At 64.2% G+C, this 57,671-nt stretch carries 46 protein-coding genes, 1 tRNA gene and 1 pseudogene (2 of these 48 cut by a window edge); 16 read left to right on the top strand and 32 right to left on the bottom strand.

Going from position 1 to position 57,671, the window contains the following annotated elements:
* From msrP to G3545_RS29335, 5 genes are all read right to left on the bottom strand, one after another.
* Positions 1-554 carry the 5' portion of a protein-methionine-sulfoxide reductase catalytic subunit MsrP gene (msrP, locus tag G3545_RS29355; RefSeq protein ID WP_170017804.1) on the bottom strand. 430 nt of this gene lie to the left of the window's left edge, so only the first 554 of its 984 coding nucleotides appear in the window; the start codon lies at positions 552-554; its stop codon lies beyond the left edge, outside the window.
* A gap of 141 nt (positions 555-695) precedes the next feature.
* Complete coding sequence (locus G3545_RS29350; RefSeq protein ID WP_170017803.1) at positions 696-2,768, bottom strand: elongation factor G; 2,073 nt, start codon at positions 2,766-2,768, stop codon at positions 696-698.
* Positions 2,769-2,997: 229 nt separating this feature from the next.
* Positions 2,998-3,492, bottom strand: a complete 495-nt coding sequence (locus G3545_RS29345) for a DUF992 domain-containing protein (protein WP_170017802.1) — start codon at positions 3,490-3,492, stop codon at positions 2,998-3,000.
* A 197-nt stretch (positions 3,493-3,689) separates the two neighbouring features.
* Entirely contained in the window at positions 3,690-4,181 is a 492-nt protein-coding gene (locus G3545_RS29340) for a DUF992 domain-containing protein (protein WP_170017801.1), read from the bottom strand.
* A 142-nt stretch (positions 4,182-4,323) separates the two neighbouring features.
* A complete protein-coding gene (locus G3545_RS29335; RefSeq protein WP_170017800.1) occupies positions 4,324-5,526 on the bottom strand; it encodes a pyridoxal phosphate-dependent aminotransferase in 1,203 nt (400 codons plus the stop codon).
* 161 nt (positions 5,527-5,687) lie between these two features.
* Between G3545_RS29335 and G3545_RS29330 the strand changes: the two genes are divergently transcribed.
* The 3 genes from G3545_RS29330 (at position 5,688) to G3545_RS29320 (ending at position 8,333) form a co-directional block, all read left to right on the top strand.
* Positions 5,688-6,326: a glutathione S-transferase family protein gene (locus G3545_RS29330; protein WP_170017799.1), complete on the top strand. Its 639-nt coding sequence runs from the start codon at positions 5,688-5,690 to the stop codon at positions 6,324-6,326.
* Between the two features lie 460 nt (positions 6,327-6,786).
* Positions 6,787-7,038, top strand: a complete 252-nt coding sequence (locus G3545_RS29325; protein WP_170017798.1) for a hypothetical protein — start codon at positions 6,787-6,789, stop codon at positions 7,036-7,038.
* 116 nt (positions 7,039-7,154) lie between these two features.
* Positions 7,155-8,333 carry a PQQ-dependent sugar dehydrogenase gene (locus G3545_RS29320; protein WP_246702621.1) on the top strand — a complete coding sequence of 393 codons (1,179 nt, stop codon included), beginning with the start codon at positions 7,155-7,157 and terminating at the stop codon, positions 8,331-8,333.
* A 35-nt stretch (positions 8,334-8,368) separates the two neighbouring features.
* Here G3545_RS29320 and G3545_RS29315 read toward each other — a convergent pair whose 3' ends face one another.
* Both G3545_RS29315 and G3545_RS29310 read right to left on the bottom strand, forming a co-directional pair.
* Positions 8,369-8,722, bottom strand: a complete 354-nt coding sequence (locus G3545_RS29315; protein ID WP_170017796.1) for a DMT family protein — start codon at positions 8,720-8,722, stop codon at positions 8,369-8,371.
* Positions 8,723-8,770: 48 nt separating this feature from the next.
* A complete protein-coding gene (locus tag G3545_RS29310; RefSeq protein WP_170017795.1) occupies positions 8,771-9,037 on the bottom strand; it encodes a SemiSWEET transporter in 267 nt (88 codons plus the stop codon).
* 493 nt (positions 9,038-9,530) lie between these two features.
* Here G3545_RS29310 and G3545_RS29535 point away from each other — a divergent pair, with 493 nt between their 5' ends.
* Positions 9,531-10,694 carry a hypothetical protein gene (locus G3545_RS29535; protein ID WP_206151364.1) on the top strand — a complete coding sequence of 388 codons (1,164 nt, stop codon included), beginning with the start codon at positions 9,531-9,533 and terminating at the stop codon, positions 10,692-10,694.
* A gap of 91 nt (positions 10,695-10,785) precedes the next feature.
* Here the strand turns inward: G3545_RS29535 and G3545_RS29300 are convergent, their stop codons facing one another.
* Positions 10,786-11,187, bottom strand: a complete 402-nt coding sequence (locus tag G3545_RS29300) for a hypothetical protein (RefSeq protein ID WP_170017794.1) — start codon at positions 11,185-11,187, stop codon at positions 10,786-10,788.
* Between the two features lie 149 nt (positions 11,188-11,336).
* Here G3545_RS29300 and G3545_RS29295 point away from each other — a divergent pair, with 149 nt between their 5' ends.
* A complete protein-coding gene (locus G3545_RS29295; RefSeq protein WP_170017793.1) occupies positions 11,337-12,269 on the top strand; it encodes a diacylglycerol kinase family protein in 933 nt (310 codons plus the stop codon).
* Here G3545_RS29295 and G3545_RS29290 read toward each other — a convergent pair.
* Complete coding sequence (locus tag G3545_RS29290) at positions 12,248-12,967, bottom strand: SIMPL domain-containing protein (RefSeq protein WP_170017792.1); 720 nt, start codon at positions 12,965-12,967, stop codon at positions 12,248-12,250. The two genes, G3545_RS29295 and G3545_RS29290, sit on opposite strands and share 22 nt — an antisense overlap.
* A gap of 218 nt (positions 12,968-13,185) precedes the next feature.
* Between G3545_RS29290 and G3545_RS29285 the strand changes: the two genes are divergently transcribed.
* The 3 genes from G3545_RS29285 (at position 13,186) to G3545_RS29275 (ending at position 15,750) form a co-directional block, all read left to right on the top strand.
* Positions 13,186-13,261: transfer RNA gene (locus G3545_RS29285), tRNA-Ile, on the top strand.
* Between the two features lie 99 nt (positions 13,262-13,360).
* Positions 13,361-15,079 (top strand): DUF6538 domain-containing protein, encoded by a 1,719-nt coding sequence (locus tag G3545_RS29280; RefSeq protein WP_170017791.1) that lies wholly within the window; start codon positions 13,361-13,363, stop codon positions 15,077-15,079.
* A gap of 77 nt (positions 15,080-15,156) precedes the next feature.
* A complete protein-coding gene (locus tag G3545_RS29275; RefSeq protein ID WP_170017790.1) occupies positions 15,157-15,750 on the top strand; it encodes a hypothetical protein in 594 nt (197 codons plus the stop codon).
* A 600-nt stretch (positions 15,751-16,350) separates the two neighbouring features.
* On the opposite strand, the gene G3545_RS29270 is transcribed toward G3545_RS29275, so the two are convergent.
* Positions 16,351-16,773: a hypothetical protein gene (locus tag G3545_RS29270; protein ID WP_170017789.1), complete on the bottom strand. Its 423-nt coding sequence runs from the start codon at positions 16,771-16,773 to the stop codon at positions 16,351-16,353.
* A gap of 1,198 nt (positions 16,774-17,971) precedes the next feature.
* Between G3545_RS29270 and G3545_RS29265 the strand changes: the two genes are divergently transcribed.
* Positions 17,972-18,181 carry a hypothetical protein gene (locus G3545_RS29265; RefSeq protein ID WP_170017788.1) on the top strand — a complete coding sequence of 70 codons (210 nt, stop codon included), beginning with the start codon at positions 17,972-17,974 and terminating at the stop codon, positions 18,179-18,181.
* Positions 18,182-18,970: 789 nt separating this feature from the next.
* Here the strand turns inward: G3545_RS29265 and G3545_RS29260 are convergent.
* From G3545_RS29260 to G3545_RS29205, 12 genes are all read right to left on the bottom strand, one after another.
* Entirely contained in the window at positions 18,971-19,636 is a 666-nt protein-coding gene (locus G3545_RS29260) for a recombinase family protein (protein WP_170017787.1), read from the bottom strand.
* Between the two features lie 1,177 nt (positions 19,637-20,813).
* Positions 20,814-22,694, bottom strand: coding sequence for a DUF1998 domain-containing protein (locus G3545_RS29255; protein ID WP_170017786.1), 1,881 nt, complete (start codon positions 22,692-22,694; stop codon positions 20,814-20,816).
* Entirely contained in the window at positions 22,694-26,224 is a 3,531-nt protein-coding gene (gene drmA / locus G3545_RS29250) for a DISARM system helicase DrmA (protein WP_170017785.1), read from the bottom strand. The genes G3545_RS29255 and drmA overlap by 1 nt, the downstream gene beginning before the upstream one ends.
* Positions 26,221-26,736, bottom strand: a complete 516-nt coding sequence (locus G3545_RS29245) for a hypothetical protein (protein WP_170017784.1) — start codon at positions 26,734-26,736, stop codon at positions 26,221-26,223. The genes drmA and G3545_RS29245 overlap by 4 nt, the downstream gene beginning before the upstream one ends.
* Positions 26,737-26,742: 6 nt before the next feature.
* Complete coding sequence (locus G3545_RS29240; RefSeq protein ID WP_170017783.1) at positions 26,743-27,846, bottom strand: XRE family transcriptional regulator; 1,104 nt, start codon at positions 27,844-27,846, stop codon at positions 26,743-26,745.
* Positions 27,847-27,916: 70 nt separating this feature from the next.
* Positions 27,917-31,858 (bottom strand): DNA methyltransferase, encoded by a 3,942-nt coding sequence (locus G3545_RS29235; protein WP_206151363.1) that lies wholly within the window; start codon positions 31,856-31,858, stop codon positions 27,917-27,919.
* A gap of 4 nt (positions 31,859-31,862) precedes the next feature.
* Positions 31,863-35,096 carry a DISARM system SNF2-like helicase DrmD gene (gene drmD / locus G3545_RS29230; protein WP_170017782.1) on the bottom strand — a complete coding sequence of 1,078 codons (3,234 nt, stop codon included), beginning with the start codon at positions 35,094-35,096 and terminating at the stop codon, positions 31,863-31,865.
* A gap of 589 nt (positions 35,097-35,685) precedes the next feature.
* Positions 35,686-36,483 (bottom strand): aldolase/citrate lyase family protein, encoded by a 798-nt coding sequence (locus G3545_RS29225; RefSeq protein WP_170017781.1) that lies wholly within the window; start codon positions 36,481-36,483, stop codon positions 35,686-35,688.
* 41 nt (positions 36,484-36,524) lie between these two features.
* Positions 36,525-37,379, bottom strand: coding sequence for an amidohydrolase family protein (locus G3545_RS29220; protein ID WP_170017780.1), 855 nt, complete (start codon positions 37,377-37,379; stop codon positions 36,525-36,527).
* Entirely contained in the window at positions 37,376-38,461 is a 1,086-nt protein-coding gene (locus G3545_RS29215) for an ABC transporter ATP-binding protein (protein WP_170017779.1), read from the bottom strand. The genes G3545_RS29220 and G3545_RS29215 overlap by 4 nt, the downstream gene beginning before the upstream one ends.
* Positions 38,462-38,498: 37 nt before the next feature.
* Positions 38,499-40,304, bottom strand: coding sequence for an iron ABC transporter permease (locus G3545_RS29210; protein WP_170017778.1), 1,806 nt, complete (start codon positions 40,302-40,304; stop codon positions 38,499-38,501).
* A complete protein-coding gene (locus tag G3545_RS29205) occupies positions 40,234-41,292 on the bottom strand; it encodes an extracellular solute-binding protein (protein WP_170017777.1) in 1,059 nt (352 codons plus the stop codon). The genes G3545_RS29210 and G3545_RS29205 overlap by 71 nt, the downstream gene beginning before the upstream one ends.
* A 573-nt stretch (positions 41,293-41,865) precedes the next feature.
* Here G3545_RS29205 and G3545_RS29200 point away from each other — a divergent pair.
* The 3 genes from G3545_RS29200 to G3545_RS29190 all read left to right on the top strand — a co-directional run bounded on the left by G3545_RS29200 (position 41,866) and on the right by G3545_RS29190 (position 43,553).
* Positions 41,866-42,474 carry a chromate transporter gene (locus tag G3545_RS29200; RefSeq protein WP_348644608.1) on the top strand — a complete coding sequence of 203 codons (609 nt, stop codon included), beginning with the start codon at positions 41,866-41,868 and terminating at the stop codon, positions 42,472-42,474.
* Between the two features lie 11 nt (positions 42,475-42,485).
* Positions 42,486-43,022: a chromate transporter gene (locus tag G3545_RS29195; protein WP_170017776.1), complete on the top strand. Its 537-nt coding sequence runs from the start codon at positions 42,486-42,488 to the stop codon at positions 43,020-43,022.
* 300 nt (positions 43,023-43,322) lie between these two features.
* Positions 43,323-43,553: a hypothetical protein gene (locus G3545_RS29190; protein ID WP_170017775.1), complete on the top strand. Its 231-nt coding sequence runs from the start codon at positions 43,323-43,325 to the stop codon at positions 43,551-43,553.
* Between the two features lie 256 nt (positions 43,554-43,809).
* On the opposite strand, the gene G3545_RS29185 is transcribed toward G3545_RS29190, so the two are convergent.
* Positions 43,810-44,097 (bottom strand): hypothetical protein, encoded by a 288-nt coding sequence (locus tag G3545_RS29185; RefSeq protein ID WP_170017774.1) that lies wholly within the window; start codon positions 44,095-44,097, stop codon positions 43,810-43,812.
* Positions 44,098-44,367: 270 nt separating this feature from the next.
* Complete coding sequence (locus G3545_RS29180; protein WP_170017773.1) at positions 44,368-44,697, bottom strand: hypothetical protein; 330 nt, start codon at positions 44,695-44,697, stop codon at positions 44,368-44,370.
* Positions 44,698-44,919: 222 nt separating this feature from the next.
* Between G3545_RS29180 and G3545_RS29175 the strand changes: the two genes are divergently transcribed.
* A complete protein-coding gene (locus tag G3545_RS29175) occupies positions 44,920-46,383 on the top strand; it encodes a DHA2 family efflux MFS transporter permease subunit (protein ID WP_170017772.1) in 1,464 nt (487 codons plus the stop codon).
* 285 nt (positions 46,384-46,668) lie between these two features.
* Here the strand turns inward: G3545_RS29175 and G3545_RS29170 are convergent, their stop codons facing one another.
* Genes G3545_RS29170 through G3545_RS29160 form a run of 3 tightly spaced genes read right to left on the bottom strand, consistent with a single transcriptional unit; the run spans position 46,669 to position 49,924 of the window.
* Positions 46,669-47,550: an HlyD family secretion protein gene (locus G3545_RS29170; protein ID WP_170018336.1), complete on the bottom strand. Its 882-nt coding sequence runs from the start codon at positions 47,548-47,550 to the stop codon at positions 46,669-46,671.
* Positions 47,550-47,780, bottom strand: a complete 231-nt coding sequence (locus G3545_RS29165; protein WP_170017771.1) for a DUF1656 domain-containing protein — start codon at positions 47,778-47,780, stop codon at positions 47,550-47,552. Before G3545_RS29165 ends, G3545_RS29170 begins: the two co-directional genes overlap by 1 nt.
* 8 nt (positions 47,781-47,788) lie before the next feature.
* Positions 47,789-49,924 carry an FUSC family protein gene (locus G3545_RS29160; RefSeq protein WP_170017770.1) on the bottom strand — a complete coding sequence of 712 codons (2,136 nt, stop codon included), beginning with the start codon at positions 49,922-49,924 and terminating at the stop codon, positions 47,789-47,791.
* A gap of 445 nt (positions 49,925-50,369) precedes the next feature.
* Between G3545_RS29160 and G3545_RS29155 the strand changes: the two genes are divergently transcribed.
* Together G3545_RS29155 and G3545_RS29150 are read left to right on the top strand one after the other, a co-directional pair.
* Entirely contained in the window at positions 50,370-51,164 is a 795-nt protein-coding gene (locus tag G3545_RS29155; RefSeq protein WP_170017769.1) for a DUF4239 domain-containing protein, read from the top strand.
* Between the two features lie 311 nt (positions 51,165-51,475).
* A complete protein-coding gene (locus G3545_RS29150; RefSeq protein ID WP_170017768.1) occupies positions 51,476-52,243 on the top strand; it encodes a GNAT family N-acetyltransferase in 768 nt (255 codons plus the stop codon).
* 522 nt (positions 52,244-52,765) lie between these two features.
* Here G3545_RS29150 and G3545_RS29145 read toward each other — a convergent pair.
* The 4 genes and pseudogenes from G3545_RS29145 to G3545_RS29130 form a co-directional block, all read right to left on the bottom strand.
* Complete coding sequence (locus G3545_RS29145) at positions 52,766-53,197, bottom strand: hypothetical protein (protein WP_170017767.1); 432 nt, start codon at positions 53,195-53,197, stop codon at positions 52,766-52,768.
* Between the two features lie 544 nt (positions 53,198-53,741).
* A complete protein-coding gene (locus G3545_RS29140) occupies positions 53,742-54,008 on the bottom strand; it encodes a DUF982 domain-containing protein (protein WP_246702956.1) in 267 nt (88 codons plus the stop codon).
* 76 nt (positions 54,009-54,084) lie between these two features.
* Positions 54,085-55,559, bottom strand: a pseudogene (locus G3545_RS29135) (MFS transporter).
* Positions 55,560-55,683: 124 nt separating this feature from the next.
* The gene (locus G3545_RS29130) at positions 55,684-56,430 is read right to left on the bottom strand and encodes a gamma-glutamylcyclotransferase (RefSeq protein ID WP_170017765.1); all 747 of its coding nucleotides are present in this window, start codon (positions 56,428-56,430) and stop codon (positions 55,684-55,686) included.
* Positions 56,431-56,587: 157 nt separating this feature from the next.
* Between G3545_RS29130 and G3545_RS29125 the strand changes: the two genes are divergently transcribed.
* A complete protein-coding gene (locus tag G3545_RS29125) occupies positions 56,588-57,496 on the top strand; it encodes a LysR family transcriptional regulator (protein WP_170017764.1) in 909 nt (302 codons plus the stop codon).
* A 60-nt stretch (positions 57,497-57,556) separates the two neighbouring features.
* On the opposite strand, the gene G3545_RS29120 is transcribed toward G3545_RS29125, so the two are convergent.
* On the bottom strand, positions 57,557-57,671 hold the end of the coding sequence (locus tag G3545_RS29120) for a glutathione S-transferase N-terminal domain-containing protein (protein WP_170017763.1). 527 nt of this gene lie beyond the right edge of the window; the window shows 115 of its 642 coding nt (coding positions 528-642); the start codon falls outside the window, past its right edge; the stop codon is at positions 57,557-57,559.

The raw sequence follows: 57,671 nt of genomic DNA, 5'->3' as shown, positions 1-57,671 counted from the left end.
GGGTTCAGGAAGGTTTCCATGCGCACATATTTCGCGCCGGAGAGCGGCTTGGCATAGGCGACCAGATCCTTCATCGGGAAGCCGGTCCATGGCACTACCATCGACCACGCCTCGACGCAGCGGTGGCGGTAGAGCCGCTCCTCCAGCGTCATGGCACGGATCAGGTCGTCGATGCCGACTTCGCGCTCCTGCTCCACGAGGCCGTCGATCTTCACCGTCCAGGGCCGGCGCGGCATCTTCGCGGCGATGCGCGCCACCGAATAATTCATCTGGTCGGAGCCGAACTCGTAGAAATTATTGTAGTTCGCCGAGATGTCCTCGGGCGTCACCGGCGTCGAGACCGTGTAGGCCGGATTCTTCTTGGCGGGATAGAGATCCTTGGTCGGATCGCCGGACGGGTCCCCCACCGCCTGCGCCTGGGCGGTAGCCGGCAGCGCGGCAAAGGCGGCCAGCCCCGCGCCGGCACCGAGCAGCGCGCGCCGCGAGAAGAACAGATGCTCCGGCGTGGCGGCGCTCTCCGGCAATTCCCATGAGGGGCGGCGGCGGATCAGCATGGATGTCTCCATCGAATGGGTCGATGCGGACAATACGGACTGACTGCGTGGAAAGTTACACCGGCCACATCAACTCGCCGTGCGCTGCCAGAAAAAGAGGGCCGGCCCCCCGGGGACCGGCCCCACAGATTCATCATGCCGTCACGCCGCCTTCGCCGCCGCCACGACGGCTTCCGCCTGCCGCCCGGCCAGTTCGGCCATATGGTCGAAGCGGCTGGTGAAGTAGCCGGCGCCGGCGCTCGCCGAGCGCAATTCGACGATGAGATCGCCAATCTCCGCCTCCGGCACCAGCGCCCGCACCATGTCCCAGCCGCCCCAGCCGGGGCGCGGCTCGAAGCCGAGGATCTGGGCGCGGCGCGCTGACAGGATGGCGTTCACCTTGGCCGTCGCCTCGCCGGGTACCGCCACGGTGAGCTCGTGGATCGGCTCCAGCAGCACCGGTACGCAGTTCGGCAACGCCTCGGCAATCGCGATACGCGCGGCAGCACGGAACGCCTGATCGGACGAGTCCACCGTGTGGTAGGAGCCGTCCGTCAGCGTCACATGGATGTCGACCACCGGGAAGCCGAGCGGGCCGCGCTGCAGCGCTTCCTTCACCCCCTCCTCCACCGAGGAGATGTATTGCCGGGGCACGGCACCGCCGGTGACGGCATCGGTGAAGCGGAAGCCCTCGCCGCGCTCCAGCGGCTTGACATCGATCAGCACATCACCGAACTGGCCGTGTCCGCCGGACTGCTTCTTGTGCCGCCCGCGCTGCGTGGTGCCGCGCTTGATGGCTTCGCGATAGCCGATGCGCGGCGCCCGCGTCGTCACTGCCACGCCGAAGCGGCCGGACAGCCGCTCCACCGCGACGCGCAGATGCATCTCGCCCTGCCCGCCGAGCAGAATCTCGCCGCGCGCTGCGTCCTGCCGCACCATCAGCGACGGATCCTCCTCCGCGAGTCGCGACAAGGCGAGGCCGAGTTTCACCTCGTCCTTGCGGTCACGCGCCGCCACGGCGAGCGACAGCACCGGCTCCGGCCGGTTGATCGGCCGGCTTGCGCCGCCGCGGGCGGAGATGACCTCCCCGGTCGCGGCGTGGTCGATCCGGGCGAGCCCGACCAGTTCGCCGGCGCCGGCCGGCCCGCGCTTCTGCGCCCCGTTGCCGGACAGCGCGAGCACGCCCGAAACCCGGTCGGCGATGCCAAGCTCGCCCACCAGCGGCGCGCCCTCGGCAATCTCGCCGGCGAGCACCCGGGCAATGGAGAGCTTGCCGCCATGGCCGCCATGCACGGTCTTCACCACATAGGCACTGGGGGCATCCGCACTGATGCCGAGCCGGGCGCGGGTGGCAGCGATGCCTGGAATCTCGTGGCGCAGCGCCTTCAAGAGCCGCGACAGGCCATTGCCGCGCAGCGCCGAGCCGATCATCACCGGGCAGACGCTGCCCTCGCACAATTCCTTCGCGAGATCGTCGAACACCCGGTCGCGCGGCGGCTCGATCTCCTCGAGCAGCTCTTCCATCAGCGCGTCGTCATGGTCGGCGAGCGTCTCCAGCATGGAGAAGCGCGCATCGCGCTCGCGCAGGCGCTCGTCGCCGTCGAGCGGCACCACTTCGGAGGGCGCGTGCTCGCGATAGACGAAGGCACGCTCCAGCGCGAGGTCGACGAAGCCGACCACGATGCCGTCCTTCCAGATCGGAATCTGCCGCATCAGCAACGGCACGCTGGAGGCCGGCTGCAATATGCTCAAGGCTTCGAGCAGGCGCTTGTCAGCCTTGTCGATCTTGTTGAGGAAGATCAGATGAGGCAGCTTCGCCTCTTCCAGCTCGCGCAAGATCAGCTGGAGCTGCGGCAGCTTGCGCTCATCGGCCTCGCACACCACCACGGCAGCGTCGACCGCCGGCAGCGCCCCGCGCATTTCCTGCAGGAACTCGATCGAGCCGGGGCAGTCGATGAAGCTGTATTCTTCGTCGAGATAGCGCGTGGTGGCCACCGTGAGCTCGCAGCTCATGCGATGGGCACGGGCCTCCGCGGAACCGTCCGCGACGCTGGTGCCGGCATCTACAGATCCGGCACGGGGAATGGCGCCGGTGCGGGCCAATATTTCTTCTAGAAGCGTGCTCTTGCCACTCTGGAACGGGCCGACGAGCGCGATGGCGCGTGTGCCGCCGGCCCCGGCTCTGGCCCGCACCGGACGGTCTCCGGCAGTGGATGCTGATTGGGGAGTCTCCATGGGTCGCCTCCTAGCCCGGCACCTCTCAGCGCTCGCGGGACCGCGAAGCGGGGTACCGATTTTTCGGTCGGCGCATGCAGTCGATTGGCGTCGACCTTGGGGCAATCGTCTGCCCATTGGAGCCGGCGCACAAGGTGGCAGTCGTGCACTGCAACGATACGTGAAAAACGCCGACGGCCCCGCAGCAGGACCGCGGGACCGTCCTCCGATCAGTGGTGATAAGGCGGGATTACTGCCGGATCAGGTCGATCGAGCCGACGCCGACCGCGAGGTTCACGCCGGTCTGGCCCTCGAGACTGAGCGGCTGCAGCATGATGGTCCTGTTGGAGCCGCCGAGCAGCACATTGGCGGCGCCGCCGACCACGACCGCGATGCTGCCGGACACGCCGACAAATCTGCCGTCGAGATCCGACGGCGAGATCGCGCGGGTCGGGGCGAAGACGGTCCAGAACAGCATGTTGGACCCGGTGACGCCGACATCGAGGCCCCAGCGGCGGATCAGCCCGTGATAGGCCGACACCTTGCCGGTCCTGGACTTGAAGGTGCAGTCGAGCACGCGGTGCGAGCCGACGATGAAGCTGACGGAATCGGCGCCCTTGCAGGCCAGCACGCCGACCTCGACCCGGCGGGCGGTATCGGCGGCGGCCGGTGCGGCGAAGAAGCTGGCAACGCAGGCCACCAGCGCGGCCGCCATCGCGGCGCGGGCAAGTGCAGTGCGGATCATGGTCGAAATCTCCTGGATGGTCGGCGGCTCCGGCGGACGCCGGATGCGAGGGGAAGCAAGGGGCCGACGCTCAGGAACGTGATACCTGCGCAGCCGGCCGGGCCGCCGCGCACGATGCATCCCAAGGCTTGAGAAAAACGTAAACGGCCCCGCGACATAGAAGCGGGGCCGTGGGAAATGCAGGCGTCGACTGGAAATCAGCGGCCGCGCAGCGTCAGGTCGCCGACGCCCAGCGCGAGGTTCACTCCGGTCTGCCCTTCGACGCTGATCGGCTGCAGGGTGATGGTGCGGTTCGAACCGCCGACCAGCGCATTGCCGGCGACGCCGAGGCCGAGCGCGACGCTGCCGGACACGCCGACATAGGTGCCGTTCAGCGCATCCGGACGAGGCGCGCGGGTTGGCGCCAGCACGCTCCAGAGCAAAACGTTGCGGCCGGTGACGCCGAGATCGAGACCCCAGCGGCGGATCGAACCTTCATAGCTGGCTTGATAGCCGCGGACCGAGCGGAAGGTGCAGTCGAGAACGCGCCTGGAGCCGATGATGAAGCCGACGGAGGAGCTGCCGCGGCATGCCAGCGTGCCGGCGGCCATGCGGCGCGCCTGCGCGTCGGCCGGGGTGGCGAAGGTGCCGGCGATGCCGGCAATGAGCGCGGCGCCGATGAAGGCGCGGGCGATATTGGTGCGGATCATGGTCCAATCTCCTTGGGGGCGTTTGCCCGCGCGGGATCGAGCCATCAAACCGCCTGACGCGCAATCGGTAAAATCGGGCATCCAAATGGTAAAGGGGCGCGGTGTTGCCGCCGCGCGCCCCCGAGATGTCAGATCCGCAGGTTCAGCGCAGCGAACCGCAAAAACGCTGGATGCGCAGGCAGGCTTCCTCGACGTCCTTGGTCGCCGTCGCATAGGAGATGCGGAACGCCGGGCCGAGGCCGAAGGCCGCGCCATGCACCACCGCCACGCCCTCGGCGTCGAGCAACTCGGTGGCGAACGCCTCGTCGTTCTCGATCACCTTGCCGGCAGCCGTCCTCTTGCCGATCAGCCCGGCGCAGGACGGATAGACATAGAAGGCGCCTTCCGGCTTCGGGCACTTGAGGCCCGAGGCCTGGTTGAGCATGGAGACGGCGAGGTCGCGCCGCTCCTTGAAGATCGTGTTGTTGGCGGCGATGAAATCCTGCGGGCCGTTCAGCGCCTCGACCGCCGCCCACTGGGCGATGGAGTTGGGGTTCGAGGTCGACTGCGACTGCAGCGTGCCGATCGCCTTGATGAGCGCCTCCGGCCCACCGGCATAGCCGATGCGCCAGCCGGTCATGCAATAGGCCTTCGACACGCCGTTCATGGTCAGCGTGCGCTCATAGAGCGAAGGCTCGACCTGCGCCGGGGTGACGAACTCGAACTCGTCATAGACGAGGTGCTCATACATGTCGTCGGTGAGGATCAGCACCTGCGGATGACGCACCAGGACATCGGTGAGCGCCTTCATCTCCGCGCGCGTATAGGCCGCGCCCGTCGGGTTCGACGGCGAGTTGAAGATCAGCCACTTGGTCTTCGGCGTGATCGCGGCTTCCAGCGCCTCGGGCTTCAGCTTGAAATTGTCTTCGAGCCTGGTCTCGATAGCGACCGGCGTGCCGCCGGCGAACTGCACGATGTCAGGATAGCTCACCCAGTACGGCGCCGGGATGATGACCTCGTCGCCCTGGTCGACGGTCGCCAACAGCGCATTGAACAGCACCTGCTTGCCGCCGGTGCCGACCGTGATCTGGCTCGCCTTGTAGTCGAGCCCGTTCTCGCGCTTGAACTTGGCGATGATGGCCGCCTTCAGCTCCGGAATGCCGTCGACCGCGGTATAGCGGGTGTGGCCGTCGCGGATCGCCTTGATCGCGGCTTCCTTGATGTTGTCCGGAGTTTCGAAGTCCGGCTCGCCGGCCGCCAGCGCGATCACGTCGCGCCCTTCCGCTTTCAACACCCGCGCCTTGTTGGAAATGGCGATGGTGGCCGAAGGCTGGATGCGCTTCATGGCGGCGGACAGGAGGCTCATGGCCGGACTCCATTCGGATAAGTTTTGCGCGCGACAACTAATCGAGCACTTGCGCCCCCGCAAGCGCTTCCCCACCTGCGGGCCACCGAGCGGCTGCGTTAGGATGACGCCGGAGGGTTGCTTTCGGGCATTTTCAGAGGTCGCAGGTTCAGAGGTCGCGCGTGCTCAGGCTCTATTCGATGCAGAGTTCCGGCAACAGCTACAAGGTGCGGCTGCTGCTGGCAAAGCTTGGGCTGCCGTTTCGCCTCGTCGATATCGACCTCTTGCGCGGCGAAAACCGCACCCCGGAATTCCTCATCAAGAATCCGGAAGGCCGGGTGCCGTTGCTGGAGCTTCCCGGCGGGCGCCTGCTCGCCGAATCGAACGCCATCCTGGTCTATCTCGCCGAAGGCACGTCGCTGCTGCCCGAGGATCGCTTCGCCCGCGCCGAGGCTTTGCGCTGGATGTTCTTCGAGCAGCACAGCCACGAGCCCGCCATCGCCGCCGCGCGCTTCTGGCTGAAGCTGGTACGCGGCGGGCGCGACCTGCGCACCCACGACATCGACCGCTGGATGGAAGAGGGCCATGCCGCGCTCGCCGTGATGGAACGGCACCTCGGCCGCCGGTCCTTCTTTGTCGATAACCGGCTCACCGTGGCCGACATCGCGCTCTATGCCCACACCCATGTCGCGGAGGAAGGCGACATCGACCTCGCCCCCTTCCCCAATGTGCGCGGCTGGCTGGCCCGGGTCGCCGCGGAGGCCGACCATGTCGGCATGGAGTGGCGGCCCGAGAATGCGACGGCGATGCCGGCGCTGTGAAATGCGGACGACGTCATCCTGAGCTGCCCGGCATTCGCCGGGCCTCGAAGGATGTTGAAGCAGAGCACCTTCTTCTCTTTCCTCACCCACACGTCGTCATCCCGGACGGCCCAGGCCGATCCGGGATCGCAGGAAGGTGACGCGCAACTCCTTAACGCGATCCCGGCTCCACGCCCTTCGGGCGGAGCCGGCCCTCGGCCTCGCCGGAGGCAAGACCCGTGGGGCGGCGATGACGACCAATGACATGGTGAATCCCGTTTTAATAATTCGTCGCGAAATCGCCTTGAAATCGCATCCGCCTGCCTAGATGCGGTCGAAGCCGGGCCGCGTTCCCCCCGGAACTTGACCTCCATCGGCGAAAGCGATTCGTCAGGTCGAACGGAAGGGCTGCACTATGCCGCGCAACGTCCCCGCTCATTTCGCGAGATCCCGGTCGGCCACGCGCCTTGCGCGGCGTGCCGTGCTCGAGGCCGGCGTCGTGCTCTCGCTCACCCTCGCCATTCTCGCGGTGGCCTGCACCTTCGGCGTCGATCGTGCCGCAGCCGCCGAACTCGACGTGACGATGGTCGCGGACACCGGGCGCCTCACCATGGGCGCGGTGCTGATCTCGCTGTTCGCCGGCCTGTGCGTCCTCACCAGCTTCATGCTGCGCAATACGCTTGGCCCCGAGCCGCGCACCGACGAGGTGCGCCGGCGCAGCCGCATGGGCTGAACGCCAAACGGGCTGAGCGCCGGGCGGGGCACTCACGCGGTTTTCAAGCCGGCATCGGTAGCCCGCCTCGCCGACACGTGCTTACCCTCCGTTCACATGAGATGCGGAGGCTCGCCTTGAACCTGCTCCCCCGTCGGGCCGGTATCCTGTCCGCTGCGCTGACTTTGGTAATTGCCAGCATCGTCGCCGGCGCCGGCGCAGCGCAGGATGGCAAAACGGTCACGTCGAAGTCCTCCGCCGGCAATCTGGAGGTCGAGACCGTCGCCTCGGGGCTGGAGAATCCCTGGGGCCTCGCCTTCCTGCCCGATGGCCGCATGCTGGTGACCGAACGGCCCGGGCGCCTGCGCATCATCTCGCGCTCCGGCACCGTCTCGGCACCCGTCGCCAATGTGCCGCCGGTCTTCGCCAATGGCCAGGGCGGGCTGCTCGATATCGCTCTGGCGCCGGACTTCGCCGACAGCCGGATGGTCTATTTCTCCTATGCCGAGCCGCGCGAGGGTGCCGCCGGCACCAGCGTCGCCCGCGGCAAGCTGATGGAGGAAGCCGGCAATGCCTGGCTCGACGGCGTGCAGGTGATCTTTCGCCAGCAGCCGGCGAGCGGCGGCAGCAATCATTTCGGCTCGCGACTGGTGTTCGCCCGCGACGGCTCGCTGTTCATCACGCTGGGCGATCGTTATTCGCTGCGCGAGAAGGCGCAGGACCTCTCCACCCATATCGGCAAGATCGTGCGCATCTGGCCGGACGGCACGGTGCCGGACGACAATCCCTTCGCCAAGGCCAATGGCCCGCGTCCGGAGATCTGGAGCTACGGCCACCGCAATGTACAGGGCGCGGCGCTCGATCCGGTCACCGGACGGCTCTGGACCGTCGAGCACGGCGCCCGCGGCGGCGATGAGTTGAACCATCCCGAAGCCGGCAGGAATTATGGCTGGCCGGTCATCACCTATGGCCGCGACTATACCGGGCTTGCCATCGGCGAGGGCACCGCGAAGCCCGGCATGGAGCAGCCGGTGAAATACTGGGATCCCTCCATCTCGCCTTCCAGCCTCGCCTTCTATACGGGCGAGTTGTTCCCGGCCTGGAAGGGTGACCTGTTCGTGGGCGCGCTCAGTGGCTCCAGGCTGGTGCGCCTGCGGCTCGACGGTGACAAGCAGCGCGTGACTGAAGAAGAAGACCTGCTGGAAGATCTCGGCGAGCGCATTCGCGATGTCGTGCCGGGCCCGGACGGCGCGCTCTGGCTGCTCACCGATGATCCCGGCGCCGGGCGCGTGCTGCGCGTCGCGCCGGCGGGTTGATCAGCTTCATTCGCAAACCGTCGCGAAGACAGCTTCTACCACTTGTGGAAGATGAAGAATGCGCCGAAGGCGATGAAGGCAAAGCCGACAAGGTGGTTCCAGCCGAGCGGCTCCTTTAGCCACAGCACCGAGAAGCCGGCGAACACCAGCAGCGTGATGACTTCCTGGATGGTCTTCAGCTGCGCTGTCGAATAGACCGCGGAACCGAAGCGATTGGCCGGCACGGCGAGGCAATATTCGAAGAGGGCGATGCCCCAACTCGCCAATATGGCGATGATGAGCGGCGCGGACTTGTGCTTGAGATGGCCGTACCAGGCGAACGTCATGAAGATGTTCGAGGCGACAAGCAGCAGGATCGGCACGAGCGTCGGCGGCAGAAAGGCGGGCATCTGGTCTCCTATAGCAATGCTCTGGCAATGCTCCGGCGCGGCTGAAGTTCAGCCATAGCGCAGCTTCAGCGACACTATGCCGAGCGCCAGGACCAGCGTCACCGCGTTCGCCGCCATCACCGGGACGCTGCCGATCAGAATGCCATAGAGCAGCCAGAGGAAGACACCGCCGGAGAAGGCGACATAGGCAACGAGCGAGAGGTCGCGGGTCTCGCGGCTGCGCAGCAGCTTCAGCGCCTGCGGCAGCCAGCACAGTGTCGTCAGCAGCGCGGCGGCACTGCCGATCAGTTCGGTGGAGAGAGGTGAAAGCGCCATGAGATGTGTTCCGCGACGCGGCGACACCTCCCATGCCGCCAGGCGAGCGTCAATCGGACGAGACGACTTGAAGAATCACAGTTCGGCCTGCTGCCGAAACAGGTCGTGATGAGCCACGCCGAACCGCGAAGAACGACCTGCAATCCTGTGCGCGCACGGAAAGTTGAAACTTGCACCCACGAACCTGTGGTTCCCGAAGCGGCGGCGCTCGCAACTTGCAACTCGCCGCATTTGAGACATTAACCCTATTTTACTATAGTATAATACCTTTAGTACATAATCATCACTTCCAGAACGGCATCCGAATGCGGTCGACCTAATATCAAATAAGGCAATTTGGAAGCAAATTTATGCAAATCAATATTTACTATCTTGTATTTTCAAGATCGAAGAACCGATACTGCGGATCAAAATGCAATTATCTTAGTTATACTCGCGGTCGGATCATCCACCTACGGTAGTTAGGTGCCATTATTCACGAGGAGCGAAGAAAATGCGCATAAATTCGCACTATCGTCGAATCCCTTATCTACTCGGCACGGCAGCAGTCGCGCTGACCGTAGCGCTCGCCACCGCACCTGCCGATGCCCGCAGCAACGGCGGTAATGGCCCCGGGCGCGGCGGCAACGGCGGACTCGGTGGCGCGCTCGGCGGTATCGGCCGCTCGGTCGGAGGCGCGGTGTCAGGCGTTGGTGGTGCTGTCTCCGGTGTCGGCGGCGCCATCGGCGGCGGCGTTGGCGGTGCGGTCTCCGGAGTCGGGGGCGCCGTGTCGGGCGTCGGCGGCGCCGTTGGCGGCACGGTCGGCAGTGTCGGTGACGCTGTGGGCGGCGCCGTAGGCAGCGTCGGTGGTGTGGCAAGTGGCGCGACGGGCGGCGTGACGGGCAGCCCGAGCTCGACCGCAAGCAGCGCGACGAGCAGCAGTTCCAGTGCATCCACGACATCCGCGCCGGCGGCGACCGCCATGAACGAAGTGCCGACCAATCCGCATCGCCGCAAGAACCTGCTCTCGCTGCAGGTCGACTTGCTGAAGCGGGGCAAACTCGTCGATGTGGATCGCAAGCACCGCACCAACGGCAATCTCGCCGATGTCGGCGTTTCGGTGTTTGGCCATCGCGGCATCAAGGCCGACGTCGACGCCTCGCTCGCCAATCGCAAGGGCCTGGTCGATGCCAATGCCCGGGTCTCCGCCTTTGGCCAGAAGGGCTTGAAGGCAAAGGCCGACGCCACAGTGCTCGGCAATGGCAAGGTTGCCGATGTCGACGCCAAGGCGACGCTCGGCGGCCGCAAGGGCCTGAAGGCAACGGTCGGCGCCACGGTCGGCGGACCCAGCCTTGCCTCAGTCGATGTCGGGCTGAGCATTGGCGGCGGTGGCGGCCGTAATCCCGGCGGCCCGGGTGGCCCCGGCGGTCCTGGTGGGCCGGGCGGCCCCGGTGGACCGGGTGGCCCTGGCGGTCCGGGTGGTCCCGGCGGTCCGGGCGCCGGCAATGGCGGCGACGGTGGCAATGGCAGCGGCGGTAGCGGACTTGCCGGCAGTCGCGGCGGCAACAACAGTGGCGACATGGCCACCAAGAAGCTGCGCTGCACCGGCGTGCTGTCCGAGCCCCGCGCTTATGACGCCGGCATCGTCGCGCTGTGCCGCGACCTGATCGGCGGCTGATATGCTGATATGAGCGCTGATGCGCTACGAGATTCGGCCCGCCCGGACGTCGTCCGGGCGGGCTTTTAGCTGCGCGGTCAGCAGTGTCCCATCACTCGTGCTTGTAGGCCCAGGCGCGGACCTCGTGCGTCAGGCGCCAGAAGTCCCAGAACGCTGCGGCCAGCAGCAGGCCGAGCAGCAGCGCGACCCCACCGGCGAGGCCATCGGACCAGTCGACCGGCCCGCGTGCAAAATCGAAGACGGTGTACATCAGCACCGCACAGACCATGGCGGCGACGCCGACATAGGCCGCAGCGCTCAGCCGGCTTAGCACCGCGCCGATCAGCACCGCGACCACGAGGCCGATCAGCGCCGCCCAGCCAAGGCCGAGCGAGAACAGCGTCGCTGTCCAGCGCCCGGCCATGCCCGACACCATCAGCAGCGCGAGCAGCACCAGGAATCCCGCCCGCAGCCGCATGATCGACGGCTTCGCGCCGCCACCCGCATCGCTCATCGCACCCTCCGCAGCGCCCACATGCTGCCGCCCATCAACTGCCCGATCCGTGTCGGGCACGCAACGGGCACGCACCTCGATGAAGATTGCCGCGCCGTCGACCTTGACGTTCAGGTACGCCCTGCCCTCTCCTGCGAGCCGGAATGGTCATGCGCCGAATACTGGTCCTCCTCAATGCCGACGCAGGCACGGTGCTCGACCGCGGCGCAGACGCGGTCCGGGCGCTGATCGAGCGTGAGTTGGGACAGGACGGGCGCGAGATCGAAGTGCGCCTGCTTTCCGGCCGGAAGCTGGTCGAGGCGATCAGCGCTGCCAAGGATGGCGCGCACGATACCGTCATCGTCGGCGGCGGGGACGGCAGCGTCAATCTTGCCGCGAGCGCGCTGGTCCGCAGCGACAAGACGCTCGGCATATTGCCGCTCGGCACGCTCAATTTGCTCGCCCGCGATATCGGCATGCCGCTCGATCTGCAGCAGGCGCTGGCCACGCTCGACGAGGCCAGGCCGCACCGCATCGACCTTGGCACCATCAATGGCCGGCTGTTTCACACCATTTCCGGCATCGGCTTCTTCAGCCAGATGGCGCGGGCGCGCGAGGCAGCCCGGCACTGGAAGCTCGGCCGCTTCTTTGTGGTCGCCATCGCTGCGTTCTTTGCGCTGCGCCGCGCCGGCCGCTTCGCCCTGCGGGTGACGATCGATGGACACGAGCATGATTTCGAGGCGTTCGCCGCTCTGGTCACGGTGAACCGCTTCAGCGGTCCGGGCTGGCGCCGTGCCCGGCTCGACGAAGCGATCATGGAGATCCACATCGCCGAGGACCGTGGCGCGCTCGCCAAGCTGAAGGCCGGCGCCGACATGGTGACCGATTCATGGCGCGGCAATCCCGGCATCATCAGCCTGACCGGCCGGCACATCGAACTGAGGAGGCGCCGCAGCCGCAGCTGGGTGTCGACCGACGGCGAACTCTCGCGCGAGCGCATCCCGCTCGACTACGGCATCGAGCCGTCCGCGCTCACGCTGCTGATGCCGTGGCAGCGTGAGGACGCGAGTGGTCAGGAGACTCAGCGCGGCTCGATCTCATAGACGATGGTGACGCGGGCGCGCACCTCGGTTTCGCCGGCTTCCACCGGCACCGAATCGCGCTTCGACATCGGCGCCGCCGCCATCATGCGCGGCATCGGCGGCGCGGCACCCTCCTCGGCGATCGAGATCACCCGCACCAGCCGCACCCCGCCGGCTTCGGCCATGATCTCGGCCTGGCGGCGGGCATCCTTCACCGCGGCGATACGCGCCTGCTCCTCGAGCTTGGCCGGCTCGGCGATGTCGAAGGAAATGCCGCCGATCTGGTTGGCGCCCTTGGTCACCACATCGTCGAGCAGGCCGCCGAGCTTGGTGAGATCGCGCAGCCGCACGGTGACGGTGTTGCGCACCTCATAGCCGGCAATGCGCGGTGCCTCGGTGCCGTCGCGCTTGACGTTCACATATTGCGGCTGGACCGAGAAGCCGGAGGTCGAGATGTCGCGGGCCTCGACGCCCGCCGCCTTGATCGCGGCGATGACGTCGGTGACCGACTTGGTGTTGGCATCGAGCGCCTCGCGCGCGGTCTTGGCGGCGCTGACGACGCCGGTGGAGAAGCTGGCAATATCCGGCGTCGCCGTGGAAATGCCCTCCCCGCCGACGGCAAGGGTCGAGCGCCGCGCCGGCGGGCCCGCATCCTGCGCCGCGAGCGGGCTCGCACTGAGGAGGACGGCGGCGATGATGATGGCGCGGAACGGCTGCATGGCGGGCTTCCCGGATGATAGGCCGCGCGTCGGCTGACGAAGCGGCAAGGTGAGCGCACACCACTGCGCGAAGGCGGCGGCATTGCGGCGGAGCGCGTCGGAACGGCATGGCGTGGCCGTGCCACGACGGATCGGGGGACGGAGCATAGCCACCTGTTGGCGTGCCGGAATGCATTTGCTAGTTTCCGCCCGCGCACCGCGCCGCCGCAAGGCCGGTCGGGCCTGTAGCTCAATGGTTAGAGCCGACCGCTCATAACGGTCTGGTTGCAGGTTCGAGTCCTGCCGGGCCCACCAATCACCACCTAAGTGATTGATAGTCGAAGAAAACACTTCAAATCAAAGGCTTATCCGGGCAGACTGCTACACGCCTTGGCTACACAAGGGGCGGACAAAATGGCAGCTGTTCCCGGCCTCAAGAGGCGTGGATCGGCATATACGTACCGCCGCAGGGTGCCGGACGAGCTGCGTCCGGTGCTGGAAAAGCGCGAATTGTGGGTCGCCCTCGGCACCACTGACTACCGCAAGGCGGTAGTCGAAGCCCGGAGGGCGGCGGCGCGGGTCGACGACATCTTCGCCGAGGCGCGCAAGGCGCTTGCGGCCGGCGTCGCATTCGAGATGCCGGGCAAGCCGGGGCCGTCCGAACGGGAGATGACGACGGCGGTTGCGGTGGAGCTGTGGCGCGATCAGCGGGCAGCGGCGAGCACCAGTCCGGTGCCGATGGACATGCCGGCAGGGGATTGGGTTGACGCTCTTGAGAAGACGATCGCCATGTTCCGAGCGAGCGACGCGAATGCACGGGCGGCGCTCTTCGCCCGCACCGTGGCGATCATCCGGGACCACAAGCTATCTATCCCCGTGCCGGAGCCGGTGAAGGGCGCGAATGGCCTTTCGCTCGCCGGGCAATCGTTCACGCTGTCGCCGGACTTCCTCCGGCTGCAAGAGTTGGTGCGCCGTGGCGAGATTGAGGGACGCGCGCGGGCACTCGATCGCGTCGAGGGCAAGCATGGGGACATGGCGCACGATCCACTGTTCGAGGGTGTGACGACGTTCTCCCCTCCCCCCGTGCAGAGCGTCCAGGGGACGACACTCGGCGAGGCGATCGAGCGGTTCAACAATGATCCGACGCGGGCGCACTTGACGGAGAGCGCCGGCATGAAGTTCGTCTTGATGTTCCGTGCGTTGAAGGAAATCGTCGGCGAGGCACGGCCTGTCATCTCGATCACCCGCCCGGACTGCGCCGAGACACAGGAACTCATTGCCGGCCTGCCGCCGAACTTCGGCAAGGTGAAGCGGTACGCCGAACTCAAGACGCTGAAAGAGGTCGCGGCGCTCGCTGCCGAGCGCCGGGACAGGCGCCTCTCGGTCGGGACGCTCCGGGTTTACACGCACAGCATGTCGAGCTTCTTCAACTGGTGCATATCGAAGGGTATCGTCACCGCAAATCCAGCGGTGCGTATGGCGCCGCCCAAGAGCGCGAGCGAGAAAGGCCGGCGCCCCTACACGATCGGTGAGTTGACCAAGATATTCAGCGCCCTACCCGTCTGGAGCGGCAGCGAGGGCGGGCGCTTTTGGGTACCGTTGATCGGCTTGTTCAGCGGCATGCGCCTCGGCGAAATCGTGACCTTGCGGGTCGCCGACGTGACGCAAAAGGACGGGGTGGACTGCATGGTGCTTCGGCGCGAGGCCGATCGCCGCTTGAAGACACCCGGTGCGGAGCGCGTCGTGCCGATCCATCCCGAGTTGGTACGCTTGGGCCTGCTTCGCTATGCCGAGGCGATGAGAAAAAAGGGCGCCGAGGCTCTATTCCCCGACCTTCCGGGCGAGGACCAGGACCAGGTTGCCGACATTTTCCAGAAGAGGTTCGCGTATTGGACAAAAACCACGCTCGGGGTGAATGCGCCGGGCACGTCGTTCCACAGCTTCCGGCATGGCTTTCGTGACGCTCTCCGCGAGGCGGGCTCACCGATCGACGCGACGCGGGCGCTCGGCGGCTGGGCTCGGTCGGGCGGCGTCGAAGAGCGGTATGGGCAAGGCACGCGGCCCAAGACGCTCGCCGAGGTCATGGCGAGGGTCAAATTCGACGTCGACCTGTCGCGCCTCAAGCCGATGTGAGCGCACTTGAGGAGGTCGCCATTGTGGTGCAACCAGTTGCAATAAAGTGCCGGGGCGGCGTTAGGGGAATGGGGCACATGAAGACTGAGGGGCGGTCGCTATTGGGGATGTTCGATGACGCACCAGTCGAGGCGAAGCGACTCATCAAGGCGGCGCGACGCCTCGCCAACCGAAAGGGGCGCGCCGAGCTGGTGCTAGCGGGGGCGTTGGCGCGGCTTGCGCGAGATGGTCGCACGGGCAAACAGGATTTTGACGAGTTCCTTCGTGAGGAACTCGGCGTCCGCTATCGCAAGGCGATGTACTTGATCGGTATACACGACCATTTCCACCGCATGGATATCGACGAGCGTCGCCTCGCTACCATGGGATGGTCGAAGGCGAAGGAACTCATCGGCATCGCGACGAGAGAAAACTTCGACGATCTGGCGGACTTCGCCGAGCGGAACAAGCGTACCGCCCTGATTGAGCACCTCAACGCTAACTACGGACGCGCTGCCAGCATCACTAAGTCGAGGGCCAGGACGGGCGGCCGCATGTCGTTCAGCCTGTCGCGCGACCAAGCTGAGACCGTGCAGCGCGCTCTCGATATGGCGAAGGCTAAGGTCGGCACCGACGATGCCGGCGAGGCGCTGGCGCTTGTATGCGGCGAATGGGTGGTGACGAGAGCTTGAGTTCAGTAATGGGACTCAAGCCAATGCTTTGGGGCGCCGCTGCGTGACCTCTTCGGGCCAGACAATGTTATTACCGAAGAGGACCTTGCGGGCTTCGGTGAGCGCTGCCGCCCTATGCCAATGCCCTTCCACATGGCCAGTCTCCGGTTTCGGGAAGCCGGCGGGCCAGTAGGGGTCAGGACGCCGCAGAGAGGCCGGCAATTCGCCCGAGAGCGGGCTCGTGCGGACTCTTGGGGCTCTACCAGCCTTAGATGCATGACCGCCCTCACGGGCCATCTCTGGGGATTTCTTATCAGTCATGTTCTAACACCTTTCTATCCAAGCGCGACGCAGGAGGGGGAGCGCGCAATTGGGGGAGGGTCTTTTTTTTCTTAGCGGGAAGAGGCTTTTATGTCCTCTCACTTCTAACCCGTCTTCTTTATCTAATAAGGAAGCCGCCGAGCGCGTAGCGGCTCGGCCGCTGGTTGTAGTTTTACTGGTTTGTATTTTACTTATATTGGGTCCGTCTCCGCAGACGGAGGGAGATCCGCCTCCGCAGACGGAGGGGGGTCCGTCTCCGCAGACGGGGGTGTACCGCCAAATTGGCGGGTACTCGCCCACTCAAAGGTCACCGCATTTTACCACGAGTTCAGCGCCGAGCGCCTCGATAAGGTGTTCAGCATGTTCCGACGACCTGCATTCCGCTTCGAGGTGCTTGCACATAGCTGCAAAGAAGACGTCAAAGAGGTCCACCCCCCTGCCAAGACAGTACGCACTGGACGGTCCGAACATCGGGTGCGGCGTGGACTCGCGGCACGTGATCAACTCTTTGTCTATCAACCCAGTGCGCCCCTTGCTGAAGGCTCGATCGTCCATCCCCGAGGGACGGATAACCCAGCTTTCACCGTCGCCCTTCTGTCCCTGAACGAAAAACCGGCGGGGGATTTTCTCGAAGAGCTTTTTGAAACCGAACGTCTTCCGCTCGATTACCCACATAACCTTCAGTTCGGCGCTGTTTGGCCTCCCCTGATAGAAGGTCTCCATTCGCCCTTCATGGTGCCGGTTGACCACAGCGTAAAATCCACGGGTGCAGGCCGCGATAAGTACACTCCGATCAAGATCCGTCGTGCCCGCGATGCGCGGAAAGTCAGATGCCTTAGTGCCAGGGCAAAGTGAATTGAGAAAATCACCGGACAGGGTCGTAGGCCAGTGGGTGTGGGGTGTCGTCGCCACTGCCTCCAGCGATGACGGGCGAGCGCTTCCAACTACGCGCAAGGCGGTACTTCTGGTCATTGTGGGTGCTCCGTGTGGTGCGCGGCTGGCGCCATGACACGGCAACAGGGCGCCAGCTCGCGCGCGTCGGGGGATCAGTCCCGACAGCCGGAGTCTATCAGAGCGAGGTGTGGCCGTACAGCCGAATGCGCCTATAACTCATTGATATTATTTGACAAACACTCAGCCATGCCACTGCGCTCATCCGTTCCTCCACGCCATAGGATGCCGCCGAGACGGGGCTGGTCCGCCGCCCACTCTCTCGTGCGCGGGTCGATCGCAGCGCCGACGTGCTTGCCGATGTTCTTGGCGTTGTCGTCGTCCCTGGTGGCGTCTTCGGAACTGCCTTGGGTGGCCGCCTGGACGTTGCTGTCGCAAACGGAGATGCATGGTGCAACCCTTTGCAACAAAACTTCGTCGACGAGGCAACCGCGCGTAGCAGGGCAGCCAGCCGAAGTGGATTGTATCCAACAGGGCGTGATTGCGAGCAGCGGCCTCAGCATTGACGACATACTCACCGTTCGAGGAGCACGCTGGCACTTCAACCAACGTGCTGGTACCTGGACAACGGACCACGGCAGCGCTCGCGTCCTTCACCGAGCCGTCCGCTAAAAAGCGAAGAAGGGTGAGACCGCCCGAATTGACCGTCCCCCCATTCACCTTGTCGGCGGTCAAAAGCGCACGGCGCTCCGCCATTTTGGCAGTCGCCTCCTCCCGACTATGCCCCTGTCTATGAGGCGGGCGAGCCCGTTCTCCTCGGCCGTTGACAGCCCCGATCCGATCGCGTCTGCACTTGTCGCCATAGGTGCAGACCGCGTGACCACGCCCGCTTTCGTGAGTTCACGGGCGTGGGCGAAGCACGCGCGTTGACCGCCAGCGCAGCAAAGATCATTCTCGTGGATGCATCTTTATGCCTCATGCAGAAGAGTCAGGTGCTGTCTCTCGGCGCGAGACTCAAAGGAGTTCGCAAATGGCCGTTGTCCTTGGCAATTTGTATATTGCACTAATCGCCGCCGGCGCATCCGAGGAGCAGGCTACTGAGGCATCCGAAGTTACCTCAGGTGGACAACGCTACTTCTCGTCAATAGATTCCAAGATTTCGCTGATGATAGGAATGACTGCATTCTCAATCGTGTTCAACTTTGCTACGCTCTTAATCCTGCTGACAAGGCCGACTTAGAGCTGCGGCACTACAGTCGACCAGGACGAGCTCGCACCGCTAGCACGGTTTTCGTATTGGGGTCATCGTCGCACTCATAGACGTGAATAATCCAGGCGCCGAAGCCGTTTTGGAGTTTGATACTGTCCCCGACGTAGGTCAACGTTGAGCGTTGATAATCCAACCAAATGGCGCGGGGCAACTTGGACTCCATGAAGCCATCGGTCCATTCGAAGTTATTTTTTGCAAGCCGCTCGATATAGCTACTACAATCCTTGGAGGCATGAGCCTGCCATTTGCTACCCCAGCAATCGACGCTTGTCGCGCATTGGGCCTCCTCTTTGCGGAGTTGCTCTGTCTTTGCCTTCACCTCCTCGGGGGTTGGTGAAGTCTCACCCCTCAATAAGCTTCGTGACAGACTTGCGAGCGCAGCAGTTGCAATGCAGCGCGAGGATATAGAGTTGCTGGTTATTCAAGCCGAAGCGATTGTCGACGCTCGCCGCAAAACAGCCGCGGGTGGCGTGGCCTAGCTCCATATTGCAACGGGTTGCACCGGAGTGACGCGCGCCGCAACTAGTGAGTCACATGCTATCGGAAATTTGGCGACCGACCATGTGATGGCATACAACGGTACAAATAGCGGCATTCTCATTGAATGCATTCAGATATTAGACCTCCCGCTCGAATTCGAGAACCCGCCAATTTGGCGGGTACGCTTCTGAGACGTCCAACGGAATGTCGTCAACGCGCCGGCCGTGGCAATACTGTCCTGCGCTTCCGTTACCCGACGGGTTCATCCGAATACCGTCACTAAAAGAGACGCGCGAGAACACGGGACACCTGAACCGCGCTCCATGTGCTTCCCCGCGCCGTAGGAATGCCGCGTGCATTGAGGACCGCGGCAATCTCCCGTAGTGACGTCGCCCCACCTGCCCGCGCATCGGCGATGACCGGGGCAAGATCTAGGGCGCGATGTTCAGCGATCTGCGTGCGTCGAGCGCGCCCTCGCTCCCGCCCATGATCCTGATGTGAAAGATTGCCGGGGTTGCCGAGTTGGGCGCCACGCGAGCGGGCTATTTCGAGTGCCGCCTTGGTCCGCGCCGATATCATCTTGCGCTCGGCTTGGGCGACAACCGCCATGATGCCAACAATCATCTCGTTCGCTTCAGGCATGTCGGCCGCGACAAAGCGGACGCCCGCCTTCTGCAGGCCGAGGAGAAAGTGCGCATCGCGCGAGAGCCTATCGAGCTTAGCGATGACAAGCACCGCGTTGTGGAGGCGACAAAGTGAGAGCGCTTCGGCGAGCTTAGGTCGATCGTCCCGCTTACCGCTCTCGATCTCTACGAATTCGGCGACGTGCCTCCATCGCTCGCCGTTCAGGAAATCGGCAACAGCCTTGCGCTGCGCATCCAGGCCTAAGCCAGACCGTCCCTGCCGGTCGGTACTGACCCGCAGGTATGAAACAAACTTACTCATTGCTACTAAGGCTGCTCCAGAAGGCGCTGCGACGCTCGACGCGACACGTTTCAATCTTATCAATGAACGTCGGAAAGAATGTAACAGCGGCGAAAATAGGAAATTGAGGATGTTTGGTTATCAACATTCCGGTCTAGTTGACCATACGAGGCAATAATATGTACGAGCGTGCCATATTATGACATCTGCTGTTGCCAAATGAAGCACCAGCGCCCCAGAGCAGGATGACATCTTAGGTGGCTCAACATTTTTATATTTGCAACGCTCAACACCACTTGGAAGACTCGAATCATCTAAACGAGATTAACGACGTTGATCTGACCTCTTCGTGCAGCGAGGCAGCAACACGACATGCTTTGAATAACTCTCGACTCGAGCCGCAGCAATGCGCCATCGAAAGCATCAGATCTTAGGGGCAAATGCGGTCGGTCGATTGCCAGGTCGAAAGAAACACGTAATGAGGTAAGATCTAAAACTGGCCGCAAACACTCCCGATCGATACGAGCAAATGATAAAAATATCGACCGACTACAACCCCTCTGGCATACTTCGGTCGATAAGTCAGGGGCATAGCTAGATGAGCATGGGTTAATAGATATGATTCTACCAATTTTGTCGATACGAGATCTCTAACATTGGAGAATTTCATTCGTTCGCCTGATCGACTTTTTATGACACCTTCTAGTGTCGGTTGGTGTGCGCCTTTTCACAGACTACTATTTCGACGTTGCGCGAGTGGAGGCGCAGTTTAGTCGATCAACAGGCAACTTCGTCCTCAGACTGTTTGTCCGATTGAAATGGAGCATCCCGTTGCAGATCTGCGTCCGTTCTTCCTGAAGGCATATTGTCAATGCCTGCCGCGCCAGAGCTTGCCGCCCGGACGCGACTGCTTGGCCGGCCAATCGCTCGTCCTCTGGTCGATCGCGATGCCGAGACGCAGGCGCGATGGAGACACGTCGCGAGCGCGATCTCGCTGCCGAGATTTGCAACCCGTTGCAACATATCCGCTTAGGCTCGCTCAGACGGTGCTGCACTGACATTGGAAAATGATCTAGCCGCCGCGGAAGTCCGCACTATACGCAACAAGCGGCCCCCCGATCACGCCCAGATACCGGACATTCGGGTCCAGGATGCCAGCGCCCTTATTTCTGGCGGCAGCCCAGGGAGGGCTCTTCGGCTAAGTAATCTCCCCGAACAGCTCAGCGCCGTCATCAGACATCGTCCGGACTAGTAGACTGCGGTCTAAGAACAGATTTCGGCGCTCGCAACTGGGTTCGGAGATCAATAGGCAGCTATGGCACGCAGCGCCGTGCGTCGCTCGGTCACCGCTTCGGTCATCGGGCTCGTGGTCAGCGCAGACAGGATCGCTTGAGCAGATCGTCAGTCTTGCGAGAGCATTCTTCAGAAGTGATGCGAACCTTGGCGCGGTGGCGACCAGGCCGCCCAAGGTTCCCTGCGCGCCGGGTGTTGCGGTGTAGATCAGGATTCCGCAACGATCATACGCGCCGGGATTCTGGCGGCTCGGCACCGCGTAAATCCGTTCCTTCAAGGAGCTGGCGGGGTAGCCGCAATCAAGCGCGATCTCACTCATCAGTGCGTGGGACAGGCTGTGGAGCAGTACGTACGGCGTGCCTGGATAGGACGGTGGCGTTGCGGTAAAGCGTTTCCGCCAGTGATCGTAGCCCGCCAGGAGCTTGACCTGTCGAGCCTGCACCTCTGCGCACTGGAGCCAGTCAGCGATCTTCGTCTCATCGAAATGGATGAAGATCCCCTCACCGAACTGCTCGATCGCCGGCAGCCAGTCCGCGCCTTGGCTAAGGGGAGCGCCCCGCACCGCCAACTGGATGTCCTCGAAATCGCCGTCCACACTGGCGGGTGCAGCTTCAAATCGAGTGAAACCATACAGGCATGACACCTCGCGGAGGCGATGCACCGCAACGAGATTGTTGATTGAGGACAAGTCGACCCCGACGCTCTCGTTGCGCCACTGCTCTGGTGGCACCGTCTGCGCGTAGAGCTTCGCGTCTGGCGCGTTGTGGCCGATTTCACCCCGGCCGCTGGCGAAGACATCGAACTCAGCGACCTGCGGGGGGCGGCCAAGATCGGACTGTGCGTTCTCCCGCAAGCGCAGCAGGCGCTCCAGGATGTCGCTGTTAGCATAGGGGCCGAGCGTCGCCTCGACCTTTGAATTAAACATCTTCGCCGCGGCGATGTGCTCGACCGTCGTGGCCTTGGCAAGCTCGCCCGCGAGGTTCTCGACGAGGCGAGAGAGCTCGTCCTCCTCCGTCGGCAGCGAGATGACAGTATAGACCTGTGGGAAGTAGGTATTGGTCGCGGTCCGGGTGAGCAGCTTCAGGTTCTGGTCGCAGCCATCCGGATCTCGGTCCAGGAGCCAGGGGCGCTGACCTTGGCACTTCCCGAGCCGGCCGGGCTGGAAGAGATCCTGCAGCGAAAGCCGCCGGGTGCAGCCGCACACAACGCTGGTGTCCGCGGGGTCCGCACTCGTGCCCTTTTCCTCGATGTACATCGCCTCGGCGCAGACATCAGGACCATGAACTGCGTACCGCCAGTTGATGTCGTCGAGATGGCCGTTGTCGCAGGCGCAGACGAAGCGAATTGGCGTGACATCGCTCTTGCGCCCATCGTCGAACTCGAACCGCCGCCGCCCCTTGCTGTCGAGATCGTTCCAGCGGACCAGTCGGCGCCGGCGCGAAGCCCTCGCGCCCTCGCCGATTCCCACGTCCTCCACCGTTTCGCAGATGAACCACTTGGGGAACACCGGCGCATCGACGCCTGCGGAGCCACTCCGCTGCGCATCGAGCTCCTTGGGCGGCGTCCGCAGGGTGAGGCTCACGCCGGCCCCCAACCGGCCCTGATCCTGCAGGAGCTTTTCGAGCCGACTCGATAGCCGTGGCTCGGAGATCACCGAGAAACTGCCCCCGCTCATGTCCCACCGCTCAAGGCCGCCGACCACGACGGACCGCGTGGGAAGGTCGATCATGGCTCCGGGGCCGAAGGTGGAGACGAGCTGGCTGAGACGTTGCGCGTTCTTGGCCATCAGACGTCATCCGCGTTGGCAATGGGGGACCCGTAGGGGTCTTTGACCTTCATGCGGACCGAGGGCTCGACATCGCGCATGGATCGACCGGCGACAAAGCGCGCGTGTGCGGGCGTCAGATTCTCGATCTCCGGCTCCAGAGGCTGATGCAGGAGCCGGTGAGGACTCTTCTTCCGCGCATAGGCGAAGGTGTTCCCGCCCGCTGCCTGATCGTGCGCTGTTGAGACCCAGTCGGCGAAGACCTGCTCGATCATCGCGCGCAGAGCGGCGCTGCCGCCGGCGACCGCAGATGGCGGCGCACGAATCACGATGAAGTTACGAACAGCGGCCATGACATCGGGGTTGGCCGCCAAGTCGACGACGGATGTCTCATAGGTGAGGCCGGCGTCGAGGTGCCTGGCAGCAGAGACGACCACCGCCGCGAGCGCCCTGTCCAGCGCCCTGGCCGCCCAGGGCGTGACGCTGGTCGCTTCGACCGCGCGGTAGAAGGTACGATGGTACTGGCCGAAATGCTCGAAATGCATTCGGTCGCGCGGCTTGTGGAGATTGAGCACCGCGACCACCAGTCCGGGCCGGTTGTGATCGCGACCGACGCGGCTGGTCGCCTGGATGTATTCAGCGGCGGTCTTCGGCTGGCCTTGCACCACCATTAGGCCGAGGCGCGTGATGTCGAGGCCGACCGAGATCATGTTGGTAGCGAGCGCCACGTCGACCGTCTCGGCTTGGCCCAAGAACCCTGCCTCGAGGCGCTGCTTGGCGAGGGCGACCTGATCAGTCGAGACCCTCGAGGTCAACTCCATGGGCTCGCGGATGGGCCGGTCGCCGAACGGCTGGTCATGCGGAACAACCCGGCGGCGTTCATCGCCATAGCGCCGCGCCCGGTCGCGAACCTCGTCCTCGACGATCCGGCGCGCGCCGCCCAGCTCCCGCAGCGCGTTGAAGTAGCAGAGCGCCGTCATGTACGGGTCCGCGGGGCTGGCCTTGCCGTCCTTCGGAGGATCCGCCTGATAGGCCGCCTGAGCCGCGGCGAGCAGGGTCGTCAGCGCTCGCAGGAAGACGAGCTTCGGACCCCGGCCTTGCGCGGCAATGCCCATGTAGAGACGCGCCGGATCCTTCGAGGTCGGCACGGTGACGGCGAAGAAGCTGTCCGACCGGTCGGGCCCGGGAGGCGGAAAGATACTGGTCGTCTGCCGGTCGAAGAGGGCGGCGATCTGGTCGGACGCGCGCCGCACCGTGGCGGTGGAGGCCACGATCTTCATGCGGATGCGCTTGCCGTCACGGGTCCGCTCGGCGAGCTGGTCGATGGCGCATTCGTATAGGCCCGCCACCGTTCCCAGCGGTCCAGCGATCAGATGCAGCTCGTCCTGAATAATCAGATCCGGCGGATCGAGCTTCCAGCCGTTGTCGAGCGGCCGTCCATGTCCTGGCTCGGCCGCGCCATAGAACCCGATATTCGGATCGAAACGGTTGACGTGGCCAAAGAAGGCGCCTGTTTCGCCGACCCAAGGCAAGGCCGCGAACTTGTCGATTGTCGCGATCAGGAAGGCCGGCAAGCGCCTGTAGATTGGCTCATCTACCGTAAGGATCGGCAGAGGGCGGTTGCGGGTGAAGTCGCACCGATCGTTGACGCAGCGGATTTCCAGGTTGGTGGGCGCCGCATTGCTGGGCGTGCAGGAGAACGACTCCGGCGTGAAAGCCGTACCGCACCAGGGACAGGCCTTGATCGGTGCCGGCGCCCGCTTGTCCTGACCGAGCCGATAGCGCCGCACGCGGCCCACGGCCGTTGTCTGATCGGCTTCACCGGTCCGGCCGAGCTTGTTCGGGGAGGCGTCCGATCCGACCCAAAGGCCGATTTCAATCGGCCAGTCGCCGAGGACCTTCCGGCCGCGTTCGTTCACGTTCGCGGGATCCGTGCGCATCAGTTCGAGCGCGCAGACGACGCCTGCGGCGCGCGCCAGCTGGTCGAGGGTCAGGAGGCGCAGCGTGTAGCGCATGATCACCGCGACGCCCGCGCCCAGCACGCCGGGAGCCTTGAGCCGCCGCATGGCGATGGTGAAGGCCGCGAGGCCCAGATAGGCTTCGGTCTTGCCGCCCCCCGTCGGGAAGAACAGCAAGTCCGCCGTCTCCCGATCGGGGTGGCGATTGTCGGCCAAGCCCGAGAGATTCAGCAGGATGAAGGCCAGCTGGAATGGCCGCCAAGCGGGTGCGCGTTGCGCCGCCGGATCACCCTGCGGCCCGGCGTTGCGGCGACGGGCGGCGCGCGCCACGGCGAGGTTCATGAAGCCGAAGGCCTGGCGCGCGAGCGGTTCGGTCGCGAGGACCTCGAGGCCGGCGCCGATCCGAGCCTTCGCCGTCTCCATGTCCCGGATCAGATCGTCCGCGGTCTGGCGGCGGCGGGGCGACGTCAGCGAAATGGCCCGTTGGGCTGTAATCCAGTCGCCATAGAGCTTGGGCAGAGCCTCGAGCGCCGACCTCAGCGCCGACCCGTCGCCGCTGGCCAGATCAGCCAGCGCCTCCATGCCAAAGGTCACGGCGGACTTTAGCGGCTCGCCTTCGTTCGGCGCCACGCGCTCCACTTCGGCCAGGGGCAACGGGTCGGTCCAGACCCGCTTCACATCGCCCGCCGTTTCCTGGTCACGCGGCCAAGCGGCGGCGGCGTTGCGCCCGACGGCCCATTCGCAGACGTCGCGATAGTGCAGGTCGGCGATCTGCAGGTCCGCGTCGTTCGACGTCATGCCGGAGAGGTCGCGGCGCGGGCGGAAACCCGCCTTGCTCTTCAGCTCCAGGCGCGCCTGGAAGGCGTAGCCGACGTCCGCGTAGAAGCGGTGGGCGCGCGAGCGGCGGTTGACCAGGAAGACCGTCAGCGCCCGCACCCGCTCGACCTGCCCATCGGGCGTTGGGAATGTGAAGACCCGCGAGTGGGTTTCCAGGCACAGGCCGCCGCCGGGCAGCTGTTCCGCGGCGCTATCCGGTACGATGAACGGTCCGGCCCGCCCGTCCTGGACGGCTAGCGTGAACCTACGTTCCTTGGGCGCGCGAACCCATTCGACCTGCGGACGCCGCGGTTTCTTCTCGGGGTCCAGCTCGCCCTCCGCATCGGGCAGCAGCAGCGCCTTGTCCATGGGCGGCTCGGTGCGATAGTCCCCCCAGGAGACGAGGGCTTCGATCTCACGGATGTCAGGATCGAGTAGTACGGTCAGACCGACGGAAGACGGCAGGAAGCGCCGCCTGGCGTTGGGCGCTTCGGGCTCCTCGTTGTCACCTGCCGCCCCGCCAGCGCCGTCGGCGTCAGCCTCGCCGCCTTCGATCTCCAGTTCTTCTGCCTCGGCCGAAGCGTCACCGTCTTCGGCCCCGTCGAGCGCCAGTTCGTCGTCGGCCGGCGCAAGAAAGCCGGTGAGATACCAGCGCGAAGGGTTCTCGTTCAGCCGCTCACTGGCGAGGTCGAAATCCTCAGGGTCAGGACCAGGACCGACCAGGTCGCGGCGGAAGGCGCTGGCGATGCGGGTACGGACGTCAAGCGAGCTGGTCATAAGCGTCCAAGGCCTTCTGAAAGAACAAGTTCGCCCAGGGCGTTCCCAAGCCACTTGGCCGTGTAGGCCGGTTTCAAGGCTTCCTTGGGCCGATACCCGGCGTCGGCGAGCAGCGCCTCCAGGGCGATGAGCCGGTCGCGAAAGCCCAACCGAACGCCGAAGCGCATGCTGGCCTTGTCCGGCCCGCAGAGAACCCAGGCGTCGCTCCGTGTCAGGGCGTGCGCCCACAGCGAGCGTTCGCCCACATCCAGGGCGATATCCGGCGCGCGGATCGCCACGACCGCGCGCTGCGCGTCGGTCACTGGATGTACCGCGCTCAGACCGCCGGCAAGTTCGGCGGGATTGATCAGCGCTTCGGGGCGGCGGCGTTGGAATCCGGTCTGGGTCTCGGTCACACAGTCCTCCACCGTCTCGACCTGATAGCCGCCCGTCAGCGCGCGCCAGGACCCCACCCGGAAGCACTCCAGGATGATGTTGGTGTCGATCAGGAGGGGACCCTTGTGACGCGGCATCGATCATCAAAGCTCGATGGGGGACGGAGCCCCGTAGACCTCGAAGAGGTCACCCAGCTCATCGACCGTCAGGTCGAGCAGCCCACTGGCCCGCCGGGCCGACAAGTGGCCGCCCTCGATGGCCAGGCCGACTACTTCGACGAACGGCTTGGAGAAGGGCGGCGGCGCGTCAACCGCCGCCTCCCCACGTCCATTGTTGCGCAAGGCCGCGTCGGGGATCGCCCGCGCCTTGGCCAGCTTCAGCCTGTTCAGGGCGACAAGCCGCCACTTTAAGGCGGATGCCGTGACCTTCAGCTGGTCGGCGGCGCCGTTCAACCGCGCCACGAGCGCGTCATCGGCCAAGGCCGACCAGTCGGCCATTCCGTCCAGTATGTTCACCGGCATCAGGACCGCCGAGGCGAAGTTGTTGGCGAGCTGCTCGACCCGGTTGCCGCCGGTCTCCACTGCGGCCTCGGAGTGTTCAGGCGGCATGGTGTCCCAGGTGAGGATGTGGAACAGCTCGTGCGCCAGGTCGAAGTTGCGGCGGCCCACCACCTCGTTGCGGTTGATGAGAACCACGTCGAGCTCGGGCAGCCGGCAGGCGGCGCCGGATATCCCCTCGAAGGCGTCCACCCTGAGCACCAGAATCCCGAGGGCCTGCTCCACGCTCTCGGCGAGCCGGTCGGCCGGCACATCGCCGAGCTCGAACTCCGCCACAAAGCGCTCACCGGCCTCCATGGCGTCTTCAAAGCTGTGGCGCGAAGTGAGGCCCAGCGATCGGCGCAGCAGAGGCGCCGCCCGCCCGACTTGTGACGAGAGCGCCCGATAGGCGGCGATCCAACGGCCCGCACTGCGCTCATAGCCATTGAGAGCCTGCGGCCCGACATTGGTCTGCCGCCAGGAGAACCGCCCCTCGCCCACCAGGAGGAAGGGGTTGGTGAAATAGTCGAGGGACGCGCCGAGCTTCTCGACGGCGATGACCAGTTCCTCGGCGGTCACCCGCCGCTCGCCCGTCTCGATCGCCGACACCGTCTGACGGTCCTTGAAACCGAATACGCGCGCGAGGTCGTCCTGCGAGAGCTTCCGCTCTTCGCGCAACGCCTTGATCCTCGCTCCGATGAAGTTCGCCATGACCGCCTCCCGCGATCATGTAATCTTGCATTTCTCCGATTGCAAGATTTTCTTGCGAAGCCACCACCCTTCAGGCGGCATCGTCGTCGTCGTCGTCCTCATCATCTTCATCCACCGCGACGGTTAGTCCGGCAGCGCGTTCCCCGGCGGCGCGGGTTACGTTCAATGCAAGGAGGCGCGCGAGAACTTCGTCCTTGAAGTCGGCGGGCCAATCCAGGCGGGTCTTGACCTTTTTGCCCTCATCGGCCTCGAGTTCCGTGAATACGGTCGTGGCCCGGTCGGCCAAGCTATCCCAGGCGCGTGCCAGATCCTCCTCGGTCTCGCCGCGCGCATAAGCTCGCAATACGGCAGCATCCATTTCGGCGTGCAGTGTCCGCAAGCGAGCAATGTCGGCGGCGTTTTCGCCGCGCGCGTGGAAGCGGTTATAGGTCTTGGTGAGCCCTTCATTTCGATCGACCATCAAACGCCCCCGGAACGCATCATACGCCTGACCCGCGGCCTCCAAAGCTGGATCGTCCTCGAAGTTGGTCGGGAACGGAAACGTCCGAAAACAGTCGGATGGTGTGTATCGAAGTCGATCTTCCAGTGTAGACGCGAAGAATCTCGCCCAAAGCTCGTGAGAGCGCGACTGCAACACAGCAAAAGCGGAAAACTTATCAAATGAAAATACGATGCAACTGTCGGCGAACACGATTTCTCTAGGGACGCAAGCTACCGCCATTTGGGCCGAGTGACGGGACAGCGCGAACGCACTCTTGAGGTTTCCAATGGATTGATACAAATCCGGGCGCTCTCGCCAGTAGCGCCACCATTCGTAGTACATCGGACCATTTTTCTTGTTTTTTTCCACCTGCCTATAGGGTTGTACATAGCGAGAAAGAACTTCGAATATTCCGGGAAGCTCCTCTTCGACCTGCTCTATGGACATATTGTTGACGTTGATAACGTACCGATCATGCTCTTGGGTTGGAGAGGTGTTTATCTCGTCACCGCCAAGATACGGAAATATCCGCCGAGAAGCTGCTTGGTCGGACGCTATAATCCTCGCCATATCGCTGGCGGAAGCTGCAGCTCCCTTCGCCGCGGCCACATCATCGAACGTGAAGCCCATCCCCAAGATGATGGACCCCTGAAATGCTTTGCGAGAATTCGCCGCAAGCCTAGACGGCGAGCTGTCGAAGTCGCCCTCTACCAAATAGGCCGAAATCCTGCTCACAGGCCGGGCGTCTAGGAACGCGTTGGACACTGCGCCCTTCGCTATGTGCACGACGGAAACGACGACACCAGCATCGCCCGGCCAAGGCACGCGCTTTCGAGCGCGGGCGACAGCTCCGCCGCCGGTCAAAATTATGGCGAGCGATCCCTCACGCGTGTCACCTTGAGCAAGAGTGTTGGTGCCAATTAGGCCCATGACCCCATCGGCTCTCAGCAGCGAGTATGCTCGGAGAAAGAAATGTCCAACCAGATCAACATTCTTGGTGCTGCGGTAGTGTAGCGCTGCGAGCCAATCTCGATATCCAGTTCCAAATTGCTCGGAAATCCGCTTGGCACCCAAAAAGGGCGGATTACCAACAATCGCATCGAACCCAGCGTTTTCGCGCGCAAACACCTCGGGAAACTCAAGCTGCCAATGGAATGGCGGGATACCTAGCTCTCCCGATCGCAACCTGTTCGCCGCCGCATCGAGCTGGTCCCATCGTGGCGGCATACCCGAAATCTGACTCTCGACCTCCGCCCTCGCCTTTTCACGCGCCTTGCCTTTGTCGGCAGCAAAGAACGCCGAAAGGATCGCATCGCCCATCGCACGGATCGGCGACAATCGGGTCTCTACATGGCGATGCCGCGCCTCCTGGATCACACGTGTTGTATCGTCGGGCGCGGACTGAATCTCTGCTCGGGCGGTTTCAGCCTCAGCGACCCTCTCGCGGACCAGCTGGCGGAACAGCGGCAACCCAGGCTTGGCTTCATCCCAGTTGGCCGCGGCGATCTGCGATGGTGTGAGCCCGACGAGGCTGTCGCCGCACTTCAATGCGTGGTCGAGGAAGGTGAACTCATGGTCCCGCGCCAGCGTCGCCAGCCAGAGCGACAACCGCGCCAGATCGACCGCGCGGGGGTTCTTGTCGACGCCATATAGGCAGCGCTGGGCGACAAGCCGCCGGGCATGCAGCTCCTCATCTTCGTCGGCCGGGATCGTGGGCCGGCTCTCCGGCCAGCGCGCCCAAGCCAAGATCAGGCGCTCGCCCAGCGCGCGACAGGCCTCGACCAAGAAGGCGCCCGACCCCATGGCGGGATCGCAGACCTTAAGGTCCAGAACCTGATCCGCCGTAGCGTCGGGCCCTAGGCAAGCGAAGGCTGGCTCCAGCGCGTGCTTGACGATGGGCGCGGTAAGCGACCGGGGCGTGTAGTGGCTTCCCGTCCTGCGGCGCTCATCGGTCGGCTGCAGGATCGGCGTGCCCGGCGCCGCGAGGGTCTTCTTGGGCGAGCCCCGCTCATCGACCAGGCCATCCAGCGCAACGACGAGGTCCTCGAGGCTCCCGGCGTCGTCGATCGGCTTGGCTTGCGCGGCCGTCAAGGCCCGGCCGGTATCTTCCTTCAGGGACTTGATCCGCGCCTTGCCCTTGAGCGCCGCCAGCGCGTCGAGGTCCACGAAGACGGGGGTCTTGTTGTTCTTGCCGGCCTTGATCGCCAGCGAGCGGCCGGACGTCAGGCCGGCCTCGAAGCCCATCACCGTCTCGTAGACCGAGCCGATCTGTTCGACGTCGAGCGCGCGATAGGACAGCCGCTCTCGCGTTCCGCCCCGGAGCTTCAGCGTCATCAGGCCTTCGAGGATGCGAAGCAGGCAGCCATCGGAGACGCCCGGCACGCGCGGCGCGTCCGTCGGGAGCGTCCGACCCTCCAGAAACGGGAAGGCGTCGGGGTCGAACAGCTTGCCGCCGCGCTCCTGCACAAAGCCAGTGCGATGCCCGCCGTAGATCAGCCGGAACAGCGCCAGAAGCTGGCCCCACCCGCCCTGGCGCTCGTCCATCGTATCCGGGTGGAGGGCCGCGTCCTCGCTCAGGCGCGCATAGAGCCCGCGCACGGCGTAGCTGGTTTCATAGACACGCCGGGCGTCGGCGTCGGTCCGGGAGGGCAGCAGGTCGCGGTCCTCGGCGTAGAGCACGAAGACCAGCCGCATCAGCACCGTCAGAAGGCCCTCGTAGAGGTGGCCGGGCCGGCTGGTGGCGAGATGGCGGACGAGGTCGGGCTCGGCGGCGTCGAAGCCGCGCAGGAGCTCATGCAGGGAACCGAGCACCTGTCCGGCGAGCGCGGTGGAGACCGCGGCCTGGGCGTCGCGGCTCTTTGCCAGCAGGGCCGGCAGTCGGCGGTCGTCGCCTTCGATGAAGAGGCGGACAGCGCCCAGCAGCAGCTTGAGGCCGCCCAGCATCGGCCGGCCGGCGACCATCGCCAGCGGCCGGATCGGGAAGGTCAGATGACCGGACGTCTCGCCCCGCGGCGCGTAGGTCAGTCGCAGGGCGTTGTCGGTGATCATCAGGCCGACGAACACGCCGGTTTCACGCAGGAGCCGTTCGAACCGCTGTTGCGGCGTCGCCTCCCACCCGTCCAGGCTCGCCCGCTGATCCGGATCGACGCCGGCGTCCTCGACGCGAATGAGCAGTTGCCACTCGCCGGCGCCATCGCCCAGCTCGCCCACTGCCCAGGTCGGCTGCAGCGACGTGTTGTGCTCGGGAAGCGGTACGACGAGGGACACCGGGATCTCCGATCCCTCTGGCGCACCCGCGACGTGCCGCGCTTCCCAACCGAGGATGGCCTGCGCGAAGGCCCACGGATCGCGCAGCGAGCGGCCCGAACCCTCCACGTCGATCTGCTCGGCCGCCTCCGCGGTGTCCACGGCCGTCTGGCGGGTCGGCGCGAGGCCAAGCTCTTTGATCAGGCTGGCGGCGATGACCAGGCCGACCGGCCGCACATGGTCGAGCCATTCGATGTCTGGATCGCGGTTGATGTCTTCGCTCATGACCTTATCCCGACGTCGGCCAGAGATAGACGATCCCGACCGGCTCGAGGCGGTGGGCGCGAACCTCGTAGGCGTCCCTCAGCCGCTGAGGCTCGGTTTGCAGCTCGCTCTCCAAGCGGTCGAGCCGGGTCTGCCAATGGCGCTTGTCCGCCTCACGCTCGCGGCGCTCCTCGGGCACCAGGTCGAGGCTCAGCTGGTTCGGGTTGAAGTCCTTGGACGCGGCGAGGATGCGATTACGCTGTTGCTCCAACAGGGTGGTCAGCGACCGGGCCTCTTCCTCACCCCGCTTCGTCAACTGGACCTTGACGGCCGCCAAGCGCTCGTTGGCGATGGAGGCCAAGCTGGGTGTCAGGTCGGCGATGTCCTTGGCCAACAGCGGCTGGATGCGCGCGGTGACTGACGCGGGCGCCTGGCGGCCATCGCGCAGGGCCTCCTCGAGCTGGTTCAAGGTCTTCTCTTCGCCGCTTTCGCCGAGTGGCCGCAGCGCCTTTGTGGCTCGTTCCGCTTCAGTCCAGATCGCCGTGATGGGGATGATCTCCTCGTGCAGTCTGGCCGCATTCGGCCCGTACACCGCCAGGCGCCCCATCATAACAATGCGCGGCTGCGCGCCCGGACCCAGGATCACTGACAGTCGCGAGAGGCGCGACTGGAACCCCTGGCTGAGGAACCGCGAGAGGAGGCGGCGGACCAGCCTGTGCTCCAGATGGACTTGGACGACATCGTCGGCGTTGCGGCCATCGGCCAGGATGGGCGGCTCGAAGGATATCTTACGGACCGGCGCGTCACGCCGCCAGTCCCCGACCCGTTCGCCGCGCTTTCGGGGGCGGGTGCGGAGGTCGTCAAAGGCGTCGTCCCAACCGGCGTCCGTCGCGAACCCGGGGCTGGTCGGATCGAGCTGGAACGTCGCGACCTTGCCGATGTGTTCGGCTTCGGCCTCGTCCAGCGACACGCCGGCCCGGGCCATGGCTGTCGCCGCGACACGCTGAAGGTCGTCGGCATCGACGCCCACCCGTTCGCGGGAGCGCTCGAGCGCCCGGCGAAGGTCGTCTTGTTCCTTGAGCAGAACCTCATGCCGGGCGGCTTCCTCGCCGTCCATTTCAGCCTGGGCGCGCGCGCGGGCCTCCTTGTCATCTTCTTCGGCGACCTGGCGCGCGATCGCTGTGGCCTGACCCTTGCCGATCCCGGCCCCGGCCAGCTTGGCGGTGACGCGATCCTCGATGACGCGGCCGGCGGAGCCGAGTTCCTCGCGGATGGTCTCGGTTTTGCGAACGAGGGCTTCGAGGACGATGTCCGCCTCCCGCTGCTCGTAGCGGAAGTATCGGCAATGGATGCGTTTGGCCGGCTGCAGCTTGCGGTCGATGCGACCATTACGCTGTTCGAGCCGCGCCGGGTTCCAGGGCAGATCGAAGTGGATGAGATCGGCGCAGCGGGTCTGCAGATTGATCCCTTCGCGCGCCGCGTCAGTGCAGATGAGGATGCGCAGGGGCTCGACCGCGGGGTCGGCGTTGAAGGCCCGCTTCACCGCCTCCCGGCGATCCGAATTGGTCGCGCCGGAGAAGACACCGATCCGCTCGTCCTCGCGATCTGTGTCTGAGAACGCCTCCCGCAACCGGCGCTCCAGCCAGCGGCGGGTGTCTTCGTACTCGGTGAAGAGGATCAGGCGGCGCTCGTTCCAGACGCCATCGGTGAAGAGGTTGGTCTTGATCCAATCGACCAGGTGACGAACGCGCGCGTCGGGGCGGGTGGCCGCGTGCTCGGCGATGGCCAGCATCTCGTCGACCGCGGCGAGCTCAGCCAGGAGGTCGCCCTTTTCAGCGCCGACCGAGCCTATGACCGTCGCCGCATCGGCGAGGCTGTCTTCCTCGGCGTCGGCCGTGGCCTCGGCTTCGGCGTCTTCCAGATCGAGTTCGGCGACGTCGTCTCCGGCGCGCGCCGCGACGAACCCCTGCGCGGCTCCCGCCGATTGCAGTGGGGTTTCCCCGTCGATGATCCGCTGCAGCCCCTTGCGATGCACCTTCAGGGTGCGCGCGAACGCGGCGATAGAGGAGAGCAGCCGTTGCTGAAGCCCCACGAACGCCAGCTTGGCGAGGGCGGCCTTCTGGGTCGGCAACTTCGCGATGCGCAGCATGCGCAGCTCGCCATAGGCGGCGAGGCGGCGTGCGAGGTCCAGCTCGGAGGCGTTGTCAGGTAGGCCGTTGATAACGATGGGCTCGATGATCCGTTTGGGGAAATCCTCGCCCAAGCGGCGCAGGTCGGATTTCAGCCGCCGCACCATGACCGGCTCGAGGTCTTTCGGCCGAACGATGACGCCTCGGGTGAACCGCTGAGGGTCCAGCATCTCCAAAAGTGCCGAGAAGCTGTTCGAGTGTCCATTGTGCGGCGTGGCGGACAGAAACAGCCGGTGCTCGAAACGATCCGCGAGCTCACGAACGGCGCGAGTTAGTTGGCTTGAAACCGCGTAACGAACGCCCGCCGAAGGGGCGGCGTGGTGCGCCTCGTCGAGGATTAGCAGTGCGCGGGCGCGGAACTCTCCGAGCACGTCTCGCAACCCACTAGCGTAGGTCTCGTCTGTTAGGAGCCGGTGCGAGATAATGAAGCGCGAGCCGGTGTTCCAAGGGTTCACGGCGAACCCGCGCTGACGCCGAAGGTCAGAAACCCGTTCCCGGTCGATGATGTCGAACGACAGACCGAACTTGGCCTCAAGCTCATCCTTCCACTGGATCGTCATCGAAGGCGGAGCCGCAATTACGATGAAATCGACCCGCTTCCGAAGCAACAGCTCCCGCGTAACCAGCCCAGCCTCGATCGTCTTACCCAAGCCGACGTCGTCGGCGATGAGCAGGTTTACGCGGGGAAGGCGCAGAGCCTTTCGGAGAGGCAGCAACTGATAGGCATCGAGCCGGATGCCTGCACGGAACGGCGCTTGCAGCAACTCGCGGTCCGCGGCCGTGGCCGACTTCCATCGCAAGGCCCTCACATGCGCCGCTAGGACCTCTGGACTGTCTGGTCCACCGAGGCCGACCGACTGCCAGCCCGTGTCATCAATTACGGACGCGGCGACCTCAGCGTCCCAGATGACCTCCAGCGCCTCGCCGTTGGCGTCGTCGGCGATGCACGAAAGCGAAAGGGTCTGGAGTCCGCGCCCCGCCTCGATCACACCATCGACCAACCAAGGACGCCCTCGGACGCTGACGAACTCTCCCTCGGATGGGGAGGCCGAATGGCTTGGAGCAGACACCCGAATCCCCCCTGTTGTTAAAATTCACATTAAGCGAAGCGCCCATAGCGCTACAACCGTGCCTGGATTTTGCGTGTCACAGCGATACGCAAGGCACATCACGTCCAAGAATTGATGATCTTGGGCGGCTAAGAGTCAGCTCCACCGCAACTGAATTCTCGTTCCAGCGCCGGTCCGACGCGAGCGGACCTTCCCAAGGTCGCAGATGGGTCAAAAGCCGCCAACCGCGGCTCGCAGATTATTGCAACCCGTTGCACCAAAAGGTGTCAGTTCCGCGTGACGCGGTCCCGCGTGGCAATAATCATCTTCACGCCCTTCGCCGAAGAATGCGGAGGACCGGGCCCGCGGAAACCCCTGCGAAGCTTCAGGTTCGAGTACCTTGCTAGGACTCGATTGACACATACGTCACTTGTGAGGAGCCACGACCGGGGGCAAACACATCATGCGTCTGCTACACAAGCGCGCTACGCACCTTCATATAAAGATCTGATTTTACATAGTTATTTTATTCTCACCTAGTTTCCTGCCGGGCCCACCAAACTCCCGTTTACCGAAGCGGCTGCTCGATCATTCCAGCAGCGCGTGGTGGTCAGCTACAAAGCGGGATTTTCCGCATTGCCGCGACATCGGCTTTGCCACCTTGAAGGATGAAGCCGAGGTCCGAAGCTCCGCTAAGGTACTGAACGCCGATGCTGACCAGCCAAGTCAGATATTCCATGTCGTTGCGCACGCCGCCGACACCCATCCACTTTCCGTGCGCCTTCGCCGCGGCCGCCACTTCCTCGTAGGCGGCGCGCATGCGCTCGTGCCGATAGTCACCCGGAACTCCCAGTTCGGTGCTGAGATCGGTGGAGCCTATATGCACCATGTCGATGCCCTCGATCGCCGCGATGGCGTCGGCGTTTTCGATCGCCTCGGGTGTCTCCAGCATGACGATCAGCAGGGTTTCCGCATTCAGCACCGTGTTGATCTGCCCCTGGGGATAACTGGCATAGCCGAGGGATGGCGCCTGGCTGAACGCAGAACGATGGCCGATCGGCGAGAAGCGGACCGCATCTACCGCGACACGGGCTTCCTCCACCGTGCTGACGTGCGGAACCATTACGCCCTGCGCGCCGCAATCCAGCACGCGGGCAATATCATGGGGATCGCGCGAGGTGACGCGGCACAGCGGCGTGACACCGGTGGGCAACGTGGCGACACAGATCATCGCCGCGGATTCCAGTGATGTTGGGTTGTGCTCGAGATCGCAATACAAGGCGTCATATCCGCATGCCGCGGCGACTAGGCCAATATTCGCCGTCCGCATCTGGTTGACGCTCAGGCTGAGGATGAGTTTGCCTTCCCTCAGCTTCCGCTTGGCAATGTTCTCGACGACGTTGGGCATTCCGTTCCCCCGATGGATGTTCGTACGATGTTTGCTCTCGCTCAGGAAAATCCGAACAGCCGCGAAGGCGTTTCCCAGAGCACGGTGCGCCTGTCAGCCTCGTCCGGCAGCCAGCGTGAAAGACAGGCCTGAACTGGCCCGTAATCCACCCGCTCTTCGCCGGGAACGAACGGCCAGTCGGAGCCCCAGACGCAATTGTGCAGGCCAAAGACCCTGACCGCCTCCGCGACGTAGTGATCGACATCGTCCCAGGGCAAGCCGGCCTCGGAGTAGCGGTCGGCGCCGGAGAGCTTGACCACGGCGCGGCCCTCGCGGCCCAGCTCAAGCAGCGCCTGATAGCCGCGCTGCCGCAATCCGGCGGAGGGAACCGGGCGGCCGAGATGATCCACCAGCAGCCGCATGCCGGTCGCCCGCAATGCCGGCAGCGCTTCGATGAGGCCGTCGCCCTTGTAGTGCACTTGCAGGATCCAGCCGAGCTCGCGCGCCAGGGCGAACATCCGCTCCGCACCGGGCTCCGTCAGTTCACGCAGCCCATATGCGAACAGGTTCACTCGCAGCCCGACGATGCCGCGGGCCGACAGGTCCAGCATGTCCGCTTCCGACAGGCCGGGATTGGCCAGCACGATCCCTTTGAAACGCCCGCTCGACGCCGCAATGGCGTCCAGCATCGCGCTGTTGTCGAAACCGTAGGGCTGCGCGGCCACCAGAAGCGCGTGGGTCAGCCCGTGGGCCGCCAATACCGCGCGGAATTGCCGGGCCGTTCCCTGTTGCGAAGGGTGCGGGATGAATCGCGCGTTCGGCGCGAAGCCGTATTCCGGCCCGCCATAGATGTGGGCGTGCGCATCGACGCCTCGCAAGATGGACAATTCAAGCTCCCTTTGCGCAGTCGGGATCATGCCGCCGCCGCTTCAGGGCGCAGCAGGTGAATGCGTTCAAAATCAACTCCGAGCCGGAGATTGTCGCCTATGGTGAAACGCTCGTATCCCGGGCGCAGCACCAGCAGCCTGCCGACCGGGGAATCCACCGTCAGCTCGACGCGATCGCCGAGGAACATCATCGCCTCGACCTGCCCAGGCAGGCCAGCCTGGCTGTCCGGGACCAGCGCCCACGCCTCAGGCCGGATGACGCCGACATAGGCGCCGTCATACTCGTTCCAGGCGGGATTGGTGCTACGGGACAGGACGAACTGACCTTCTTGCGTGCGAAGGTCGATGCCGACGCCGGCCGCGTGGACCTGTACGGGAAACAGGTTGGTCTTGCCGAGAAACTCCGCCACGTAGCGATTGTACGGTCGACGGTAGATGTCCTGCGGCGCGCCTTGCTGCACGATCTTGCCATTGCGGAACAGGAAGATGGTATCGGCAAGCGACATTGCCTCCTCCTGGTCGTGGGTAACGAACAGCATGGTGAGGCCGGTGCGGCGCTGCATCTCCTTCAGTTCCTGTCGCATTTCCGTGCGCAATTTCGCATCCAGATTGCTGAGCGGTTCGTCGAGCAGCATGAGCTTCGGGCGGGAGACGATGCAGCGCGCAATGGCCACGCGTTGCTGCTGGCCGCCTGACAACTGCGTGGCGCTACGATCGCGCACACTTGCTAGGCCGACCATGGCGAGCGTCTCCTCGACGCGCTTGCGCGTCTCGGCGGCGTCGATGCCGCGCGCACGGAGAGGGAGCGCAACGTTCTCGAACACCGTCATGTGCGGCCAGATGGCATAGGACTGGAACACCATCCCCAGATCGCGCTTCTCCGGCGGCAGGTGTATCTGCCTGTCCCGGGAGAACACCGGGCTGTCGCCGATCCTGATGGTGCCCATGCTTGGCTCTTCCAGCCCCGCAATGCACCGCAAGGTGGTGGTCTTGCCGCAGCCGCTGGGGCCAAGCAGCACTGAAATGGCGTTGGCGCTGAAGCTTGCCGTAAGGTCGTCGACGACTGGATTTGCTCCGTACCGCATCGAGAGATGCTCGATTTCAACGCTCATGCCAGTCGATTGCTCCGAGGGATGGACGGCCGATGGGTCAAGCCAGCGCCTGTGGGTCAGAAGCCGGCTTCCTGCCACCGCCGATACGCCCGACCAGCAGCATCACCGCCATGCCGACAGCAAGCTGCAAAAGGGCTAGCGAGGCGACGCGGGAGAACAGCCCCGCGTACCAGAAATCGAACGTCAGGATGGAGAAGGTCCGGATATTGGCGCTGTACAGAATGAGCACCATGGAGAGCTCGGTCATGAAGATGCTGTACAGCAGCACCCAGCCCGAAACGATGCTGGGCCGGATCAGCGGCAGCGTAATGCGGCACAGCGCCTGGACCGGCCCATAGCCGGAGACGCGCGCGCTCTCCTCGAGCTCGGGATGGACCTGCACCAGGCTGCCGGAGATGGTGCGCACCGCATAGCCCGAGAAGCGGCCGATAAAGCCGAACACGATCAGCCATATCGTGTCGTAGACCGTCCAGGGAAGATGCAGCCATAATGCTGCGACGCCGATGCCGAAGGCGATGCTGGGAACGGATAGCGGCAGCAGCGCCAAGTATTCGAGCAGATGCCGGCCTCTCACATTGGTCCGATGCACGATCCAGCTGATCGCGAGACCGAGAAGCGATGCGAAACTGGCGGCGATGATCGCGATGACCAAGCTGTTCTTCAGTGTCTGCCAGACATCCATCGACTCCCAGAGGAAGGTAAAGTTCTCGGAGGTGTACCGGCCGGACCAGGAATAGGTGGAAAGTGCCGCCACGACGATGACGACGATCGGAACCAGCACGGTCAGCGCGAGATAAACGAACACGCTGCCCGCAAGCACGAAGCGCGAGCGACCAAGCCTTATCAGCCGCGGCCGAAACCCCTTGCCCGTTACCGTGATGAAATGGCGGCCCTTGAGCAGGAACTGCTGCAGGAATACGACCGCCACGGACAGCGCCATGAGCCACAACGCCAGTACGGCCATTACCCCGTACGCCGGTGGAACGGTCTGCGATTCCACGTAGATCCTGGCGGTCAACGGGACGATCTGCTTCGGCCAGCCGAGCAGCACCGGCGTGCCGAACAGGCCGATGGCGATGACGAAGACGAGGACGGCGCCGGACAGCATCGCGGGCGCCACGACCGGCAAGGTGATGGTGGTCGCCACTTTCCATCGGCTGAGTCCCGCGACCTGGCCGACCTCTTCCAGGCTGGGGTCCATGCTGCGCAGAGCGCTCGCCACAATCATCAGCACGTAGGGCGCCATATAGATGCCCATCACCCATACAATGCCGAGCCGCGTATAGATGTCGAACGGTTCCGGGAGGCCGATGTAGCGCACGATGAAATTGGCCACGCCGATGCGCGGCGCGGCCAGCAGCAGCCAGGCGAAGGCACCGACGAACGGCGGGATGAAGATCGGCAGGATCGCCAGCTTCTCCAGCAGGGCGGCCAGAGGCGTATTGGTACGCACCAGAACCCAGGCCAGCGCGACGCCGATGGCGACGGCGAGGGTCGCCGCGCCCACGGCGAGTACCAGAGTATTGCCGAACGATGCCCAGTATTTGAACTGGGAGGCCACAACGACGAAGTTCTGCCAACCGGCATGGCGGCCTGCCGCGTCGACGACCAGCACGCTGTCCAGCGCGATCGATCCCAGTGGTAGGACGATCAGCACCGTCAATACCGCCAGGATCAAGGCCAGCAGCGTATAGAATCCGCGGTTTCCTGACTTCTTCATCCAAGATACCGTGACCGCGGAATGGATTTCGACCGCTTCTTTTCCGAAGTCGTCAAGATATGTCCAGGCCGGCCAGCCACCATTTGATGATCTCGTCTCGCTTCTCGAGCAGCTTGGAGACATCTGGCGATTGGATGTTCAGCTCGGCAAAGGGGGGGAAGCTGCCTGGCGGCGGCGCGGCCTTGAGAGTGTGATAGGTACCCTGCGCGGAATACAAAGCGGCGCCCTGCGGCCCCATCGCGAAATTGACGAAGAGCTGCGCCGCATTCGGGTGCTCGGACCCGTTGGAAAGGGCTATCGCGCCCTTCTGCGTCATGACCCCACTCGGCGGCAGGATGAAGACAACCGGCGCCCCCTTGTCGCGCATCTGCTGGTAGAAACCCAGGTGGAGCGAAAGACAGAGCGACCTCTCGCCCGACAACAGCTTGGCGACCTGAACACCGGTGGCGGGAGCGTTTTCGACCCTCAGCTTCTTCAGCCCGGCGAGGATCTGTCCCGCCTTCTCGGCCCCCAGATTCATATAGAGCGCACCGAAGACCACTAGGGTCGACGTCGAATTGCGAATATCGGCGAGGATGATCTGGTCACTCCATTCTGGCCCAAGATTGGCTAGATCACTCCAGTCTTTCGGGGTTTTGCGGCCGTCGAGCGCCGATTCATTATAGATCATGGTGTTGATCATGACCTGCGGCGTGACGTATTTCCCCTCTTTCGGCTGTGCTACCGAAGTAAACGCACCGGGATCGTCCAACGGCGTGGGCGCGATGTAGCCAGCCCGTTCGGCGGTGATCATCACATCGTCGCCAAAGATGACGACGTCGGCTATTGTGCGGCCGGAGGCTTTTTCACTGGCGAAGCGATTATAGACTGGCCAGCCGGCGCCTGGTACCGACGTGACCTGTATGTCCGGGTATAGCTTGCCGAAGGCTGCGACCAGTGTCGGAACCATGATCGAATCGCCATAGACTACGACCTTGCCTTCCTTCTTCGCGGCCTCGAGTAGTGAAGGCGATGCTGCAAAGCCGGGCGATGTCAGGCCCGCGCCAAGGACGAAGGTCGACGCCGACGCGATTTTTCCAAATTGCCGGCGAGTGATCGCCCAGTCAGCCATCTTGGTCCGCTCCATCCCACCTGTTTCACTTCTTTTGTGCCGTGCCGTAAATTGTCGGCTAGACGACAGCTTCCTGGCTTATATCGAGCTTTCTTCTGCGCCACTGTTACGTATCGGCACTTGGTTATAATGCTAAAAATAGAAGCAGGCCTCGCGCGATACGTCAAGTTTCCTGGTGTCGTGTGATGCGGAGCCAGTTCCTGACGTGTGGCGCGATATTCAGGCGGGTTCGCTTCGGGTTGGAACTACCCCTCGGGCCGGCGTTTCGCCGGCCCGAAGTAAACTCGGCGGAAAGTTTACGAAGAGCTTTGCGCCGGAGAGCTAACGCTTCTTCTCTGCCTCCTCGCGCGCGCAGCGGCTCGCGTGGGTGTCCAGTTGGTTTGCCTATCCCACCACGGTAGCTTGGTACCGTTTTGCGCCGCCATCAAGTCAGCACTGGAGGTCGCCGGCATCGAGTTCATCTCGGAGAACGGCGGTGGGCTCGGTATGCGGCTGACGAAGCGGCCTTAAGTCGGTCAGCGATCATCTGGCACCACCCCCGATTATTTTAGGGGGCGATCAATTGCGGCCGCCTTGGCTAATGCACTCGCATCGCGGTATCTGGCCTCACGGATCGAACCGCGGGGGTGTCTGTTGCCTGGCCCATTGAATCGTCCAAGTGCCCTGCAGCTGTTTCTCGCTTTCACTCGCATTACCTTGACGAGCTTCGGCGGGGGCCTGAGCGGCTGGCTTCTCCGCGAAATCGTCCAGAATCGGAAATGGGTCACCGAAGAGGAGTTCCTGAACGGGCTCTCGCTTTCGCAGGCGCTCCCCGGCTTCAACGTGACCAATCTCGCGATTTTTCTCGGCTACCGTCTGCGGGGAGTATGGGGCGCCGTGGCCGCGGTGGCCGGCATGGTCGTTCCCGCGAGCATGCTGGTTCTCGTCATTGCCGTTGGCTTCGCATCGCTTGCGGACATGCCGGTCACGCACTCTGCTCTCGAAGGAGCGGGGGCCGCGGCGATCGGCCTGTCGCTTGCAATGGGCGTAACGGCGGCCGAGCGTGTCGACCGGCGCGCCGCCCCCCTCGCGATCATGGCGGCGACATTCGTCGCCGTCGGTATTCTGCAATGGCCGTTGATATGGGTCCTGCTCGGCGCCGGCGCCGTCAGCGTTGCGTTGTCCTATGCAAGAGGGGTTTAGCGGCTTCCGCCATGGCGAATCTTCTGCTCAGCCTGATGCTTGTGTTTCTGCCGCTGTCCTTCGCGACGGTGGGCGGTGGCCAGTCAGCCCTCGCCGACATCCATCGGCAAGTCGTCGAGGTTCACCATTGGATGACGCCGGCCCAATTTCTCGACATCTTTGCCATCGCTCGGATGGCCCCTGGGCCCGGTTCGGTGCTGTGCACCCTGATCGGCTGGCATGTGGCCGGCTTTTGGGGAGCGTTGGTCGCAACGCTGTCAATTATCGGCCCCACGGCACTCCTTGCCTACGGCGTGGCGCATGTATGGGCCCGCTTCGGTGGAGCGCGTTGGCAACGCGCGATCGAGTCCGGGCTCAGACCGGTCGCAACCGGCATGATACTAGCGGCAACATACGTCCTGTTCCGGGCGCTCGAGGGCGGCTGGGCCCCGCGTGTTGTCGCGCTGGCCTCCGGAGCCCTTTTGCTGAAGACGCGTGTACATCCTTTGCTTTTGCTGGCCTGCGGAGCGGCGATAGTCGTGATGGTTCACGGCAATCAGATCACCTGAATCCGCCTGACTCTTGATGTTTCGTCGCTCAGCTCGGCTATACGGATGTGAAGTTCGTTCCGGGGACGCCTGCTCCGCACCGGCATGCTCGGGCCGCGCCGGCGCCGAGCACTCGTCGATGGCATCTTCGAGCTCTACGAGGCCATGGCTGCCGCGCGCGCCCGCTCATAGCGCGGACAGTCAATGAATGATGCATGTTCACGTTGCGGACTTCAGGATTGGCCGGAAGCGCATAGACAGGCGACGGCTCGCGACGTCGGCACTATATTCGAGGCATCGAATCCAGGTGGCGATCAGAATATGACCGAGCGGAATGATAAGCCGGTATCTCCCGCTCGCGCCGCGGCAGAGGTGGCGTTTGGCAAATTGTCGGCGCCATCCGATCTTCAGGGGAAGGACGCCACTGACCCCGGCGAAGCAACGCACGCCAAGATCGCCAAGCTGAAAGCACTGCGCGAAGCTCGTGATAAAGCCGTAGCCGACCGTAGCGAAGCTGCCCGGGATAAGCGCCGCAGCCGGGCAAAGCCCTGATTGAGGCAGATCACCCGAACCTGGCTGAACCTACAATGGCTGGGGCTTTCGTGTCTCGCGCGGGCTGTACTGGCTGTCGCTGCAGCTAGTCCGCTTGGCGCTCGCCATCATGCGGCCGGCCCATCCGACGGTGCACATCGCGGGCAGGCAATATCGACAGGATCAAGTCGCCAATTTGGCGACTTGAATAGTTGAGGAGGGGCGGCATCAACGTAAGCATCCCCTGAGAGCCGCGGTCGAGTGGGAGCGCGCTTTCTTAGCCTCTCAGGCGACGATATGAGTCCCAGTTCGGCAGCGCCATCCACATTGTGTCCCAGCCTGGCTCTGCAATATGCCCCAGGACCGCGTCGACCTCGAACTCCTCTCCAGGGTCCTCGTAATAGAGCGTCACGAACAATCCGTCCCGGAGATCGAGGGTGGTTGCCACCTCGTCGAGCAGCTTGCCGTCATGCCGCAAGAGCCAGCACCACATGCCTCGATCGTCCTCCATGCAAGAGTTGAAGTCGGCGTAGATCCGCAGCTTCCTGACGCGCTCTTCGTTCATGCGGCAGCAGCCTTCTGAATATCCTGACGACGCCAACTAAAGGCAGCAGGTCACTGAGCTTAGCGAGCCTTAGGCCCCCATTCGGTCAGGTCGAGCCACGAGCCAAAAAGACGAGCCCGATAACGCGCCAATGCAAAATGCCAATCCTGCCAGAGAGATTGTCTCGGCCGTTCGCCTCACCATTGCGATAGCGCCGTCGCTGACGTGCGGCAAAACAATGAAGAATAAATACATTGCAATTCCGCAACCCGCCCCTGCCAAAATAAAATTTCAGATTCCCGTTAGTCTATATTTCCTTAACACAAGATATAGCGGCACACCAATCGCAAGCACAACTTGGTATCCGAAAGTTATAGTGATTTTCGCCGCCCAAAGGGTGGCAGTGCTGAAAATAATTCCAGGATCTCCTCTGGCGAAGGCCGCCAGTGCCACACCGAGAAGCGCGGGCACCAGCGGCGAGACGACAAATGCGAGGACCACCCTTACGCGCTTGGCATAATCTGGAGACATGGCGTGCTCGCTGTATGTGGTCGCCGGCAAGCGATACGACCGATAGGTGAATATCGTTCGAGGCTCGAACGTAAACAAAAGAGGCGGCATCAGTCGCCCTTTCCGTTTTGCATTTGGGGAATGCGCGTCACGCCTGTGTCACGCCTTCCCATCGCCGAGCCTGCGCCGCTTTACGTCACCGGTTGGCAGTCACCATGACGCGCGCCTGCGCCGGCCCCGCTTGTGGTCAGCCAGGTCCATGGAGTAGAATGGTATCGCGCTCCGGCTGCCCCACCTCACCGCCCGACATTCCCCCTGCCGATGGATAGTCTCTTGCCGAACCTGCTTGGTCTCTTGAGGACGGAGCCGGCGCCGCTCGCTGTCCTCACGCGGCAGGCCTGGTACCCGTGGTTCATCGTCGCCCTCGTTTGCATCGGCGCGTTCATAGGCCAACTTGATGCGACGATCGTTCAACTCGCCTTGCCGACCCTCGGCAAAACGTTCTCGGTCTCACTCGAAGCCGTCAGCTGGGTCTCGCTCGCCTATCTCGTCGCGTTCGCCTCGTTCCTGCCGATCTTCGGGCGGCTATGCGAAATGTTCGGCCGGAAGTCGCTCTACCTCGCCGGCTATGCCCTGTTTATCTTCGCCAGCGCACTATGCGGCCTAGCTTCCGACCTGGGCTGGCTCATCGTGTTCCGGGTGCTTCAGGGCGTTGGCGGGGCGCTGCTCGGCGCCAACAGCATCTCGATCCTGGTGTCGGCGGTCGACGCCGACCGGCGCGGCCGGGCACTTGGTTTTTTCTCGGCAGCGCAAGCTGTGGGCATGAGCGCAGGACCCGTGGTCGGCGGCCTCCTCCTCGGTGCGCTGGGCTGGCAATGGCTGTTCTGGGTGACGGTGCCATTCGGCTTCGTCGCCTTCCTTGTCGGCTGGCTGGTGCTCCCTCAGACCGAGAGTATCAACCGAGGCAAGACGTTCGACTGGAACGGCGCGCTGCTCATCGGCCCGGCGCTCATCTTGCTGGTTGTCGCACTCAACCAGGCCTCGACGTGGGGCGTGACCTCGCCGATCACGCTGAGCTTCGTCGTGGCCTCGGCACTGTTGGTCTGGCTCCTTGTGCGGCAGGAGGATAGTTCGGCTTCGCCGCTCATCAATCTGCGGCTGTTCGACAGCAAGGCCTTCACCTGCGGCGCCCTCGCTGTCGCGCTCGGCTACGCGATGCTTTATGGCATGTTCCTCCTGATGTCGTTTGCACTGGAGCATGGCCACGGCGACAGCCCTCAGGCGGCGGGCCTGCGGCTCGCCGTCGTGCCGGTCGCTCTCGGACTCGTCGCGCCGTTCAGCGGCAGCCTGAGCGACCGCCTGGGCGCCCGGGCACTCAGCGTCGCCGGCATGACCATATGCGTTGCCGCCGTGCTGATACTGGGGGTCGCCGAGGCCCATGCGACCGCTGACCGTCTGATCGGCACGCTGGCCCTCGCGATGTTTGGCACCGGGCTCGGCGTGTTCATCGCGCCCAACAACCACGCGACACTCAAGGCCGCACCGGGTGCGTTATCTGGCGAGGCGGGCTCGCTGCTCAATCTGATGCGGGTTCTGGGCACCAGCGTCGGGGTCGCAACCGCGTCCTCCACCTTGTCATGGCGGCTGCAGGCAGCGAGCGATGCGAACGCCAAATGGGTCTACTTCGCGGGACATCCCCTACTCGCCGCCGTAGAGAGCAGCCTGCTCATGGTAGCGGTCATGGCGATTGCCGCCGGCATCGTCTCACTGATCCCGGCCAGGAGCCGCCCGGCCTGACGGAAATCTCTGATCCCGAGCTTTGGCAGGCGGACAGCGCCTGGCTCGCCAAGAAGTACGCATATGCTCCGCCGGCCAGCACCGGCTCGAACACGACGCTCCTCACGCGCGAGTACGAGACGAACGCTCGGAACATCGCGCGCAGCCAGGCGGCCTTGGCTGCGGCTCGGCACGCGAACCTCATCGATGACGCGCTGAAATAGGGTCGAGAGCGACGAGCGCTGGCTTTCTTTCCAAGGCCGATGGGAGTTTCGTCAAGGAGAATGGAGCGGCATGCCCCACTGGTCAGGGTGGGGAGGCCGGGTGGACCGCTACCGTTGCCGACATGCCGGCTGCGAGGCGCACACCGGACGGCAGATTGTCCAACTTGATACGGACCGGAATACGCTGCGCGAGGCGGATCCAGTCGAAGTTCGGATTGACCGAGGCGAGCAGCCCGCCGGCAGCGTCGGGATCGGCAATGGCACGGCTCAAACCCTGCACCGTCCCACGCAACTGCGTGCCGCCAGCCATCAGCCAAACCTCGGCCGGGTCGCCGTCACGGATCGCCGGGAGCTTGGTCTCCATGAAGTAGGCGTAGACATAGAAGGAATCGCTGTCGACGAGCGCCAGCACGCCCTTGCCGATCCTGGCATAGTCGCCGACGCTGGCTGTGAGATTGGTCACGTAGCCGTTCACCGGAGCGCGCACCTGGCTGCGGGTGAGGTCGAGCTGTGCGCTGGCCAGCGCCGCCTGGGCCTGCTGCAGCGCCGCCTGCGCCTCGGCGGCGGAGACCCGTGAGCGCTCGGCAGTCGCCACCGAGATTGCGGAGGGGTCGCCGGAATAGACCTCGGCATCGCGCCTGGCATCGTCCTGCGCCAGCTTGAGTGCCTGCTGGCGCTGCTCGACGGTCGCTCGTGCCTGGTCCAGCGCCACCTGGAAGCGCTGCGGGTCGATGACGAACAGCACGTCGCCCTTCTTCACGAGCTGGTTGTCGGTAACGTTGATCGCGGTGACGAGACCCGACACATCCGGCGCCAGTTCGACGATATTGGCCTGCACCCGCGCATCCCGGGTCCACGGCGCAAGGGTGTAGTAGTCCCACAGCCACCAGCCGACATAGAACGCCGCCGCTGCTGCGATGAAGGTGACGGCGACGCGCAGCGCGGTTCTCGCCGAAGCGCCCATTACAGCCATCCCCTGCCTCCGATGAAGATCATCCCACCGAGAATGAGCACATAGAGCGCCAGGTTGAAAAGCGGTCGGTGCCACACGAAGCGGTAAAGCCCGGCTCGCCCGATCGCCCAGCGCGCGAGCACATAAGGGATCAGCGCCACGCTCGCCCATAACAGTAGCGGTGGCAGATAGAAGCCGAAGAAGCTGATGGAATGGAAGGCGGTGAGCGCGGGTACATCCATGGCCGGCTTCACTCGTCCGCAAAGCTGCGCAGCAGGAAGGGGCGGTCGATGCCAAAGCGGTCGTCGATGAAGCGCAGTGAAGCCCCTGCCCTCACCACCGCGCGCGCCGCCGGCGAACCGGGTTCGAGCACGAGACCCGCCAATATGCGGCGCGCCTGCGCCACGACGGCTTCCGCCTGCGCCAGCATCGCCGCTCGATCGGCGCCGGGCCGAGCAACGTCCTCGAGCAGCGCTGCAAAGCGCGTGAGGCACTCGGCGATCGCATGCGCCGCGGCAGGCGGCATCGTCCGCTCCTGACCGGCACGCGAAAGGCGACCGAGCTCAACACTGGCCGAGGCCGCGCCCAGGCCACCACGCAGGAAGTCCTCATCATCCTGGAGGTCGAGTGCCAGGCGTGGAAGCAGCACCCCAACCATCGCCAGTATCTCGGCGACGATGGTGCGCTCTGGCGGTGCGCCGCGCGCCGCCTCCGGCAGCAGCCGCCCCACGATCACATTCCAGGCGCGCGCCCGTGTCGCTCGCGAGGTCACCGGCAGTACACCGAGCAAGACGAGGCTCCCGGCCATGCCGAGCAGGATGGCGGCGCCCCCATTGACGAACCCCGACACGTCCTGCGTGAAAAGATTGCTGGTGCCGAGCTCGGAGATGATGAAGCCGCCGAACGCAATGCCCGGCCACGCATAGGCCGGCGTGCCCGCCATCAATCCGGCCGGCAGCAGCGCCACCACGAGGAACAGCGCCAGCGCTTCGAAGCCCTCGATGCGCGGCAGCACCATCATCATCCCCAGATAGGCGACCGCGATGCCGGCCGCCGCCCACAGCATGAAGGATCGCCCACCGCGGATCGCGTTGTCCTGGTTGACGCCGAAGAACAGCATGATGGCGGCACCGGACATGGCGGTGAAGCCCTGGCTCCAGCCGGTCGCCGTCCAGAACAGGCTGACCACGGCAATCACGAACGCCGCGCGAAGCCCGAGGAGAACCGCCTCGCGATGGCCCTGCGGGGGTGCCGGCTCGACAGCGCGCGGTTGCGCCGGGGACGGGCCCGCCCGCACGCTGGCCGCCTCGCTGCAGATGACCAGGGAAAGCTGATGCAACAGATCGGTTGCGCGGCGCACCACCAGCACCGCGTTGGCGAGGGGTTCGAACGGCACCGTGCCGGCCATGGCTTCCAGTTCGGCACTCGCCGCATCAAGAGCGGCGCCGGCCGCCGACAACTCGCCCTCGATGCGGCCCGGATCGTCCAGGGTTCCGCTTTCCGCGGCGATGCGCTCGAGCGTCGCGACCGTCGCGGCGAGCGCCGGGCTGAGGCGCGCCAGCACAGTGTCCGCCCCTTCCTCGCGGAAGTCCTCCAGCCGGAAGAACAATCCGCGTGCAATGGCCAGCACCCGCAGGAACTCGCGAGTCGTCTTGCGCAGTGCCTCGTCATTCGCGCGCATCTCCGGCGCCTCGAACACGGTGTATGAGCGCAGCGCGTCGAATGTCACAACCTGCTCCACCATGCGGCGGCGCTGCGCGATGAAGCGTGCCGCCGGCGTCGACGGGCGCAACGCCGCGGCGCCATAGCGCGAAAGGCCGGAGAAGGTGCCGGCGAGCGAAGCGCGCAGCACGTCGCCAGCGTAGCGTGGAAGCACGATGACGCTCGCCGCGGTGATGCAGGCTATGCCGATCAGGATTTCAGAGGTGCGATCGAGTGCGATCGACCACGCGTTCAACGGATCGGAGGAGCCCTCGAAGCCGATCAGCAGCATGGTGTAGCCACCGATCAGCACGCCGTATGAGGTGTAGTTGCGCACCCGCGCGCCGGCATAGAAGACGAGGCCGATCAGCAGCGCGATGGCGGCCACCAGCAACTCGGGCGCCTGCGAGAACATCCCGACCACGACCAGACCGACCAGCGCTCCGCACACCGTGCCGACGGTGCGCCAGGCTCCCTTGGCGACGGCAGCACCAGCCGTCGGTTGCGCCAGCAGATAGACGGTGAGCGTCGCCCATTGCGGATCACTGAGTTCCAGCCAGTAGGCGATGGCGAGCGCGGTAACCGCGGCAAGCGCCGTTCGCAGCGCGAAGACGAAATTGCGCCAGCCGAGATCGATGGGGAAGCGGAAAGCCGCCCCCCTGCGCTCCGCCTCGGCGACGCTCATTTGCCCTCAGCCCCCGCCCGGCGCCTACTGCGCCTTCGTCTCAGCATCCTATGCATGGCACGCGACGGGCAAATGATTTCAACCGCGCTCGCCGCGGCTCGGCCCGCCAACCTCATCAACGGCGCGCTGAACGGTTCGCAGAAACGAGGTATTGCTCGACGAGATCGACGGCGACCCGGATCTGGAGCCCTCGCCAGGGGCCAGAGGTCGGCCTGCCCGATGTCATCGGCTTTCGTGCCGAACCGGTTCGCTCCGCCACGCAAGGGCACTGGAGCGACGGGCGCGGCGATCTGGAGAAGGAAGAACAACACCACACCGAGCACGACCCGGATGCCATGGGGTCAGCTGTAAGAGGTGGCTAGTCCAATTCGTTGGCGTGCGTCTCCGCTGACTCTCGCAACGCATCGAATTGCTGTAGGTGGTGGGTGGCAATTGTGAGAGTCAAATGATTGAAACCATATACGGTCTCGGCTTTTTGGCGCTGTTCAGCCTTAGCGCGCTAGGCGGGGTCGTGCTGCGAGGTCGCCTGCTCGAGCAGCACCTGTCGAACGAGAACATGGATGCGATCCGTCTGGTGACGGGTCTGCTTGTCACCTTCGCAGCCCTGATCTTGAGCCTCCAATTGTCAACGGCAAGAACGGCGTTCAATGCTGCCAGCAAGGACCGGGCAACTTACGCCGCCCAGCTGGCAACCCTCGATCAATGCCTGCGTAGACTTGGCCCGCAGATGGAGGCGACGCGGCTGAAGCTTCGTCAATATACTGCGGCGGTCATTGCCAGCACGTGGCCTGAAGAACCATCCGCATCTGTCGAGGGGATGCCGGACGTTCGGCAAATGGCCCTTCGCGGCGAGGATCCGCAATTGAGCCGAATCATGCTCGACATCGGCTCGGCCATTGAATCGGTTTCGCCTGTAGACGCTGGTGGCAGCAACACGGCCGCCCGTTGCCGGGCAGACTATCAAATGGTGGTTGAGGGACGGTGGGCCGTTATCGAAGACACTCACGCCCCCTCGGGAAGCCTCTTCGTTTCCATCATCAGCATTTGGCTCGCGCTTGTGTTCTTGAGTTTCGGGTTGCAGATCCCGCGCCGCCGGCTAACCGCGGTGGTTCTATTGATCGGGGTGCTTTCCGTATCGAGCGTGATGTTCGTCATCGTAGACCTAAGCGAGCCTTACACCGGCTTTTTTGGTATCCCTAGCGCTGCAATGCGAGACGCATTGGCGGACATGAACCGCTAAATGCCATGGCGTCGGCAATATGAATTGGCGCTGTCACCCGTGCTCTACTGGCTCTCGCTGCACTTGGTCCGCCTGGCGCTGGCCATCACCCGGCCGGCGTGTCCGCCGGTCGTGCATATCGCGGGGAGGCCTACGGTTAGCTAACTGCGCTGTCTGGCAACGGCCTTCGAAGTTCCTTGAATTCAGACCAGGGCGCAGCGGAGCGGACAAAGGGATAAGTAGGGCTTTCTGTGACGCGTTTTGCTCGTTCAGCGCGCATTCAGCACGCGCGGCGTGTAACGAGATGGAATAGCATCCGATGAGGTTGCCGCATGTCCTCCATACCTTACCTACGCGGAAGCCGCATTAGTTTGTCGCCATGCTGCGACGGCGACGCGGTAGCGCTTGCGCATATTCTTTCCTTCCCTCAAGTCACCAAGAGTATCACCGCAGATGCGTCCAGCTGGGAAAAATGCATGCTGGCGGCTGAGCGACGTATTGGCTGGCACAACTCATCATGGGATGAGTGGGGGTACGGGGTTTGGGCTATTCGTAATGGTGCGGGAGAGATGATCGGTTGGTGCGGCTTTGCTGCCCCCGACATCGGAGACGACCCCGAAATACTCTACGGCCTTCACCCTTTCTCCTGGGGGAAGGGTTACGCCATGGAAGCCGCGTCAATGGCGTTGAATTGGCTATTCGGGAGCACGCCTTGGCGGGGAGCTTCAGCCGTCGTCTTTGGTGCAATAGCACCGCGTTCGTTGACATTGCTCGGCAAGCTCGGTTTCCAGAGGACAGGAAGTATGGCCATGGCCGACTTCCTGCCAGATGGTGAACTCGCCCTCGGCGTGGCTCAATACGAGCTCTGGCGACTGGCGGGCGGTGACCGCACCAATGCGGACGATTTATCGTTCCAGGCGGGGTATAGGCTGGGGATGCTCTCGACCTTGGATCTCGCTTCGCCACCAGAGTCTTTATTGACTCGTGCTTTGGAGGCAGCACGCGCTAACCCGCTCGTCTCCTCCGATGCTGTGCGCGATGGATTTTTTAAGGGTCGAGGATCGCCTTCTCTGGACTGGTTCCACCGGACGAAGGAGTAAAGCGGGGCCCATCCACCCTCGCCCGTGAATGGTGTGGCATATTTTGCGGGCGGCCCTCTCTGCAGGTGTTGAGCACCGGTGATGGGTTTTGGTAGCGCCTGGGAATGCCTGTCACGCCTGCGCCACCCCCACGCCTCCAAGGTCCGCTCCAGCCGCCACGAAGCTTATGAGGTTCGGTGGCAAATGACGCTCAAGATTTAAGGTGGCGCTTACCCTTTGGCAGGTACGTGAACGTGTCGCTTCCACAGTTCGGGCGCTTGTATTTCGAATCGCTCGAGAACACAGAAATCAGAAACCACGGGATAAGCCATACGCCCATGGTGATTACTGACAGCAGCAAATGAAGGGCGTGGCTGGGCCGGCGGATGGCTTCTTGGTTCGTGGTGATGCTGTAGAGGTTGCACATGCAGGGAGCGTAACCGCGGGCGTCGTGGGCGAGAAAGGTGGCGCCCAGCCCTTTCCGGCTCGAGCCACGGTGAAGTGGCCGACATCAATCCCGGGGAACGCAGTGAAAGCCCGAGGTCACTCTGGGCCGGAACCAGAACTCTTGGCCCGGAGCACGACCTGCCTGTTGCCGGCGCTGGCGCGGAACATCTCGACGCAATTCCCCGGCCCGTCGGTCAGCATGAAGGTATGGCCGTCCCAGGTCGACATCGGGAAGGAGCCGCCGGCCGGCACGCTTCCCATCGAAACCAGTCTGCCGTTCCGGTCGATCCAATCCACGTTACGGTACTGGCCCGACTTGTTGACGATGACGATATTGATCTTCGGTCCGCCATCGACCGAGCGGAACCGCGCCGGATTCCCGCACCGCGCCGCCTCGGCTTCGTGCAGGCCCGCAAGCGAGAACGCGGCGACCAGCAGCGCGGCTGGTGTGAAGCCGAGGCGCCGATGCCGGCCCGAACCTGTATTTATGATGCTTTCTCTCGACATCCGCACCCCCTGGATGGCCATACCCCACGGTAACGAAAGACCGAAGCGCAGTCGAGCGAAGACGAGCTTTCAATTAGAGCGTGTTTGCGAACTCAGGATGAGCGTTTCGTCGGACAGACGAAGGCTGGCGAGTACACATCCGCTGCAATCGAGGAAGCCGCGTGAGGAGCCAAAGCAAGGTTTTGCCACCGGTGGCACCGCTGGTTCGCTTAATGCGGCATTATGGAGATCGAGGAAGTGCCTGTCAGTCGGGGATATTGCCAAACGAAGCTCACTCGGGCGTTGAACCCGAGTGAGCAATGCGGGCTAGTTGTCGATGACTTTGCCCTTCTTGCCGGAGAAGTTCGCGCCGGCGGTGACAGAGGAGAGCTTGCCGGCTTTGATCAGGCGAGGTGCGGTGTAAGCTTTCATTGGTAGGCCCCCAAATCGATTGCAACCTTAGCCTGCTAAGGTTGCGGAACGGAAACATTGGGGTCAACGAGGATCCGACTGCCGTTGCGCGAACCGTCATTATGTGTTGCAGAACCGCCGCAGTCGTCCTGCCTCTGATACCTCTAGTGGATATCTACCGCTTCAGCCGCCGCGCCCAAGGCCGTGCGACATGTCCCGGTAGCGTGACACTGGGTCGGTCCGGACCAGGCGCAAGGATCTCCACTCGGTCGGCCGCCTTGATGAATGCGGCCCGGAATGCCTCGTGGGTGCCCTTGCCCTCAAGGGCCGCCAACGCCGGCTTCCGGGCGGTCAGGTGAGGCCTCGACGTCACGTCGGCCTCCGGCCACTTGTAGAGCAGGACCAGAGCGGCCTCGCCGACGTCGGCGATCTGCCGCTGCACCGGTTCCAAGTCTGGTATGTCGGATTCAACACCAGGCGACGCGGTCGGTTCAAGGGCTTTGGACGCCAGCCTTGATCTAACAGCTGCTTACAGCCGCAGAGTCAGCACCGTCGGCCGCCTCTCCACTTCGGGTTCCGCCCAGCAAGGTGAAAGCGGCGAGCGCGGACAGTAGCGTAATAGCGGCAAGCACGTGGGTGAGGCTCCGGAAGGCTTCGGCATAACCTTGAAGTAGAACGGTGCGATCGACGCCCGGGGCGAGCAATGCGGCGCTCACCACGTCACCCGTCGCGAGACGGTGGCCAATTTCGGCGAGGACCTGCGGTTGGATTCCGGCTGCCGCGAATGATCCGACTCCGGTCGCGCTCAGAGCCGACAAGGCTGCTGCGACAATGGCGAGGATGATCCCTTCGCTGGCGACCTTCGAGGTGTTGAAGATGCCGCTTGCCATGCCCGCACGCTCCTTGGGGACGACGCTGACGGCCAGCCCGTCCATCAGCCCCCAGGGAACGCCAGCTCCTGTTCCGATCACCAGCATCGGTCCGATCGCCGCATAGGCATCGCTGGGGCGGATTGTGCCCAACCAAATAAGGCCAGCCGTCGCCACGATCAGTCCAACGCCGGTGATCAGACCGGGCGAAATCCAGCGCGTGGACATTGCGGCCGCGACCGGCACAACCAGCATCGGCGCGGACAGTGCGATCATAAGCAAGCCGGCTTCGCTTTCACTGTATCCTTCGACGCCGATGAACCGGAGCGGCAAGAGGATCAGCAGCACGACATAAGCGAAGCAGGTGGCAATCGGCAGAAGCTGAACCCCGACGAAGCGTCCATAGCGGAACAGGCTAAGATCGAGCATGGGGCGAGCGACCCGCGTCTCGATGCGCACGAAGAGAGCGAGCATCGCCGCGGCGCCGGCGAAAAGTCCTAGGACCACCGGGTCTGACCAGCCGTTCTCTGGCGCCTGGATCACGGCAATGGTCAGAAGCGAGAGCATCGCGGTGAAGCTGAGCGCGCCGGGCCAATCGAGGTGTTTCGCCTCTGGGTCGCGGGTCTCTCGCAGATTGCGAGAGCCGAACGCCAGCGCAACGACACCGATGGCAGTACTGGTCACGAACACGGACCGCCAGCCGAAGTGTTCGATCAGTATGCCTGCAAGATCGGCCCGAAGGCGAGGCCCAGACCGAATGTCGTGCCGAGCATGCTGAAGGCCCGGGTGCGGGCATGCCCATCGAACTCCTGCGCAATGGCCGCGGATCCGGCCGCGAGTGCGGCGGCCGCGCCTATGCCTTGTCCGGCGCGCAGCAGGTCGACGACGAGGATAGAGGGGGCGAAGCTGAGGATCGCCGAGAACAGCACGAAGAGACCGACGCCGGCCAGGAAGATGCGCTTACGACCGAAACGATCGGCCAGCGCGCCTCCGGTCAGCAGCAGGCTGCCAAAGGTCAGCATGAAGGCATTAGTGATCCAGGCCATGCTGGTGGCACTGCCGCCGAGGTCGCGGCCGATGGCCGGAGTGGCGATGGCACCACCGGAAAAGCTCAGCGGCAACACCAACGCCGCCAGGCAGATGATGGCGACGACCAGCGTTCCGCGGGTGTTCGATATGGGAGCGTTTCGGTCCACGTACTATCTCCTGAAGGGTGGCCGGACCCGGCCGTTTCCAGAGAGGTAGACGTCACTTGGAACGGCATAAACGGCCGGACCGGGGATGCTCTGTCTCCACGGAGGAGACAATGTTGCGCGCATCGCCTCGCCCCTGAGCTGCATGGACCCGGTGCTCGAGCAGCTCGAGCACCGGGTCGGGGATGCCATGGGCACGCAGTCCCTCGCAGGTGTGGAAGAGATATTCGGCTGCACTGCCTAACGCGCCACAGGCAGTCGCGAGGCGGCGAACCACGTCCTCTTCGGCAAGACCGCCGGCATAGTGCTGGGTGCCGCGGTCTATGGTGAAAGCAATGCCTCTTGCGAACTGAACGCCACGGCCATCGAGGAGATCAAGCCATTGCGGCTCGTAGGCGGCAGAGAGCATTTCGCGTCGCCACAGCAGGGTAAGTTCCGGCTCGACCACCTCCTCGGCAATGCGAAAAGCCACGCCCGTGCAATCGCCCCCTTCATCTAGCCCGAGAACCAGGCCAGGGTTCTCGGGCGAACCGCGCCCGACCGAGGCGGACAGGCAGAAGGCGCGATGCCAGCCTTCGATCCGCGCGGTCCGCCGCTCGATTGCCTCGATGGTCGGGTTCCAGATCAGGGAGCCGTAGCCGAACAGCCAGACGTCGCCTGGCGGACGGGCGTCGAGCGTCGCGCGCAACGAGGCGGCGCGTTCGGCTTCACTCAGGATGCGCATGTCCGGCGCATCGCGCGCAACCATCGCGTCGATTCCGCCGGCCGCAATGAGCGAGCGATTGAGCACGGGCTGGTCCATGGCAATCTCGGTAGGGTTGAGCGCATCCACTTCTTTGCGAGGGTTGTCGCTCAGGCGATGACGGAGATAAATCTGGCTTTCAGCGATGCTCTGTCGCCGAGTGGGTGACAATCGGGAGGGTCGAACGTAGACTTGCCCGATCTCAGCGAGTCCGCCCGTGAGCCGCAGCGCGCCACCTCTCCACGACATTGCGACCTTCGTCTCGGTGGCACAGAACGCAAGTTTCACACGTGCCGCAGAACAGCTCGGCACGAACAAGTCCAACGTGGGCAAGGCCGTTCAGCGACTGGAGAATCGGCTGGGAACCAGGCTGTTCCAGCGCACCACCCGCGCGGTGCGCCTGACTGAAGATGGCGAGACTTATCTCGAAGCGGCACGCGCAGCGCTGGAGGGCTTGAGCGAGGCGGAAGTCGCTCTCTCGGCACGCCGCGACGAGCCCAACGGGCGCGTGCGCATCGACGCCCCGATTGGTTTTGGCCGATTGCTGTTGCCGATGCTGGCAGCGCTGCGGACCGAATATCCAAAGGTGCTGCCGGAGCTATCCCTGAACGATCGCCAGTCGGATGCTGTCGGCGAGGGCTTCGACGTCGTGGTGCGCGCCGGCGAGTTGCCGCCCGACAGCGACATGACCGTGCGCAAGCTCTACGACATCCGCCTTGGCCTGTTCGCTGCGCCTACCTATCTGGCCCGGAACCCTATCCATTCGGTGGCGGACCTGCGTGAGGCTGAGGGAGTGGTGTTTCGTTCGGGCTCAGGGCAGTTGCGCCCCTGGACCATCCATGAGTCCGGCCGGACCTTCCAGATTGCGCCCAAGCCGAGCCTGATAACCGGCGATGGCCGGGCTTATGTCGAAGCTGCGATCAACGGTTTCGGAATTGCCCAGATCTATGATCGGGTGGCCGAGCCGCACGTGGCGTCCGGTGAGCTCGTGCACCTGTTGCCGGATGCGGATGTCAAAGGTCCGCCCGTCCACGCCTTGATTCCGGTGGGCCGCCGGATGCCGCCGAAGACGCGCGTGGTGATCGAAGCGCTCGCCAATCTGTTCAGACCGCCAACGCGGATCTAGATGGCTGCGAGCCTCGCTGGAGGGGCCGCGCATAAACGCGTGCCCCTCCGCACTCGAGCGTCAGGCCGCGAGCCGGCTGCGGTGGCTCGCGACGATCGCAGCTTCCTCTCTCAAGGCCTTCTGCACAGAAGGAAGCGCATCCATGCGGGCTTTCCAGGCCATCACATGCTCGAGG

It is taken from the genome of Starkeya sp. ORNL1, assembly GCF_012971745.1.
GTDB lineage: Bacteria > Pseudomonadota > Alphaproteobacteria > Rhizobiales > Xanthobacteraceae > Ancylobacter.
Note: the sequence above shows the minus strand (reverse complement) of the source record. Positions and strands in the feature narration are given on the sequence as shown.

Coding starts and splice junctions, on each gene's coding strand:
- G3545_RS29350 (WP_170017803.1), bottom strand. CDS start 2,768: ATGGAGACTCCCCAATCAGCATCCACTGCCGGAGACCGTCCGGTGCGG.
- G3545_RS29345 (WP_170017802.1), bottom strand. CDS start 3,492: ATGATCCGCACTGCACTTGCCCGCGCCGCGATGGCGGCCGCGCTGGTG.
- G3545_RS29340 (WP_170017801.1), bottom strand. CDS start 4,181: ATGATCCGCACCAATATCGCCCGCGCCTTCATCGGCGCCGCGCTCATT.
- G3545_RS29335 (WP_170017800.1), bottom strand. CDS start 5,526: ATGAGCCTCCTGTCCGCCGCCATGAAGCGCATCCAGCCTTCGGCCACC.
- G3545_RS29315 (WP_170017796.1), bottom strand. CDS start 8,722: ATGCCCGCCTTTCTGCCGCCGACGCTCGTGCCGATCCTGCTGCTTGTC.
- G3545_RS29310 (WP_170017795.1), bottom strand. CDS start 9,037: ATGGCGCTTTCACCTCTCTCCACCGAACTGATCGGCAGTGCCGCCGCG.
- G3545_RS29535 (WP_206151364.1), top strand. CDS start 9,531: ATGCGCATAAATTCGCACTATCGTCGAATCCCTTATCTACTCGGCACG.
- G3545_RS29300 (WP_170017794.1), bottom strand. CDS start 11,187: ATGAGCGATGCGGGTGGCGGCGCGAAGCCGTCGATCATGCGGCTGCGG.
- G3545_RS29295 (WP_170017793.1), top strand. CDS start 11,337: ATGCGCCGAATACTGGTCCTCCTCAATGCCGACGCAGGCACGGTGCTC.
- G3545_RS29290 (WP_170017792.1), bottom strand. CDS start 12,967: ATGCAGCCGTTCCGCGCCATCATCATCGCCGCCGTCCTCCTCAGTGCG.
- G3545_RS29280 (WP_170017791.1), top strand. CDS start 13,361: ATGGCAGCTGTTCCCGGCCTCAAGAGGCGTGGATCGGCATATACGTAC.
- G3545_RS29275 (WP_170017790.1), top strand. CDS start 15,157: ATGAAGACTGAGGGGCGGTCGCTATTGGGGATGTTCGATGACGCACCA.
- G3545_RS29270 (WP_170017789.1), bottom strand. CDS start 16,773: ATGGAGACCTTCTATCAGGGGAGGCCAAACAGCGCCGAACTGAAGGTT.
- G3545_RS29265 (WP_170017788.1), top strand. CDS start 17,972: ATGGCCGTTGTCCTTGGCAATTTGTATATTGCACTAATCGCCGCCGGC.
- G3545_RS29260 (WP_170017787.1), bottom strand. CDS start 19,636: ATGAGTAAGTTTGTTTCATACCTGCGGGTCAGTACCGACCGGCAGGGA.
- G3545_RS29255 (WP_170017786.1), bottom strand. CDS start 22,694: ATGGCCAAGAACGCGCAACGTCTCAGCCAGCTCGTCTCCACCTTCGGC.
- drmA (WP_170017785.1), bottom strand. CDS start 26,224: ATGACCAGCTCGCTTGACGTCCGTACCCGCATCGCCAGCGCCTTCCGC.
- G3545_RS29245 (WP_170017784.1), bottom strand. CDS start 26,736: ATGCCGCGTCACAAGGGTCCCCTCCTGATCGACACCAACATCATCCTG.
- G3545_RS29240 (WP_170017783.1), bottom strand. CDS start 27,846: ATGGCGAACTTCATCGGAGCGAGGATCAAGGCGTTGCGCGAAGAGCGG.
- G3545_RS29235 (WP_206151363.1), bottom strand. CDS start 31,858: ATGAGCGAAGACATCAACCGCGATCCAGACATCGAATGGCTCGACCAT.
- G3545_RS29225 (WP_170017781.1), bottom strand. CDS start 36,483: ATGCCCAACGTCGTCGAGAACATTGCCAAGCGGAAGCTGAGGGAAGGC.
- G3545_RS29220 (WP_170017780.1), bottom strand. CDS start 37,379: ATGATCCCGACTGCGCAAAGGGAGCTTGAATTGTCCATCTTGCGAGGC.
- G3545_RS29215 (WP_170017779.1), bottom strand. CDS start 38,461: ATGAGCGTTGAAATCGAGCATCTCTCGATGCGGTACGGAGCAAATCCA.
- G3545_RS29210 (WP_170017778.1), bottom strand. CDS start 40,304: ATGTCTCCAAGCTGCTCGAGAAGCGAGACGAGATCATCAAATGGTGGC.
- G3545_RS29205 (WP_170017777.1), bottom strand. CDS start 41,292: ATGGCTGACTGGGCGATCACTCGCCGGCAATTTGGAAAAATCGCGTCG.
- G3545_RS29195 (WP_170017776.1), top strand. CDS start 42,486: ATGGCGAATCTTCTGCTCAGCCTGATGCTTGTGTTTCTGCCGCTGTCC.
- G3545_RS29190 (WP_170017775.1), top strand. CDS start 43,323: ATGACCGAGCGGAATGATAAGCCGGTATCTCCCGCTCGCGCCGCGGCA.
- G3545_RS29185 (WP_170017774.1), bottom strand. CDS start 44,097: ATGAACGAAGAGCGCGTCAGGAAGCTGCGGATCTACGCCGACTTCAAC.
- G3545_RS29180 (WP_170017773.1), bottom strand. CDS start 44,697: ATGCCGCCTCTTTTGTTTACGTTCGAGCCTCGAACGATATTCACCTAT.
- G3545_RS29170 (WP_170018336.1), bottom strand. CDS start 47,550: ATGGGCGCTTCGGCGAGAACCGCGCTGCGCGTCGCCGTCACCTTCATC.
- G3545_RS29165 (WP_170017771.1), bottom strand. CDS start 47,780: ATGGATGTACCCGCGCTCACCGCCTTCCATTCCATCAGCTTCTTCGGC.
- G3545_RS29160 (WP_170017770.1), bottom strand. CDS start 49,924: ATGAGCGTCGCCGAGGCGGAGCGCAGGGGGGCGGCTTTCCGCTTCCCC.
- G3545_RS29155 (WP_170017769.1), top strand. CDS start 50,370: ATGATTGAAACCATATACGGTCTCGGCTTTTTGGCGCTGTTCAGCCTT.
- G3545_RS29150 (WP_170017768.1), top strand. CDS start 51,476: ATGTCCTCCATACCTTACCTACGCGGAAGCCGCATTAGTTTGTCGCCA.
- G3545_RS29145 (WP_170017767.1), bottom strand. CDS start 53,197: ATGGCCATCCAGGGGGTGCGGATGTCGAGAGAAAGCATCATAAATACA.
- G3545_RS29130 (WP_170017765.1), bottom strand. CDS start 56,430: ATGGACCAGCCCGTGCTCAATCGCTCGCTCATTGCGGCCGGCGGAATC.